The following is a 45,291-nucleotide window of genomic DNA, read 5'->3' on the forward strand; positions in this document are numbered from 1 at the left end:
AAAAACCAATGAGAAACAAGCTGAATAGTTTGCGGTCTCTCAAGTGGCCGATCAGAGACATTCCCAACTTCCCGAGCTTCAATTTTCTTGGCGTAAAATGCCTGGATGGAGGCAAATTTATAAAAAATATAACACTAGCAATCAAACTAATGACACCAATTGATCCCATCGCCATATGCCAATTCACGTACTCGCTCAGAAGCCCGGAAACGATCCTTCCAAAAACGGCGCCGATTGCATTTCCGCTGATATACAGTCCCATCGCTGATCCGAGACTTCCAGGTTCAATTTCTTCTCCGAGATAAGCCATCGCAATTGACGGAAGGCCTGCGAGCGTAACGCCTTGAATGGTTCGCAATACGAGGAGCGTATGAAAGTTCGGACTCAAGGCCGATGCCAGACAGAGAACCGATGCGGCCAGCATGGAAATACCCATAATCGGCTTGCGACCCCATACCTCTGATAATGAGCCAAAGACAAGCATGCTCACTGCTAACAGCATTGTGGTAACGGATAAAGAGAGACTCGCCGCAGTAGGCGTCACATGAAATTCCCGCGTGAATTCCTCCATGAGCGGCTGTACGCAATAAAGAATCGCAAATGTATTGAAGCCTGCAGCGAAGAAAGCAAACGTAATTTTACGAAAAACTGGTGTGCCTTTTTGAATGTATGTCATTGGGGTTTTATCTGCCCCTCCGCATGTTGTTGAGCACTGCAATTCATATAAAACCATCCTTTATTCTTCCGATTTCAAACATCCTCGAGTCTGTTTATACTTTTATCTTAGCACCGTCGATATATGATGTATAATGCATATAAAATATCCTTTTGATGCTTATATGTAATAAGGGAGGAATGATGATTGGAATGGGAACAACTTGAATATTTTCAAACCCTAGCCCGGATGCAGCACGTAACGAAAGCCGCAAAAAGCCTCTCCATCACACAGCCTGCACTTTCACGCTCTATCGCCAGGCTGGAGAATCATTTAGGCGTCCCGCTTTTTGACAGGCAAGGACGATCTATTACCTTAAATCAATACGGACACATCTTTTTGCGACGGGTGCAGGCGATGATGAAGGAGTACACCGAAGGAAAAGAAGAAATCCAAGCTTTATTAAAGCCAGACCAAGGCGTAGTCTCTCTCGGTTTTTTGCATACATTAGGCACTACGCTCGTGCCCGATCTCATCGGCTCCTTTCAGCAGGAATACCCCAACATTGCCTTCCAGCTGAAGCAAAACCACTCTTATTGGTTGCTTGAACGATTAAAATCCGGTGATCTCGACCTCTGTCTGCTCGCTTCGATTAAGCCTGAAAATCCGATCCAATGGATCAAGCTATGGAGTGAAGAGCTCTTTTTATTTGTGCCAATTGATCACCCATTAGCCAATCGTGAGAGCATTACCCTGACCGAGATTGCCGGGGAACGGTTCATTTTATTGAAAAAAGGCTACGCGCTTCGAATGACGGTCGATGAGCTGTTTGAGAAGGCTGATATACAGCCGAACATTATGTTTGAAGGAGAAGAAGCCGCCACTGCCGCAGGTTTTGTGGCAGCCGGACTGGGCATATCTATTCTGCCAGACCTGAAAGGCTTAGACCAAAGCAAAATCGCCAAAATCCGCGTCAGCTGGCCGGAATGTCAGCGTGTCATAGGGATTGCCTGGATAAAAGGCAGATTTTTATCACCGGTTGCTGAGACCTTTAAACAATATGTCATCAGCCATTTTTCGGAGTAAGGGAGGATTCAAGCATGAAGGTCAAAAAAATCACGTCAGAACAAGATTTACATACAGCGTTTGAAATCAGAAAGACAGTATTTGTAGAGGAGCAAGGCTGTCCCATTTCGGATGAATTCGATGAGTTCGATACACTCCACGGTGACTGCCGGCACATTCTGGCTTATCATCAGAATGTACCCGTTGGCACTGCACGCGTCCGTATCGTTGGCCACGCGGGAAAACTGGAACGAATCTGCATTCTGAAGCCTTACCGCAAATTCGGTCTGGGAAAAGTAATCGTCGGTGCATTAGAACGTATTGTGAAAGAACAAGGTTTTTCTGCCTTCAAACTGCACGGCCAGACACAGGCGGCAGGCTTTTATGAAAAGCTAGGCTATCAGACTGCATCAGAAGAATTTCTGCTGGATGGCATTCCGCATGTGCTGATGACAAAACAGGACGATTCTGCGCTATAGATTATTCACAAATTTGTCACTTATGAGCATGAACGGTTCATTGGTATACTAATCACCGATTATAGAGAGAAGGAATGATTGTATGCCAGCAAATAAAAAAGAAGGCCTTATATTTGGCGTGATGATGTGCTTTGGAATGGTCTGCGTCATGTCGATTTACAACGCCATCATTAACGGAGCCATTCAGGATTTTTCAATGATGACCGTTTTTGAAATGGCCATCGGTTTTATGGTCGCCCTCCTGTTAGATTTACTGTTAGTGGGCCCCCTCGCCAAGAAGATTGCATTCAGCATGCCGTTCGACAAGACTAAAAAAATATATGTCATCCTTGCCATGTCAACTTGTATGGTGATCGGCATGGTGCTTTGTATGTCTGTGTTCGGTTTAGTGACAGCGGTTCTGGCAAATGGGCTGAACGGAGACAGCCTCTTCAGCACTTATCTTATGATTGTGTTGAAAAATTTCATCCTAGCTTATCCGTTGCAATTACTGATTATGGGCCCATTAGTAAGAGGGATTTTCATGAAATTTGTAAAACCAAAGCTCACAGCTGCAGTTTAACTAGAAAAGGGGTGAGCCTGACGCTCACTCCTTTTTCTAACGAATCAAATGTAAAACAAGCTCCGCAAAAGCCTCTGCGGCAGGCAGCTGCCATTTTTTCTTTTTGAGTAACAGGTGTGAGTAAATCGGATCGAGGGCTTCACCATGCTGAAGAATTTTCAGCTTAAGTTTTTCACTTCCATTAATCCCTATACCTTACCACATAGTTTTTATACAATTCTTCGTTATAAAGAATTTCTGCGCCATGTGAAGAGCAAATGAGCGTTGGTTTGATTTGATCTATGATTGAGCCGCTATCGATGTTCTCATTTATATCAACACTGAATCTTCTTATAGGTGGGTGTAAATCCTCCTTACTCGTGATAAAAAGGTCGCCCGTTAATAGAGTACGATCGATTTTATGATAATACACGACATGCCCCGGGGAATGTCCGGGTGTTAAATCATATTGCAGAGGCAAGTGAGCAAGCGTTTGCTCTGTCAGCGGCTGAACAATATGGGCTACCCCTGTGTTCTCTGCTTCATTTTTGTTTGGATAAGGCGCTTCTCCATTGATATATATAAGTTCTTTCTGGTGGGCATAAATCGGAAGATCAAATCTCTCTAACCATTTTGATGCACCTCCGATATGATCACTGTGGCCATGGGTAAGCAAAATGGCTTTTGGATTGCCGATCGCTAACGCTGCCCTAATTTGAGCATCAGCAAAACGTTCTATCCCCGTATCAACAATATAAACATCATCGCCATCTTTAATAAACCAAGTATGAACCGGGACACGAAGGGGAACATCAAGCTCAAATTCACATTGAAAGACATGTTCTGATAGTTGTCTCAAGTTCATCAAAACCACTCCCTTTGGAAATTTCTTGCTATCATTACTGTAATACAAATCAATTCAATATGTAACTACGCACGTTTTTGTAACTTGCATTGTGAAATGATCGAAACAGGAAATTGGCCCTTCCCGGACTCATATTTGGTTCTGTCGATAAGGTACATTTTGTACATTAATAATCCCTTTTGTTCCCCTTCTTCACATACTCCCAATCACGTTCTACATTTTTCCTCACTCTATGAAGGAGTGCAGAAATGGTTTCCTTTTCCTCATGTGTAAAACCAGACAAAGCGACTTCCGTGGAATGTTCTCCTTCTCTTCTTAACAAGGGATACACCTTTTTCCCTTTCTCAGTCGGGAACAATTTTTTTATTTTTTTATTTTGCTCATCTGGCAGTTTTTGAATAAATCCCTGCATTTCCAGCTTCTTAATGGCCCGCGCGGCCGTTGTCCGGTCCACTTTTATCATTTCCGCCAGCTTCTCTTGAATAATTCCCGGATTTTCATATATGCGTACGAGATAGAGATACTGCCCTCTTGTTAAGTCCAAATCTTTAAATTCGATATTGCTTATGGAATCCAACGCTCTTGCTATCATGCCGATTTCACGCAAAATATCATTCATTCTAAAACTCCTCACGTATTTTTGTTGTAATTACAACAAAACTGTTTTAACCTTACTATTATAAGACCACATGCATGCTGGACAGTCCAGACTAATATCAGAAAAGGATTGATTTAGATGAGTATAAAAAGAATAACAACTGAAGCGGATTTACATGAAGCTTTAAAGATTAGAAGAGGCGTTTTCATTGAGGAGCAACATGTGTCTGAAGCCGATGAGTTCGATGAATTTGATACGCTTCAGGAACAATGCCAACATATCTTGGTATATCATGAGAATCAGCCTGTCGGCACCGGACGCGCGCGCATCGTTGGCCATACAGCAAAGCTGGAAAGAATCTGCATCCTAAAACCTTACCGTAAGTACGGATTGGGGAAGATCATCGTAAGCGGGTTAGAGGAAATCATGAAAGAAAAAGGACTGACTGCATATAAGCTGCATGGTCAAACACAAGCGGCAGGCTTTTATCAAAAACTGGGCTACCAGATTTCTTCACAGGAATTTATGGAGGACGGCATCCCTCACGTCTTGATGACAAAAGAAATATCGCGGAATATAACATGAAATATATGTATTACGGAATAGGAATACTCATATTAAGTTTGGGCATTTCCTTAACCATACAATCAGGACTGGGCACATCACCCTTCGATGCCCTTTTGGTTGGTCTGTCAAAAGAAATCGGTCTTACCGTAGGAAGCTGGGAGGTCCTTATTTCTGTGATTCTCTTAATCTGCAACGCTATATTAACGAGAAAAAAACCTATTTTGCTGGGCTTGATTACAGCATTCATTACTGGAATAGGCATTGACCTATGGTTGTTTGTTGTAAAAAACACCATCTATCTAAACGCGTTGTTAAGCAAACTGATTTGTTTCGGAATTGGTTTGGTGCTCATCGGTCTTGGAACAGCCATCTATCTTCAGACGAAGTTTGCATCAACGCCCATCGATCATTTGACACTTATTATCCGAGATCTCTCCAAAAGAACAATCTTGTTTTCAAGAACATTGGTATACGCTCTTTTCTTAGTATTAGCCATCATCTTTAAAGGCCCTATCGGCATCGGAACCCTATTAACCGTCTGTTTGGGAGGAATGCTCCTTCACGTTTTTATGCCTATTGTGGAAAGACATTTCTTATCAAAGAATAGAAGAGGTTATTAAGAAACCTCTTCTCGATCCAAAAAACGAAACGCAAAACAAGCCCCGTTTCGTTCGTCAATTCTTTATCTCTGGTACTGTTGAGATTTTATAATCAATTAAAATTTATAGTACCAAAAAATCGCAATTTCATTTGCTGTTGGAAAGTTGGAATAAAGCATCGTATCAACCGCACCTATTATAAAGTGATGTTTGGCATAAAAATGACAAGCTGAAACATTAATATCTTGGGTTTCAAGCATAAGACCACAAAAATGATTCTCCTTTGCCCACTCAATCGCTTTATGTAATAATGCTGTTCCAACACCTTTTTTTCTATAGTCTTTTGCCACGGCAATGTCCTCTATTAGTGCATACCCATTCCAGTTAGAACGGATCTTAATCCGGCCAATGCAGTTGTTTTCAAGATAATATAAAAAAGCGGCTTTCCCCTCTTCTTCAACATAACTAACATCCATGTCATCATCTTCATATTGTTTAAAATAAGGTTTAGAAAATCGTTCCTCAGTATATGTCCAAACACCGTTTTCAAAAGCAGGTATCATTCTCCCAAAAACAACGAAAGGTTCGTTTGGTTTATTGAAATCTTTCATATTCAAATGAGTCATTTTCATGATCATATCAATCTCCGCCAATCGAGAAATATTTAGAAAAATCATTTCGACACTATTCAATAACAGCTTCCAAAAGTGCACTCTTTTAGAGAACAGCATTAGGTAAGACGTCCATTACCTTATATATTTCACTATCTTAATGAGGTATTTCAACACAGGCTTGTGGTACAGTAAAAAGGAACAGAAACAAGAGAAAAGAAGATGATCCCATGCCCACTAATAATAAAACTCGCCCACACCCCTGTTGACTAGTACCCATGGAAATAGCAAAAAAACCTATATTAGTAAGGATGAGAAACAGCTTCTGCCATTGGTGACATCTCTATTGAAGCATCCATAGGACAACCAAGGATTGCTCTTTGATTTTTCCAAGAAGAAATGAGAGTGAATAAAGGAGTAATGGAGTATGTTAACAAGAGAAGATATCTTTAAACACGTCAAAGAAAAATACGGCACATCGCCTGATTATCCGTGGGAGAAATACCCAAACTATGCTTCTTTGAGACATGAATCAAACAAAAAATGGTACGGTCTTATTATGAATGTTCTCCCGGAAAAATTAGGCTTGGAAGGACATGACGAAATAGATATTCTGAATCTAAAATGTCCCCCTGAAATAAGTGATAGCTTAAGAAATGGAGAAAATATCTTTCCTGGATATCATATGGATAAGGAACATTGGATTTCACTTGTTTTGGAACGAACAGATCCAGCAGGCGAAATTTATTACTTAATCGAGCAGAGCTTTCATTTAACCAAGTGAAGATAATGTCCTGCTAATCAAGCTACGAAGATTAGTGGACACTTTCATTTTAGGATATTGTTCTTCTCTCTGTCCACAAACGCAACTTAGTCCATCTGGTGCGAGAGTGGGAGAAGAATTTCTACCAACTTCTTATGGAAAAGGATGAATAGTTATGACAAATAACTTAAAACAGAGAAGAATAATTTTAGATTTAGCAGTTACTTTAGATGGTTTTATTGAAGGGAAAAATGGAGAAGTTGATTGGTGCATTATGGACCCTGATATGGGGTTTACTGATTTCTTAAATCAAATTGATACTATTTTATATGGCAGAAAAAGCTACGATTTATGGGGACAATATATTCCAAAAAATGAAGACCCTGATACAGAAAAGGAAATTTGGAAATTGGTTCATAGTAAAAAGAAATATGTTTTTTCCAGAACACAAAATGAGATTGATAATCAAGCCATATTTATAAATGATGATATTCTTGAAGAAGTAAATAAATTGAAGAAAAATCCTGGTAAAGACATCTGGCTATATGGTGGAGCGAGTCTCATTACAACTTTTATAAATTTGAGGCTTGTTGATGAATTTAGATTATCTATTCACCCTGTTGTTTTGGGAGAAGGAAAACCGTTGTTTATTGATGTAAAACAGAGGATAAATTTAAAAATGGTGAATACAAGAACATTTTCCTCTGGCGTTGTGCAAATCGTTTATCATTGGAATGGCTAAAAAAAATCTTTCCCTCCAAAATATACATAGTAAGGTAACACCCGACAGTTATTTTTCTTATTGAACTAAAGGGGAATCCATAAATAATGGGTTCCCCTTAATACTATGGAATTATCAACATCGAATTTTAACAGAGCCCAAAATATCTTTTCCTGTAATAAAAGAAAAGAAGACTGAAAAGGACGAATTAACATAATTAAACATTATAGTATATTTTATTCTCCCTCTTTTAAGTAAATCAGCTAAGTTTTGTATTTATAAAAAAACGAAAGAAGATGATCCCATGCCCACTAACAATAAACCCAATAGATTAATCGCTGAGAAGTCTACTTATTTTACTTCACATGCTCACAATCCTGTTGACTGGTTCCATGGGGAGAAGAAGCCTTCGAAAAAGCGAAACGCGAAAACAAGCCGGTTGTGGTCAGCACTGGTTATTCAACATGCCATTGGAGACAGGTTTATTCATTTTACAAAAAAAGGATCAACCTTGAATTACTTTAACAAGATTGATCCTTTAACTCATTTAGCCATGTCTCCACGGACGATTATATACATTCAAGATTACCAGCCAACAAATAACAATGATTCCTGCAAAAAGTATGAGCATATTACTATACAAATAGGTGGAGTGATCAACGTCAATAGGCAGCAGCCTATGATCTAGGAACCCGATAGATAATAAACCGCCTATAATCGCAATACCCGTTCCCTCTGATAAAAAGCTCGTGAAATTAAGCAAACTCATTCCAGCGCCGGCTTCCTTTTCTTTCAAACTGCTAGACACAATAGTAGATATAACTGTTTTTGTGAACGATAGCCCCCCAAAAACAAAAACTACTATAATTGTCATGATCCATGGTGCTGCATCTATAAAAAAGGCACCGATTAAAAAGCCGAAAGAAAGCAATGCACTTCCAATCGTTAGTACATACAAGGAACCTTTCCTATCAACAAGCAATCCTCCAATGTAACCGAAGATGATGACACTCATTGTTCCAGGGAAAATAATGCCGCTTCCAATTGCTGCAGTACTTAAATGGTGAACATCTTTCATCATATAAGGAACCATAGAGACAAATCCTGCTGCTGTACCAAATATTAGTCCTCCGCAAAGGACTCCAATCACGAAAAATACATTTTTCCCTAGATCAGGGTCAACAAAAGGGTCTTGAGCTTTCCTAATATGTTTTACAAATACGAAGAAAGCAAGAATACTGATGATCAGAAAAGAAAGTCTGTAAGATGTTGTAAACAGCATAAAAAACACGATGCCCGCAGACATCAATATAATCCCTGCCATATCAAAGTGTCCTCTGATTCTCTCTTCCTTTTTCAACAGTTTTATAAGGAATGGAACAGTGATAGTTGTTGCAGTTGGAATAAGCAGCAAATACGACCAATGGATATAATGAGCAACCATTCCCCCAATAGCTGGTCCAACACCTTCTCCCATTGCTACTAAGGACCCGATCAAGCCAAATGCTTTCCCCCTGTTCTCTTTTGGAATATAGCGCGCAACGACAACCATTACAAGAGCTGGGAATGCGGCTGCACCAATTCCTTGAATAAATCGGGCTAGAATGAGAATAGGAAAGAACGAGTGTCCAACAAATCCAATGATCGACCCTAAGCCATTTACCATAACCCCAAATAGAAGCAGCTTTTTAATGCCCAGCTGATCCGATAACTTTCCATATAGAGCTGTTCCAATAGAAAAGGTTAACATAAAGGCAGTATTCACCCAGTTTGCACTCGCTGGCAGTTTATTAAAATCGTTGGCGATATCAGGTAATGAGACGTTCAGAACCATTTCATTTAATACGCTGAAAAATGATAGAACACAAAGCCAAATCAAAACTTGATTGTGCCGTAAAGTTGACTGTGAATAAGACGTATTCACAATTTCCCCTCCATTAATGAGGGCAGACGCAGTTTATAGGGCCACTGATACGCTCCCCTCTTTTAATTGTACCCTGTTCATTTTAGTGCACTTCATAATAACTCCCCCTACATTTGATTGATATGATCTTATTATATATAGACTAAGGTTTAAACTTTTACTTTTTTTATGAAAATTTGACCAGATTGCGAAACAAGGAAATACGTTATTCGCATTTATCTCAAGTGGCAAAATGAAACATTAGATTTTCACATTACAATTATCGATAAGCAGTCAGTTATTGTATTTGTTTAGGATAACTGTGGTAACCTGAATATAACCAACTTAAAAGGTGATCCCATGCCAAATAAAAGTAAACCCAATAGATTAATCGCTGAGAAGTCTCCATATTTACTTTAACATGCCCACAACCCCGTTGACTGGTTCCCGTGGGGAGAAGAAGCCTTCGAAAAAGCAAAACGCGAAAACAAACCGGTTCTTGTCAGCATCGGTTATTCGACTTGCCATTCGTGGCCTAGGAAATCAACTCGTGCGGAACTCCATTAACAGAAGCCATTTTAAACGATAATACCATGTGTTCTAATAATACAGTTTATCTTTTATGTCATTCATTATCTAAAACCTGTAATCCGTAACCATGCGGTAGCAGGTTTTTTTATTTGCTTGACTTAGAGTTAACTCTAAGTTGTAAACTAACTTTAATCAAAAGAGAGGGATGATGTTTGTTGTATTCCATTAGTAAAGCTGCTGAGAAGACTAGTATTAGCTCGTATACATTAAGATATTACGAAAAGATTGGGTTACTTCCCCCACCAAAACGAAAAAACAGTGGAAGGCGTTTTTATACAGAGACTGATATTCAGTTCATGACATTCCTGAAAAGTTTAAAGGAAACAGGTATGTCTTTGGAGGATATTAATGAGTTTGTCAAAGACGGCTGCATATTGGAAAAAATCAATTCAGATGTTAAATCAGCACAACTCTCCCCATCTATAAATAAACGTATTGAGATTTTAACCAAGCACTTAGAGAAAATGGAGATTAAAAAAAGGGAGCTGGAAGAAGTAATTTCTACTACAAAAGGAAAACTGGATACATATTATTCAATTTTGAAAGAGGAAGTGGAAAACAAATGAAACATTTAAATATATATCTGATGTTAATTGGCTTCTCTATTTTTACAGGAGCTACTTTTAATCTTGCAAAATATACGGTTGGATATTTTTCTCCATCGTCCTCTGCGGCATGGCGTTTCGGTTTAGCTGCTGCGGTGATGCTCCTCATTTTAATTTTTACTGAAGGTATAAAGAAGAGTCAATTACGGAAAAACGCCGTTTCATACATTGTTCTCGGAATTATAGGAATATTTGGATTTAACGCCTTGTTTTTTATTGGTTTGAAATACACATCTCCCGTTAACGGAGCATTAATAATGGGGCTGAATCCTTTATTAACAGCAATTCTCGCTCGAATTATCTTAAAGGACAACATGACAAAAAAACAAGTGCTCGGCATATTCTTTGCATTCATCGGCGTATTGCTAGTCATTACACAAGGTTCTATCGAAACCATTAAAACCTTATCAATTTCAGGGGGAGATTTAATAATCTTTACAGGTAACGTTTGTTGGGCACTTTATGGTGTACTTGGACGGCGGTTTGTAAAAGATGGCACTCCGCTATCTACAACCACTTATACGATGGTTATCGGTGCTGTTAGTTTAATAGTAGTTTCATTATTTACGTCTAAACCTGTTTCTTTATCGAACATCCCGATTGGAGTTTGGGGGGCAATTGCCTTTATGGCTTTCTTTACAAGCATTTTGGGTTACCTATGGTGGAATCAGGGGATTAAGGAGATTGGGGCAGGTAAAACATCTTTATTTTTCAACCTTGTTCCCGTTGTAACGATGATTATTTCATTTGCCGTTGGCACACCGATAAAGGTATTTCAAGTTATTGGGGCCGTGTTAGTTATATTAGGCGTTTTAACTGCTTCGGGGGTAATACGTATTCCTAAGTACACTACTAAAGAACAGTCATCTGTATAAAGAAGCAGGGATTATTTTTGAAAAAATGTGTTAAGTTAAATATAAACTAATTACAGAAAGCAGGTGATCCCATGCCAAACAAAAGTAAACCCAATAGATTAATCGCTGAGAAGTCTCCTTATTTACTCCAACACGCCCACAACCCCGTAGACTGGTTCCCTTGGGGCGAAGAAGCCTTCGAAAAAGCAAAACGCGAAAACAAACCGGTTCTTGTCAGCATTGGTTATTCGACATGCCATTGGTGCCACGTCATGGCCCACGAAAGCTTTGAAGACGAAGAAATCGCGCGTCTTCTCAATGAACGGTTTGTGGCGATTAAGGTCGACCGGGAAGAACGGCCGGATGTGGATTCTGTTTATATGCGAATCTGCCAGCTGATGACCGGGCAGGGCGGCTGGCCGCTGAATGTGTTTATTACGCCTGATCAGAAGCCGTTTTACGCGGGTACATATTTTCCAAAGACGAGTAAATTCAATCGTCCTGGTTTTGTTGATGTGCTTGAGCATCTGTCTGAGACGTTTGCGAACGACCGCGAGCATGTCGAGGATATTGCGGAGAACGCCGCTAAACATTTACAGACCAAAACAGCTGCAAAAACTGGTGAGGGCCTTAGTGAGTCAGCGATTCACCGGACATTCCAGCAGCTTGCCAGCGGGTTTGACACGATCTACGGCGGTTTCGGGCAAGCACCGAAGTTTCCGATGCCTCATATGCTGATGTATTTGCTTCGTTATTACCACAATACAGGGCAGGAGAATGCTTTATACAACGTGACGAAAACGCTGGACAGCATGGCGAATGGCGGCATTTACGATCATATCGGGTATGGGTTCGCCCGCTATTCAACCGATGACGAGTGGCTCGTTCCCCACTTTGAAAAAATGCTCTACGACAATGCGCTGCTGCTGACCGCTTATACCGAAGCCTATCAGGTCACGCAAAATAGCCGCTATAAAGAGATTTGTGAGCAGATCATTACATTCGTTCAGCGGGAAATGACCCATGAAGACGGAAGCTTTTTCTCCGCTTTAGATGCGGACACAGAAGGAGAAGAAGGAAAGTACTACGTATGGTCAAGGGAAGAGATTCTAAAAACGCTTGGAGACGAACTCGGAACTTTGTATTGCCAAGTGTATGACATCACTGAAGAAGGAAACTTTGAAGGCAAAAATATTCCGAACCTCATTCACACAAAGCGGGAACAAATCAAAGCGGATGCCGGCATAACCGAAGAAGAGCTCCGCCTCAAGCTTGAGGACGCAAGGCAGCGGCTCTTGAAGACACGCGAAGAAAGAACCTATCCGCATGTCGATGATAAAGTGCTGACCTCATGGAACGCGCTGATGATCGCGGGTCTCGCCAAAGCAGCAAAGGTATTCCAGGAACGGAAATATCTCAGCTTAGCGCAAGACGCCGTTACATTTATTGAAAAAAATTTAATCATCGACGGCCGTGTGATGGTCCGGTATCGAGACGGCGAAGTGAAAAACAAAGGCTTTATCGACGATTACGCTTTTCTCCTATGGGCCTATCTCGATCTCTATGAAGCTTCGTTTGATCTTTCTTATTTACAAAAAGCGAAGAAACTGACAGACGATATGATCGGCTTATTTTGGGATGAGGAACATGGCGGATTCTATTTTTCCGGGCATGATGCAGAAGCCTTAATCGTACGGGAAAAAGAAGTGTACGACGGCGCCGTGCCTTCCGGAAACAGTGTGGCAGCCGTTCAGCTGCTGCGTCTTGGACAAGTCACAGGCGACTTATCACTGATTGAAAAAGCAGAAACGATGTTTTCCGTGTTCAAGCCGGACATCGACGCGTATCCGAGCGGCCATGCTTTCTTTATGCAAAGTGTGTTAAGGCATCTGATGCCTAAAAAAGAAATCGTGATTTTTGGCAGTGCAGACGATCCAGCCAGAAAACAAATCATAACGGAGCTCCAAAAAGCCTTTAAGCCCAACGACTCCATTCTGGTGGCAGAGCAGCCCGAGCAATGCAAAGACATTGCGCCATTTGCAGCAGACTACCGCATTATAGACGGCAAAACAACCGTGTATATTTGTGAAAACTTCGCCTGCCAGCAGCCGACAACGATTATCGAAGAAGCCATCCAAACGTTAATAAGCAGCAGGGATTAAGACCCTTGCTGCTTACTTTTTGATTTCTTATGGTACCATAAAGCGATCCCCGCAAACACAAGATTGACCGCTATCGTCAAGAAAGCCTCCCACATCGGGTTCCCCCGCGTAACCGTAAATAGAGAAGGAATTCCTCCATACACACTGTTTTTTTCTGTGATAAACATACACAAAAACATATTATTCGCAGCGTGGGCGCCAAGTGAGATTTCAATACTGCCAGTTTTAATCGTGTAATAGGTCCACACAAAACCAAATGTTAAGTACTCAATTCCTGCCCAAACAGCACCGTTGTTCATTTCTGGATTCGCAAAATGTAATACGCCAAACAATCCCCCGACAATCAATGTCAAGATAAGATGATTTTTCGTCAATCTCCCGAAGGCTTGAAGCAAAAATCCCCTGAAAAACAATTCCTCAGCTGATGTCTGAAACGGAACTAAAATGAGGGCCGCTGCTAGCAGCCAGATAAATCGTGATGCATCAAAGGCTTGCATTGAATAATTGTCTGGATGAATCGCAAAATCAATCAATTGTACGGCGATCATCAGCAAGAAATAAGCCATAAAACCAAAGGAAATTCTCCGCCAATTCATCTTTGAATTTGGTGTAATCACAGTTCGGAAAGGCCGCTTCAAAATAAAGCGCACAGCCAGCCAAACTCCCGGAATGGCGAATAAATAAATCACATGGGACAAATAAAGATCTACGAGAGGATCACTCAGCACAGCTTCATCCAAATCAAACGTGATATTGGGATTCACAATAACCGTGAACAGTATAGCGAAAAGGTAAGCTATATTCCCGAATACATATAACCCTACCATCACCAAAAAAGCGAAAAAATATCTCCACAACGTATTGTTTCCTTCTATAGGACGGATAAATGAATTCATTCCTTCTATGTCTCTTCCTTTCAATGAGAATATTACTATATATTTGCATAAATTGGTCTATGAATCTACTGTTTTGGAAATCTTTTAAGCAAAATGCACGGAAAAAGTGCGAATTTAGTTCTCCCATCTAGTGATTTGAACTCTGTCGCCAATGAACCAAGATACTTATAATATTCCCAAGAGGGGAATTATCAGTCTTTTCTTACTACTTTAAAAGGGGGTTTTTTATGAATACGATCTTCAATCAGAAGAATGCACATCCTTTCTCAAACGCAGCGAATCGTTTAGACCGCCTTCCGATTTCACGCGTTCATTTCCAAGTGTTAACCGCTCTCGGCATTGTTTATTTCTTTGATCTCGCAGATTTATTTACCCTCAGCAATGTAGCACCGGCACTTATCGAGCATTGGGGCATTCCGCTTTCAACCATTGCCAACGTGACGGCGGCTTCATTTTTAGGCATGTTTTTAGGCGCTTCGCTGGGCGGACGGCTGTCCGATCGAATCGGCCGCAAAAAAGCCTTAAATCTATTTGTCTTTGTTTTCTCAATCGCATCGCTGTGCAATGCTGCGGCATGGGACATTCCATCTTTAATGACATTCCGTTTTCTCACCGGATTTGGTGTCGCAGCAGCCATGGTCATTACGAATAGCTATTTGGCGGAATTTTTCCCTTCCAGTGTCCGTGGAAAATATATTTCTTTCTGCGCCATGATTGGATTGATCGGCGTTCCGATCACCAATATTGTGTCTGCCTTTGTCATACCGCTCGGTTCATGGGGATGGAGGCTTGTATTTGTATGGGGTGCCGTCGGCCTTATTTATTTTTTCTTCATCCGCCGTCTGGAAGAGTCACCTCGCTGGCATGAAAATCGCGGTGAATATGGGAAGGCTGACGCGATCCTCAATCGAATTGAGACGCAGGTTGAACAGGAGAAAGGCCCGCTTCCGGCACCGGCTCAGCCTAAAGAAAACGGTTCTGTTCAACAGCATGCCGGTTACGCAGGATTATTGAAAGGCAGAAACCTCAAAATCACCATTATTTTATCTGCTGTATGGATTTTTGAAACGTTTGGGTTTTACGGGTTTGCCTCATGGGTTCCAAGCCTGCTAAAAAGCAATGGCGTCACCATGGAAAATACATTGTGGTATAACGTATTGCATTCTGTCGGCGCTCCGCTTGGCGCACTGCTCGGCTCCATGATTTCTGAGAGATTTCAAAGAAAGTGGATTTTAGCTGCCAGCGCGTTTCTGACGGCCATCGCCGGGCTCTTATATGGCATGACTTTTATTCCCATCATGATCATTGTGTTTGGCTTTATCGTGAATATCACAGAACGGGTTTTCACGTCGAACTTATACGCCTATACATCTGAACCTTATCCGACTGAATACCGCTCGTCCGGCAGCGGATTAGCCTACGGTCTGGGCCGTTTTTCAAACATTTTCGGCTCATTGCTTGTCGGATTTATTGCCGTTCAGCTCGGCTATGTCAGCGTCTTCTTGTTTATAGGCGGCTGCTGGCTCGCATGCTCCTTGCTGTTAATCTGCTTCGGCCCTAATACCAATGCGAAACAAATTTAAAAAAGTCAGTGCGGAGCTGCCGCACTGATCTCTTTACAATTCCTTCAATATCCTCGCAGGGTTTCCGCCTACAACAGTGTTAGCGGGCACATCCTTAGTCACAACAGATCCTGAAGCAATCACCGCATTATCACCAATTGTCACTCCTGGGTTAATCACTGCCCGGCCTCCGATCCAAACTTGATCTCCAATTGTCACAGGCTTACCGAACTCCTTCCCGGACTTTCTTTCAATCGGATCGAGAGGATGGCCGGCCGTGTAGATATGTACACCTGGCGCAATCAAACAATGACGGCCGATACGCACCTCACACACATCTAAAATGACACAGTCAAAATTAACAAATGTGTGATCTCCGATATGAATATGATAGCCATAATCACAGCGAAATGTCGGCAGAATCATGACTTGATCCCCAACCGAACCGAGCAGCTCCTTCAAAAGCTCTGTCCGCACTGCATCATCTTCCGGTGTTTCGTTATATTGTCTAATCAGCTGTCTCGCATGCTTGCGTTCTAGTAATAGTTGTTGATCTTCCGGATTGTATAATTCGCCGGCTGCCATTTTTTCTTTTTCTGTCCTCAGCATTCAAGTCACTCCAGATGTTAAATTGTAATTTCAATTAAGTTTCCTTCATCATCTTCAATCACACTTTCATAGTAGCCGTCTCCCGTTGTCCTTGGGCCGTTTACTACTGCGAAACCGTCCTTCTTCAATCGAACAGTCAGTTCATCAACCTTCTCCCGGCTTCCTACGGAAAAGGCAATGTGTGCCCAGCCTGTCATTGTTTGTGAAGGCGGATCGGTCACATTCCCTTTTTTCATAATCTCCAGCCTTGCTCCGGAATCAAACGTAATAAAATAAGATTTAAAATCCTTTTTCTCATTATGATACAAATCATTCGCTTTGCCATTAAAATACGTTTCATAAAAAGACTTCATTCGCTCTAAATCATTGACCCAGATCGCTGTATGTTCAATCCGCATGTCTTCTCCTCCTTTACCTTCAATGAAGTTATAACGTATGAAATGCATTTCAGTTCAAGCTTTTTTCTCAAAGTTATGCTGAATTTTGATATCAACGGGTTCATCCTGCAAAAAAAGAGAAAATGCGGCGGTGCCAAGCTGCTCAAGATTCAAATCGAGCGATGGAAATCCAAGAACACGGCTGATAGAAGTATTTCCCTCACCTATGATTTCAACATCCCAATTATTCTTCCGGGCAAATAGATGAATTCCAGCTGCCACTTCATCACTGTTTGCATAAATAGCAGTAGGAACCCGTTCGCTCGTATAAAAGTGCTCAGCTGCCCGCTCACCGTCATTCATATCATTACATCCAGACAGCATATGGCGATCTTCCAGCCTTCCGCAAACAGATTGATAGGCCGCAGCTTTATCAGCCGTGCTTGGGCTCCTGTCGGCTTCTCTGACGCATGTAAAAGCGATATTCTCATGTCCGCGGCTTTTTAGATAGCGAAAGCTTTCTGCATAAGCAGCTTTTCTGTCGTTATACGCACATCGGACATCAATGTCACCGGTTTCCTCACAAGCGATGATTGGCCCATATTCCTGATAAGCTAAAATCTTGTCCCAATGATTGGCGCGGGAAGTAATAATGAGGCCGTCAATTTTCTTTGTTTTTAACAGCTCTAAATATTTGATTTCAATAGCGGGGTTATAATTGGTGGGGAGGAGCGTCGTTGCATACTCATGCTGAAAAGCAGCCTTGGTGATTCCGTTCACGATTTTATCAAAGCAGGGATGATCGCTATAAGGCAGAATCACACCGACCGTATGGGTTTTCCCGCGAATGAGATCGATTGCGGTTCGATTTGGTGTATAATTCAATTCCTTCATGACTTGATGCACAAGCTTTCTCTTTTCTACAGACACATACGGATGATGATTCAATACACGCGAAACAGTTGAAACAGATACATTTGCCAGTCTTGCAATCTCTTTTATATTTGCCATCCTCTTTCTCCTTTTTCATATAAAAAAAGCAGTAAGTGTAAAATCCTTACTGCTATCTCATCATATATTGATGATAAGTTCAACAGGACAATGGTCGGAACCCATGACATCCTTTGATATGCCGGCACCTTCAATCTGTTCCTTAAGGCTTTCAGAAACAACAAAATAATCAATGCGCCATCCTATATTTCTGTCCCGGGCGCCGGCACGATACGACCACCAGGAATAAGCGCCTTCAAGATCAGGATAAACATGACGGAAGGAGTCAACAAAGCCAGCCTCTAATAAACGAGTAAATGCCCCTCTTTCTTGATCGGAAAATCCAGCGTTCTTCCGGTTCGCCTTTGGATTTTTCAAATCAATCTCCTGATGGGCTACATTCAAATCACCGCATAAAATGACTGGTTTTTTCTCATCTAATTCAAGAATATAAGACAACAGAGCCTCTTCCCATTGCATGCGGTAATCGATTCGCTCTAATCCCCTTCTGGAATTGGGCGTGTAAACGGTCATCACAAACACGTTTTCAAATTCCAGCGTAATCACTCTGCCTTCTTGGTCATGCTCTTCTATTCCGATACCGTACATGACACGCAGCGGCTCTTGCTTAGAAAAAACAGCTGTGCCGGAATATCCTTTTTTCACTGCATAATTCCAATACACATGATAGCCCTCAGGCTGGAGATCAACCTGTCCGTCCTGTATCTTTGTTTCCTGAAGACATATGATATCTGCATCCTCTTCTTTCAGATAAGAGAGGAAATCCATTTTTCTCATCACAGCCCGCAGGCCGTTTACATTCCATGAAATCAGCTTCATGTTTCATCCCCCTATAAAAAAGAGCAAGAACCCGAAGGTCCTTGCTCTTTACGTATCAGCTTACTCACCGCTTACGTATGGAAGTAAAGCCATTTGACGTGCGCGTTTGATCGCTGCAGTCAATTTACGTTGGTATTTAGCGTTTGTTCCAGTTACACGACGTGGTAAAATTTTACCGCGCTCAGAAACAAACTTTTTAAGAAGATCTACATCTTTGTAGTCGATGTGCGTGATGCCGTTAGAAGTGAAATAACACACTTTACGGCGTTTCGCACGACCGCCTCTGCGTCCTCCTGCCATTGTCATTTCCCTCCTTTCTTTTTCATTTTAGGCGATAATCACATTAGAATGGAAGATCATCATCCGAGATGTCAATCGGTTTGCCATCGTTGGCAAATGGGTCATCATTAAAGCTGTTCCCCTGATTGCGTCTCTGGTTGTTTTGATTTCCCCCGAATGGATTATCATTTTGGCCTCCGCCAAAGTACTGGCCTCCGCCGCTGTTTCCTTCGTTGTATCCACCTGAACCAGAACCGCCGCCGTTTTTCGGCTCAAGAAATTGAACACTTTCAGCTTGGACCTCTGTCACGAAGACACGCTGTCCTTGCTGGTTTTCATAGTTTCTTGTTTGTAAACGGCCATCTACGCCTGCAAGGCTTCCTTTTTTCAAGAAGTTTGCAACGTTTTCGGCTTGTCTTCTCCAAGTGACACAATTAATGAAATCGGCCTCACGTTCTCCGGACTGGTTCGTAAATGTACGATTCACAGCAAGAGTAAACGTAGCAACAGCCGCACCGTTTGGCGTATAACGAAGCTCTGGGTCTTTTGTCAGTCTTCCGACTAATACAACTCGGTTAAGCATAAGAAAGACCACCTTTTACCATTATATATTTCAAAATTGCTTATTCTTCTTCTTTAACAACAATGTGGCGAATGATATCGTCACTGATCTTAGCTAGACGGTCAAATTCTTGAACTGCCGCAGCATCAGCTTGAACGTTTAAGATTTGGTAGAAACCGTCGCGGAAATCGTTGATTTCGTAAGCAAGACGACGTTTACCCCAATCCTTTGTTCCAGTGATCTCCGCACCGTTAGAAGTCAGAACGTTGTTGAAACGCTCGATAACTGCTTTTTTAGACTCATCGTCAATGTTTGGGCGGATAATGTACATAACTTCGTACTTTCTCATCTGTTTGCACCTCCTTTTGGACTAAGCGGCCCATAATGGGCAAGGAGCAATAATTCTATTACTCACAATTTTATATTATACCAAAGCTCTTGTCCCTTTACAACTGCATCCTAAACATTAAATCGGAAATGAATAACATCTCCGTCTTGAACCACATATTCTTTCCCTTCGAGGCGGACTTTTCCTGCTTCTTTGGCTCCTGCCATACCGCCGCCCGCAAGAAGATCCTCATAAGCAACTGTCTCAGCGCGAATGAAGCCTCGCTCAAAGTCACTATGAATAATTCCTGCACACTCAGGGGCTTTCATGCCTTTTTTGAATGTCCAAGCTCTGACTTCCTGTTCTCCCGCCGTGAAGTATGTTGCAAGGCCAAGAAGAGAGTAAGACGCTTTGATCAACTGATCAAGACCTGATTCTTGAATGCCCAGCTCTTCCAAGAACATTTGCTTTTCTTCGCCTTCAAGCTCAGCAATTTCGGATTCGATTTTCGCACACACAACGATTACTTCTGCGTTTTCGCCAGCAGCGTACTCGCGAATCTTCGCTACATTTTCATTGCCAGATGGATCAGCCACTTCATCTTCACTTACATTGGCCACATACAAAATAGGCTTCGAAGTCAGTAAATGGAGCTGCTTCACAAGCTTTTGCTGCTCTTCAGTGAATTCTACAGATCGAGCAGGCTTTTCACTCTCAAACGCTTCTTTCAGTTTAGATAAAATCTCAAACTCATATACAGCGTCTTTATCTTTTTGTTTCGCAAGTTTGCTGACGCGTGTAATCCGCTTTTCAACCGTTTCCATATCGGCGAGGATCAGCTCAAGGTTGATCGTTTCAATGTCATCAATCGGATCAACTTTTCCGGAAACGTGTGTAATGTTGTCATCGGAAAAAGCACGGACAACGTGGCAAATCGCGTCAACCTGGCGAATATGGGATAGGAATTTGTTACCAAGTCCTTCTCCTTTAGATGCGCCTTTTACAATCCCTGCAATATCAGTAAATTCAAAAGCAGTCGGCACAGTCTTTTTCGGGTTGACCAGCTCAGTAAGCTTTTGCAGACGATCATCAGGTACTTCTACAATCCCCACGTTCGGATCAATCGTACAGAACGGGTAGTTCGCTGATTCGGCACCGGCCTGTGTAATTGCGTTAAATAGTGTTGATTTCCCGACGTTCGGCAAACCAACGATTCCAGCTGTTAAAGCCATTCTTTCATCTCCTCTATATAAAACCGTCATTGTATGAACGTATTTTGAACCTAGAGCAATTATAAGGAGGTTCACTGGAAAAGACAAGCTGACAAAAAAGCATTTTCAGCCTGCCAATCCCTTTGATTATGCTTTTTTCAAGCCTACTAAACAGTCAAAAAGCGTACTTCCCATTCCATTATCAGAATTTGTATCATTTGTCAGTGCATTGACTGAACCTCCAAAAGCCTCCCACATGCCTTCATCTATATTAATCGTCTTCGCATGAGCCTGCTTCATCACTTTCACCGTTCCCTTCAAGCGTCCGCGGTCATTAAAGATGACAACCTCGTCTCCATCCTGAAGATCCTGCTCAGCCGCTATATCTGGAGAAATATCGACCTGAACGTGCTGAAGCTTTTCAATAAACGGCATATGCTGTGAATGGTTGGAACGCTGCGGATGAATGGACAACAGCGTATAAGGATACTTTCCAGCTAACGCCTCATTATGGAAAACAGATTCTTCGGGCACATTTAATTGAAGCAAGCCGCTAAACCCTTTTTGCTCAGCTAGTGACGAAGTAAATTCAAATTTCCCGCTCGGCGTCAAAAACTCATAGTCATCCCACGGAACTTGCTTGACCGGAAGAGGGAGGTGGCCTTTTTCTTTTAAACGCTCAAGTGTCACACCTTCTGCTTCCAATGAAGAAAGCCCCATCTCTAGAAATTCTTCAGTACTGTGCTCAAAAAGCTCGCCAAACCCAAGGCGTTTTGCAAGCTCTGACCAGATCCAGCTGTCCGACTTCGCTTCACCCTGGGGCTCCACAAGTTTTTTTCCGTACTGAACATAGTGGTGATACATACTGGAATAGTAGATATCCTCTTCTTCAAAAACAGTGGCAGTCGGCAAAACATAATCACACAGCTTTGCGGTATCTGTCATAATGGAATCAATGGCTACCGTCATTGGAACCTTTTCAAAAGCTTGTCTGACTTTGTTTGTATTCGGCACCTGAGTCAGCGGATTTCCGCACGTCACAATCATCATCTCAATCGCAGGATCAGCAGCGGTCAACACTTCTTCAGCCTGCGTCATCATTGAGAATGAACGTGATGCTGTTTTTAATTCCGGCAGCGTCAGCTTTGTTTTTGCAAAGCTCTCGCCAATCTGGACATTTCCGAAATTCGCGCCGCCGCCCTTAATTCCGACATTTCCGCTTGCCGCAACGAGTGCATCAATCCAGCGAATCGTTCCGCCGCCGTTTTTATATCGCTGCATGCCTAGCCCCATAAAAGTAGACACCGGACCATCAGCATACAAACCGGCCAAATACTCCAGCTCCTCCATAGAAGTTTCTGTTTTCACAATAAACTCTTCCAGAGAAACGGTTTTCAATAGCTCTTTCACATCATCAAAACCGACAGAGTGCTCAGAAATAAACGTTTCATCCGTTCTTCCCGTCTCAATCAGAACCTTCAAAACGGCTGCCGCAAGCCAGCCATCCATTCCCGGCTTAACAGAGATATAGCGGTCGGCAAGCTTAGCAGTCGGATTGAAGATCGGATCAATCACCGTAATCGTGGCGCCCTTCTTTTTCACCTGCTGCAAATGATGATATAAGTGCATATTTGTTCTGGATACATTTCTTCCCCACACAACAACATGCTTGCTGTTGTAAATATCAAGCGGGCCGTGCCCGTACGAACGGCCAAAATCCCAGCTTTGCGCCTCGATGCCGGAGCCCCAGCATATGCTTCCGACGATTTCAGTCACACCGCCATATCCATTAAAAAAACGCTGATCAAGCGCTTTTAATAAACCATTATTCGCATAATCATGGCTGTGCAAAACAGCAGTCGTCTCCGACGTTTCCTTGATCTCCCGAAGTTTGTCGGCAATTTCATCAAGTGCCTGCTCCCAGGAAATCCGTACAAACTCGCCATTTTGTTTTTTCATCGGATAGCGAAGCCGATCAGGCGAATTTGTTTTTGTCTCAAGCATTCTGCCGCGGCCGCAGATTTTGCCTTCCGTAATCGGATGGTTTGGATCCCCGTCCACTTTCGTTACCTTTCCGTCTTCAACAGTCACCAAAAAGCCGCAGCTGTCCCAACAATTCAGCGGACATGCCGACTGATGCACTTTGCTCATCGCCGTCTTCTCCTTACCTTCTATATGAAAAAGCATGAGTGTCGGCCTATTTATGAAGTAGGCTCCTCATGCTTGACTAGTACTTTTTTTAGTTTTCTTTCAAATTCTTTTCTCGGAATCATAACACTGTGAGAGCATCCCTCACACTTAATACGAATATCCATTCCCATGCGTATAATTTTCCAGCTGTTCGCTCCGCATGGATGCGGTTTTTTCATTTCTACGATATCATTCAGGCCAAAGTCTTTATCCGCCAAGACCCTTCACCTCTTTTCATAAACTGCTGTATCTATTGTACAAAAAAACTGATCATAAGAGCAATCAAGATACTTGAAAAGAAATACATCCTCTTATTTCCATTTACTTAAAATAGGATATAAGAGAAGACAAACTAACAAATACAAATTTAACATCCCGTATATCGGATACAAAAACGCGATCAAATCAGAAAATCCGAAAGAAGTAAAAGGTACCATTAACACTAACAAAATCAACACAATCAACCATCTCGGCATATGAACAAACCCCATCAGCCGGCTGGACAGCCCCAGCAATCCCGCTACCGTCGTCGTGTAAATGGCTAGACACAGCACCCCCGTCATACATAAAAAAAGGACATAAGGCGCACCCTCCAAAACGGCAAACAGCGGTATTTCAAACTGAGAAAGGGAGCCCGCCAGCTCCACTAACGTTTCATTATAAACAAATGAGATCACGCCAAAAATGAGACCGCTTGCCACACTTGCGATTTTCGCTTCTCCGAGTCCTTTCATCTCTTTCCCAACAGAGGATAAAATCGCAACAACTGAAAGGATGTTTAAAGAAGTAAACGTGATGCTCGCAGGCCAGTTATACTGCTGAGACAAATCAATCGTCCACGTATGGTGATGTGTGCTCTGAAAGGAGATCAGCGCATATAAAAGGCCCGCTACTAACACAGGAATCAAAATACTATTTATAGATAATATTCCTTTCACATCCCACAAAAACAAACACACTGTCACGATGCAAATCAGCGCGATTCCCCACCAGAAAGGAAGCTTGTACATCTGCAGGGTCACACCGCCTCCGGCAATCATCACCATAGTCGTCGAAAACAAATAAAAAATGATGAGAACATCATAAATTTTCGCCAGCCACGGCCCCATTAAATGCTCCAGAACCGGCAGAAAATGAGTGGATTGAACCTTAAAACTGATTTTCATCACAATATAAGACGAGAAAATGAACATGATTGTAAACAGCACAATAGCAAGTCCGCTTTCCGCCCCAAAAAACTGCCAAATCTCCTGACCGCTCGCATATCCGGCCCCGATCAGGCTCCCTAATATGAGCAGCATCCACTTCATTCCGGCTCTCCACAACATCATCACCTCATAGACAAAGATCAGCTTGTTTCCGTTATTGTTACTATATAAATAAAAGAAGGTAAAAATGCCATATTTTCATAGACATTTGAACACAAGCTGAAATTACCATCCGAAATACTCATAATAAAAGACTGCTGATGCAGGCAGTCTAAAAAAATATCATTTTGTCCGCGGAATGAAGGAATGAACCTCATTAACCATTCCTATCTATAAAGTGTTTTGTAAGCAGACCATAGCTTGATCATGATCGAGGCAATGGGGGACAATATTTGTAATTCACCCACTAACCATTCATATCATAACCTCTACTTTTTTAAAATCTCCGGTGTCATACACAAAGCATAAAAAACCGTACTGCTGGATATACTGTAAACAACCTTACATAACGAAACACACACCATAGCAATTCTGTTACCTACTATAACAAGGAAGTGAAACCTATGAATCGAAAAGGCGGGCTTTTTTCCTCTCAGGAACGAGTAAAACAATACGTTTCACATACAGATGCAGCTGCAGCAAAGCAAATCCAAACCATTCTTTCTTCATCCTTACGTAAAGCTGCCGGCAAACCAATTGTCGTGGTTTGTATCGGAACAGACCGTTCAACCGGTGATTCATTGGGCCCGCTCGTAGGAATGAAACTCAAGCAGATGCATCTCACCAGATTCCATGTCTACGGAACCTTATCTGACCCCGTCCACGCTGTGAACATGAAGGATAAAATCAGTGACATTCATAAATTACATAAAAATCCATTTGTTATAGCGGTCGATGCATGCTTAGGCCGCGTTAAGAGTGTGGGTTCATTTCAAATCGGAGACGGGCCATTAAAGCCAGGAGCCGGTGTGCAAAAAGACCTTCCTGAAGTGGGAGATCTTCATATTAACGGAATCGTGAATGTGAGCGGTTTCATGGAGTATTTTGTATTGCAAAACACAAGACTCAACTTGGTCATGAATATGGCCAATGTTCTCGCGGAAGGATTGAGTTTAACAGATCGGACAGAGTGGAGGCAAGAACGCCTGAACCCGCTGCAAAGGCTCACTGGGCGCATATAAAACAAAAACCATCTTCGTTTGAAAGATGGTTTTTTCATTTATGATTCTCGTTCAGACAAAAGCTCTAAAATCCGGTCAAGATCTTCATTGGAGAAAAATTCAATTTCGATTTTGCCTTTTTTCTTCTGTCTTTTAATATTAACTGTTGTTCCAAAATAATTTTGGAGATAGGATTCCCGTTCTTTTAGAACCGCGTCTTTCACAGGTTCTTTTTTCTTTGTTTCACGTGGAACATTCTGATTTAACTGCTGAATCAGCTGCTCAAGCTGGCGAACATTAAGCTGCTCCGCAATCACTTTTTGTACAAGCGGTTCAAGCTTATTTTTGTTTTTTAATCCAAGAAGCGTGCGTCCATGTCCCATAGAAAGCGTACCTTCAGCAATAAGCTGCTGAATATTTTCTGGCAGTGTCAGCAGTCTTAAATGATTCGCAATATGCGGTCTGCTTTTTCCAAGACGTTTGGCAAGCTGTTCTTGCGTGAGATCTAAGTGTTTCAGCAAAGAGTCATATGCCTGTGCCTCTTCAAGCGGGGATAAATCTTCGCGCTGAAGGTTTTCTAATAAAGCAATTTCCCTCATTAACGCCTCTGATAATTCACGGACAATCGCGGGAACTGTCTCTAAACCCGCCAGCTTCGCTGCCCGAAAACGCCGTTCCCCCGCAACAATATCATAGCCTTTTAAAGATTTCCTGACGATAAGCGGCTGAAGAATGCCATGCTGCAGCACTGATTCTTTAAGTTCAGCTAATGCCTCGTCATCAAAGTGTTTTCTTGGCTGATAAGGATTAGGGCGTAAATCGGCAATTTTAATTTCTTCAACTGTCTCTTCAGACAAATCGACCTGATTAAATAACGCATTAATCCCTTTTCCAAGGCCTTTAGCCATTCGCAGCCACTTCCTTTGCTAAATCTAAATATACTTCCGCACCTCTTGACCGCGGATCGTATAAAATGATGGGTTTTCCGTGACTCGGTGCCTCACTCAGACGGACATTACGCGGAATAACTGTCTTATATACTTTATCTCTAAAATACTTTTTAACCTCTTCAATCACTTGAATGCCAAGGTTTGTCCGAGCATCAAGCATTGTCAGCAATACACCTTCAATCATTAAATCCGTATTCAAATGCTTTTGCACAAGACGTACTGTATTTAATAACTGGCTGAGCCCCTCCAAGGCATAATATTCGCACTGTACAGGAATCACAACGGAATCCGAGGCAGTAAGGGCATTAATCGTCAGCAGCCCTAGTGATGGCGGACAATCAATGATAATGTAATCATAATTTTGCTTTACTGCTTCAAGTGCTCTCTTCAATCTCACTTCTCTTGAAATTGTAGGAACCAGCTCGATCTCAGCCCCGGCAAGCTGAATCGTCGCAGGGATCACGTCCAAGTTCTCGACTGTCGTTGCTTTAATAATATCTATAACATCTGCATCATCTACTAAAATATCGTACACACACTGCTCTACATCGGCTTTTTCAATCCCTAATCCGCTTGTCGCATTTCCCTGCGGATCAATATCTACCAGCAGAACCCTTTTCCCTATGTAAGCCAAACATGCCCCAAGGTTGACAGACGTCGTTGTTTTGCCGACCCCGCCTTTTTGGTTCGTAATTGCTATGATTTTTCCCACGATGTCACCTACTTTCACATGAACATGTACTATCTTGCTTCTATTCTATCAAAAAAAGATTAAAGCGTTTCATTTTTTTCATTATTTTGTTCCGAATCAGAAGGGAAATAATTGAAAATTCAAGCACGTTTTATGCTTTCTCTTATAAATTCTACAATTTCTATGTTTTTTTGACTTAAAAAAGGAATTTCTTAAAGAAAAAAAGAAGAAGTCACAGTAACAGAACGCGAAAACAGGACGGTGAGAGAATGGTTTATCAAACAAAGAGAGATGTACCCGTTACGCTGATGATTGTGTTTCTCATATTACTGATACAAGCAGATGCCATTGTTCCTTTTGTGCTGGGAAATATGAGAGTTTCGGGCTGGGTCATTTTTATTCTGCTGACTCTTTTAAACGGACTCATCATATGGAGCTTTATTGATTTGAAATATGTATTGAAGGAGCACCACCTGATCATTAAAGCCGGACTGATCAAACATCAAATTCCTTACGAAACAATCGATAAAGTGATCCAAAAAAAGAAGCTGTGGTCAGGTTTCCGTCTTATCGGCTCACGTCATGCCATCACGGTCTACTATCAGGGAGGATGGGGACATGCGGTGATTTCACCGCAAAATACTGAAGAATTTATCCACAAGCTCAAAGAAAAGAATTCTAATATAACAATTTTCACTAAAAGTAATTAATTGCCTTTTTCAATGAATATAAAAAGCTCTCCTGCTTTTCAGGAGAGCTTTTATTTTGGTATGCGAATCGTTAATTGAATATATTCTTCAAATTCTTCTTCTTCCGTATTCAATTTTACACCACTGTCCTCCACCATTGATAGTGACTGGCGAATCGTGTTCATCGCAATTCTTGTATCTCTGCTGAACGCTTTGCGTCTCGGCTTTGGCTTTCTCTGGCCTTGCTCCAGCATTTTCACCACGCGGTCTTCCGTCTGCTTTACATTTAAACTTTTCTCAATAATCTCTGTGAGCAGTGTGACTTGGAGCTCAGGCTGTTTCAGCGGAATCAGCGCTCTGGCATGACGCTCGGTGATTTTCTTCTCCATAATCGCGTCTTGGACTGGCTGAGGCAGCTTTAATAACCGGAGCTTATTTGCGATTGTAGACTGCCCTTTTCCTAAACGCTGTGCGAGTGCCTCCTGTGTTAAATCATGCAGCTCAAGCAGCCTAGCATAAGCATGGGCTTCCTCAATAGAAGACAATTCTTCCCGCTGCAAGTTTTCAATTAACGCCACAGAAGCGGTTTCCGTGTCGGAAAAATCCTTAATAATCGCCGGAATCTTTTCCCACTCAAGCGATTGCACCGCTCTCCAGCGTCTTTCACCTGCAATGAGTTCGTATTGGCCTTCTTCTGTATGCCTAACAACAATCGGCTGAATAATGCCGTGTGTATGAATGGTCATTGCTAACTCTTTGATTTTTTCATCTGAGAAAATGGTGCGTGGCTGAAAACGGTTGGGAACGATAGCATTTACCGGTATTTCCAGAATCTCTTCTTTGTTTGTATCATGTTCAGCAATCTCCGGCTCCTGTTCCTTCTCACCAAGCCCGAAGAAACGAGAGAATGAATGCTTCATGTACCTACACCACCTTTAAAAACTGCCATTTTTATAATTCTATTTTCTCATGGTTTTTCCTGCTATACATCCATCAATTTTGATGAAAATATGATGGTATTGTCATATCAGGCTGTCTAAATTACCCTTCAATTGGCGATTTATTAGGAGTTCCCGGTTTTCTTGGATACTTCTTAGGTGTATTTTTTATCTTGCGTATCACCATAATATTACGATCGCTTTCTTCAATAGGCAGCTTAAAGGAATGGACATTCTCAAGTTCTCCTCCAAGCGTCGTGATTGCTTTTTTGCCTGCATTCAGTTCTTCCTCAGCTGATGCTGCTTTTAAAGCAACAAATAAACCGTTTTTCTTCACCAGAGGCAAGCAAAGCTCACTCAAAACAGATAATCTTGCAACTGCTCGCGCCGTCACAATATCATAGCTTTCCCGCACGTCTTTCCGTTGTCCGAACGTTTCAGCTCTGTCATGGCAGAATGTTGTATTCTCCAATTGCAAAGCTTCAGATAACTTTTCTAAAAACGTAATCCGTTTGTTCAGTGAATCCACGATTGTGACATTGAGGTGCGGAAAACATATTTTTATCGGCAGACTTGGAAAACCCGCTCCCGCTCCGACATCACAAATCGTGTTCACTTGATTGAAGTCGACATAGAAAGCAGCTGTAATGGAGTCATAAAAATGCTTCAGATACACTTCTTTTTTCTCTGTAATTGAAGTCAGATTGATTTTTTCATTCCATTCAACCAGCATGTCGTAATACAGCTCAAATTGCTCCAGCTGACGGGGAGAAAGGGAGATCCCTTTTTCCGCCAAACCGGAAGTGAATTCTTCAATATTCATGCCGTCATCCTTTCTACTCGGCTATCTTCGCAATGCGTCCCTGCTCTAAATACACCAATAGAATTGAAATGTCCGCCGGGTTTACACCGGAAATGCGGGAAGCTTGGGCAACAGACAGAGGGCGCACATTTTTCAGCTTTTGACGTGCCTCAGTCGCGATCCCTTTGATTGCGTCATAATCAATTCGATCCGGAATTTTTTTATTTTCCATCTTCTTCAGTTTTTCCACTTGCTGAAGAGATTTTTCAATATATCCTTCATATTTCACTTGGATTTCCACTTGTTCTGCCACGTCTTGAGGAACCGGCACTTCTGGCGGCGCCAGTTTTGTGACTGTTTCATAGTTCATTTCAGGACGTTTCATCAAGTCTGTGCCGCGAACTCCATCTTTCAATTCACTTCCGCCAAGAGAACGGATATATTCTTGGTTTTCTGGAGACGGCTTGATAATTACAGAATACAGACGTTTTTTCTCCGCTTCGATCGCCGCTTTTTTCTTCTCAAAAGCTGCATACCGCTCATCAGAAATCAATCCAATGCGGTGCCCGATTTCTGTCAGGCGCAAATCAGCATTATCATGGCGAAGAAGCAATCTGTATTCAGCACGTGATGTCAAGAGACGATAAGGCTCATTAGTCCCTTTTGTTACAAGGTCATCAATCAGAACACCAATGTAGGCGTCAGAACGGCTTAGAATCACTTCTTCTTTTCCAAGCGCTTTTCGTCCTGCATTGATTCCCGCCATAATTCCTTGTCCCGCGGCTTCTTCATAACCGGATGTTCCGTTAATTTGGCCTGCAGTGTAAAGGTTGGTGATTTTTTTCGTTTCAAGTGTCGGCCAGAGCTGTGTCGGTACGATCGCATCATACTCGATCGCATAGCCGGCTCTCATCATTTGCACGTTTTCAAGTCCAGGAATCGTTGCAAGCATTCTTTGCTGTACGTCTTCTGGAAGACTAGTAGATAAACCTTGGACATAGACTTCCTGTGTATTTCTGCCTTCCGGCTCAAGGAAGATCTGGTGACGCGGTTTATCATTAAATCGTACAACTTTATCTTCAATGGACGGGCAATATCTTGGGCCAGTACCTTTGATCATACCGGAATACATCGGTGAACGGTGCAGGTTGCTGTCAATAATCTCATGTGTCTCAGGGCTTGTATATGTCAGCCAGCAAGGGAGCTGATCTGTGATATACTCCACTGTTTCATATGAGAAAGCGCGAGGCACTTCGTCACCAGGCTGAATTTCCGTTTTGCTGTAATCAATCGTGTCGCTTTTAACGCGAGGCGGCGTACCTGTTTTAAAACGAACAAGGTCAAAACCCAGTTCCTCCAAATGCTCAGAAAGCTTAATAGAAGGCTGCTGATTGTTTGGGCCGCTTGAGTAAGACAGATCGCCAAGAATGATTCGTCCTCTTAGATAGGTCCCTGTCGTCATGACAACTGCTTTCGCACGATAATGTGCGCCGGTTTGTGTAACCACACCTCGGCATTCGCCGTCTTCAACGATCAGCCGCTCCACAATTCCTTGCAGCAATGTTAAGTTTGGTTCTTTTTCAAGTGTATTTTTCATTTCGTGCTGATATTGGAATTTGTCTGCTTGTGCACGCAATGCACGAACCGCAGGACCTTTTCCTGTATTCAGCATTCTCATTTGAATATGCGTTTTATCGATGTTTCTTCCCATTTCTCCGCCAAGCGCGTCAATTTCACGGACGACAATCCCTTTTGCGGGGCCGCCGACAGACGGATTACATGGCATAAATGCAACCATATCTAGGTTGATGGTCAAGACAAGCGTTTTGGCGCCTTGACGTGCAGATGCGAGGGCAGCCTCAACACCGGCATGCCCGGCGCCAATCACAATCACATCGTATTGGCCTGCTTCATACCCCATGATTCTAGTTCCTCCTTTTATTATTTTCCTAAACAGAATTGTGAAAAGAGCTGATCAATTAAGCTTTCGTGGACAGAATCTCCGATGATTTCGCCCAAAAGCTCCCAGCATCTTGTAAGGTCGATTTGCACCATGTCGATCGGGACATCCTGTTCGATGCCGCTAAGCGCATCTTCAATGGCGCGTTTTGCTTGCTGTAAAATAGAGATGTGACGTGTGTTGCTGACATAAGTCAGATCCCCGCTTTCAATGGCTCCCGTATAGAACAGCGATTGAATCGCTTCTTCCAAATCATTGATGCCTTCCTCTTTTAAAAGGGATGTCGTAACAACTGGACGTCCATTGGCAAGTTCACGGACACGCTCAGTGTCAATCTTCGCCTCAAGGTCAGTCTTATTCAAAATCACGATAACGTCCATGCCCTCAACGGCTTCAAAAAGTTTTACATCTTCTTCAGAAAGCTCTTCACTATTATTAAGAACAAGTAAAATCAGGTCCGCTTCCTTCAGAACCTGGCGAGAACGTTCAACACCGATTCGCTCAACAATGTCCTCTGTTTCGCGAATACCTGCTGTATCAACCAGACGAAGCGGGACGCCTCTTACATTCACGTATTCCTCAATTACATCCCGTGTCGTTCCGGGAATATCGGTTACAATGGCTTTTGCCTCATGAACGAGACTGTTCAGAAGAGATGATTTTCCTACGTTCGGCCGGCCGATAATGACGGTAGAAAGACCTTCACGCAATATTTTTCCTTGCTCAGAAGTCCTCAACAGCGCCTCAATTTCCTTTTTCACGGCGGTTGCCTTTTCAACTAAAAGCTGATGCGTCATTTCCTCTACATCATCATACTCCGGATAATCGATATTCACCTCAACATGGGCCAGTGTTTCTAAAATCTCACTGCGTAAACGGCTCACCAAAGCAGAAAGACGCCCTTCCATTTGATTCATAGCAACGTTCATTGCCCGGTCCGTTTTCGCTCTGATTAAGTCCATAACCGCTTCCGCCTGTGAAAGATCGATTCGCCCGTTTAAAAACGCACGTTTCGTAAATTCGCCAGGCTCTGCCAGTCTCGCTCCCTCTCTCAATGCGAGCTGAAGCACTTGGTTCACAGTCACAATTCCCCCGTGACAGTTAATCTCGATAACATCTTCTCGTGTAAAAGTTCTCGGCGCTTTTAACACTGATACCATTACTTCTTCAACGACACGATCTGAAGGTCTGTCTACGATATGACCATAATGAATCGTATGTGATTCAACCGAGCCGAGTGTTTTCCCCTTCGGTCCTTTATAAATTTTATCTGCGATTTGAATGGCTTCTGGTCCGCTCAACCGTACAATCGCAATCGCGCCTTCTCCCATCGGTGTGGAAATTGCCGCAATTGTATCCATGCTGTTCACCTCTCTTTACTTATGTTTCATCTATATAAAAAAATTTTTATTATGCCAAAACTAAAAGATAACATAGTTTGGTTCGAAGTGGAAGATGTGTTATCCACAGAAATAGAAATTCATCCCTTATTACTTTAACTTATCCACATGTGAATAACAATTAATTTTATTTCCTGAACTTCCTTTTTATCAACAGGATACACCTAAAAAGAAAAAACTTAAACGGCAAAACCTTGATATTACTAGGAAAAGTAGATTTTTCGCATACAAAAAAACCGAAATCCGATTTTTACCGGACTTCGGTTTTATGCTATTTTTTATGGGAAATAACGAGATGGCGATTTTCGCCTTCACCCATTGAATATGTTTTGATCTGGTGGTTTGCATATCCAGAAAGAGTATCATGAATAACTTTTCTTTCACTGGATGGCATAGGCTCAAGCTGGATTGCTTTTTTCGTTTTCAAGACCTGGTCAGCAAGCCTGATGGCCAGCTGGCTCAGCGTTTCCTTTCTTTTCAAACGATAGTTTTCTGCATCCACCGTCACATTTTTATATTGACCTGGATAACGGTTAAGAACTAGCTGTGTCAATGTTTCAAGAGCATTTAAGGTTTGTCCTCTTTTCCCAATCAACAATGCCGTTTTTTCACCTGTTATATGGAATCTCACTGTCTTTTTGCTTTCTTGAACAGTCACATCAGACTTTCCGGCAATGGCTTCGGCGATCGTTTGAAGATAAGACTTCGCTTGCTGAATCGGATCAATCTTTTCAACTAGCTTGACGATCGCCGGCTTTTTACCGAAAATACCGAGAAACCCTTTGTGTCCCTCTTCAATAACAGTAATTTCTACTTTATTCCTCGTTAATCCCAGCTCTTGCAATCCGGACTGTACTGCTTCATCGACATTTCGCCCTGCAGCAGTCACATTCCTCACTTTTTCTTTCCTCCGGCTTTTTGCGGCTCAGGATTTTTTTTAATATCAGGCCCTTTAATGAGGAAAGTTTGCGCAATCATAAACAAGTTACCGACTACCCAATAAAGAGAAAGAGCCGCCGGGAAGTTGATCGCAAATACGATAATCATAATTGGCATAATCCAAAGCATCATCGCCATTTGCGGATTTTGCTGCGCATTGCCCGCCATCATCAGTTTTTGCTGAACAAATGTAGCGACACCGGCAACGATAGGAAGAATATAGAAAGGATCCTTTTCTCCTAAGTCAAACCATAAGAAGCTATGCTCTGAAATCGCCTGTGTTCTCATGATCGCATGATAGAATCCAATTAAAATCGGCATCTGGATCAAAATCGGGAAACATCCCGCCAATGGATTAACACCATGCTTTTGGAATAAAGCCATTGTTTCCTGCTGAAGCTTTTGCTGTGTTTTTTGATCCTTTGAGCTGTATTTTTCTTTCAGCTTTTGCATTTCCGGCTGTAAAGCCTGCATCGCTTTCGAACTTCTCAGCTGCTTAATCATCAGCGGTAAAATTAATAAACGAATTAAAATGGTAACTAGAATAATTGAAAGTCCGTAGTTATCTCCCGTCAATTTCGCTACATACGTAATGAGCTCAGACAATGGATATACTACGTACTTGTCCCAGAAATGCGGACTATCTGCAGTGATCGGCTCTTTCACACTCGAGCATCCAGCCAAAAGCATGAATACGCCAACCATACTTAATAGCAACCCTATTCTCCTTTTCAACAACATTTCCTCCTATAATTAATCTTTACACTCTTTTATTGCAAAGCATACTTGTATGTATTTTAGCATCTTTCAGTTTTAAATGGTGTCTTTTTCTGATCAACCAGAAAGGAAGCGCTTTTAAAAGTTGTAAGAAAGCAGTGGTGATGCCTACTTTGACGAAGATTTCTTATATAATGAAGACTTTCTGAATAGATGCTGCAGACTTTTTTTCGTTTCCTCATATGTCAGCTGGCTCGCCGGTTTTCTGGCAATAATGATATAGTCCTTTTCCTTCAGTCTCTCTTTCTCTTCAAGAAAGGCCTGCCGAATCAATCGTTTGATCCGATTTCGCATCACAGCATTGCCAATTTTTTTGCTGACGGAAAGCCCGACACGCAGCTCATCATTTTCAGGCTGATCAAGCGTATATAAGACAAACTGGCGGTTTGCAACTGATGTCCCATGTTTAAACACTTTTTGAAAATCTTCATTTTTCTTTAAACGATTTCGCTTCTTCAAATGACTCACTCCGATACTGGCTGGCAGAAACTTTTAAATTTTATTATGAAAATGAGATGCATTTGAACCAGGGAGCATGCCCCGGTTCATTACGCATCACATCTATCTTTTCCCATAACGTGAAAAAAGACCACTGACATTATTCAGTGGCCTAAGCTGATAATACTTTTCTGCCTTTGCGGCGACGGCGTGCTAAAACTAGACGACCGTTTTTTGAACTCATACGGCTTCTGAAGCCATGAACTTTGCTGCGTTTACGGTTATTCGGTTGGAATGTTCTTTTCATTTATGACACCTCCCTCGAGGAATAGCTGTTAAAGACAGTCTTACTTATTATATTTGCGTTACCTATTCATTGTCAACTTTACTAGTGCTTTTATTTCTTGCAACCATAATAGGATACCATACCTTTTCAACTTTCGAAACCTTATTTTTTAGATTCCTTAATTTAACGAAAAAAAGACAGATCCAAACAATTTGCCCCTAAAAACACGCGTGTGGATATCTTTTTCGACTTTTTTTAATATCCACAAAGGTTATCGACAACATTTTCACATTACCAACCCCTGTGGACAATAATTTTTCAACAGGTTGTCCGCTTTGTGGATAAGATTGTGACAACCATTGCAAGCTCTCGTTTATTTTGGTATTATATTTGTGTTTTAACTCTTGATTACTAATCTTACCTTTCCTCTTTATCCACAAAGTGTGGATAAGTTGTGGATTGATTTCACACAGCTTGTGTAGAAGGTTGTCCACAAGTTGTGAAATTTGTCGAAAAGCTATTTATCTACTATATTATATGTTTTCAACATTTAATGTGTACGAATGGTAAGCGCCATTTGCTCTTTTTTTGTGTTCTATAACAGAGAAAGATGCCATTTTCTATGAAAAGGAGGGACGTGCCGGAAGATGGAAAATATATTAGACCTGTGGAACCAAGCCCTTGCTCAAATCGAAAAAAAGTTGAGCAAACCGAGTTTTGAGACTTGGATGAAGTCAACCAAAGCCCACTCACTGCAAGGAGATACCTTAACGATCACGGCTCCCAATGAATTTGCCAGAGACTGGCTGGAGTCCAGATACTTGCATCTGATTGCAGATACTATATATGAATTAACCGGGGAAGAATTGAGCATTAAGTTTGTCATTCCTCAAAATCAAGATGTTGAGGACTTTATGCCGAAACCGCAAGTCAAAAAGGCGGTCAAAGAAGATACATCTGATTTTCCTCAAAATATGCTCAATCCAAAATATACTTTTGATACTTTTGTCATCGGATCTGGAAACCGATTTGCACACGCAGCTTCCCTTGCAGTAGCGGAAGCACCCGCGAAAGCTTACAACCCTTTATTTATCTATGGGGGCGTCGGCTTAGGGAAAACACACTTAATGCATGCGATCGGCCATTATGTAATAGATCATAATCCTTCTGCCAAAGTGGTTTATCTGTCTTCTGAGAAATTTACAAACGAATTCATCAACTCTATCCGAGATAATAAAGCCGTCGACTTCCGCAATCGCTATCGAAATGTTGATGTGCTTTTGATAGATGATATTCAATTTTTAGCGGGGAAAGAACAAACCCAGGAAGAATTTTTCCATACATTTAACACATTGCACGAAGAAAGCAAACAAATCGTCATTTCAAGTGACCGGCCTCCAAAGGAAATTCCGACACTTGAGGACAGATTGCGCTCACGTTTTGAATGGGGCCTGATTACAGATATCACGCCGCCTGATCTGGAAACGAGAATTGCGATTTTAAGAAAAAAGGCCAAAGCAGAGGGCCTCGATATTCCAAACGAGGTTATGCTTTACATCGCGAATCAAATCGACAGCAATATTCGGGAGCTGGAAGGCGCATTAATCAGAGTTGTTGCTTACTCATCTTTAATTAATAAAGATATTAATGCTGATCTGGCCGCTGAGGCGCTGAAAGATATTATTCCTTCATCAAAACCGAAAGTCATTACGATAAAAGAAATTCAGAGGGTAGTAGGCCAGCAATTTAATATTAAACTCGAGGATTTCAAAGCAAAAAAACGGACAAAGTCAGTAGCTTTTCCGCGTCAAATCGCCATGTACTTATCAAGGGAAATGACTGATTCCTCTCTTCCTAAAATCGGCGAAGAGTTTGGAGGACGGGATCATACAACCGTTATTCATGCGCATGAAAAAATTTCAAAACTGCTGGCAGATGACGAACAGCTTCAGCAGCATGTAAAAGAAATTAAAGAACAGCTTAAATAGCAGGACCGGGGATTAATCGGGGAAAGTGTGAATAACTTTTCGGAAGTCATACACAGTCTGTCCACATGTGGATAGGCTGTGTTTCCTGTCTTTTTCACAACTTATCCACAAATCCACAGGCCCTACTATTACTTCTACTATTTTTTAAAAATATATATATTAATACATTATCCGTTAGGAGGATAAAAATGAAATTCACGATTCAAAAAGATCGTCTTGTTGAAAGTGTCCAAGATGTATTAAAAGCAGTTTCATCCAGAACTACGATTCCCATTCTGACTGGTATTAAAATTGTTGCATCAGATGATGGCGTATCCTTTACAGGAAGTGATTCAGATATTTCTATTGAATCCTTCATTCCAAAAGAAGAAGGAGATAAAGAAATCGTCACTATCGAACAGCCCGGAAGCATCGTTTTACAGGCCCGCTTCTTTAGCGAAATTGTAAAAAAACTGCCGATGGCAACTGTCGAAATCGAAGTGCAAAATCAGTATTTGACGATTATTCGTTCTGGTAAAGCTGAATTTAATCTAAACGGACTGGATGCTGATGAGTATCCTCACTTGCCGCAGATTGAAGAACATCATGCGATTCAGATTCCAACTGATTTATTAAAAAATTTAATCAGACAAACAGTATTCGCAGTGTCCACCTCAGAAACACGCCCTATCTTGACAGGTGTAAACTGGAAAGTGGAACGAAGTGAATTATTATGCACTGCAACGGATAGTCATCGTCTTGCTTTAAGAAAAGCGAAACTTGATATTCCAGAAGACAGATCTTATAACGTCGTGATTCCAGGAAAAAGTTTAACTGAACTCAGCAAGATTTTGGATGACAATCAGGAACTCGTAGATATCGTAATCACAGAAACTCAAGTTCTGTTTAAAGCGAAAAACGTTTTATTTTTCTCACGGCTTCTGGACGGAAATTATCCAGACACAACCAGTCTGATTCCGCAAGACAGCAAAACAGAAATCATTGTAAACACAAAAGAATTCCTTCAGGCCATTGATCGTGCATCTCTTTTAGCCAGAGAGGGACGCAACAACGTGGTGAAGCTGTCCGCAAAACCAGCTGAATCCATTGAAATTTCTTCTAACTCCCCTGAAATCGGTAAAGTTGTGGAAGCAATTGTTGCGGATCAAATTGAGGGTGAGGAATTAAATATCTCTTTTAGTCCAAAATATATGCTGGATGCACTAAAGGTGCTTGAAGGAGCAGAAATACGCGTAAGCTTTACAGGTGCAATGAGACCTTTCTTAATTCGCACGCCGAATGATGAAACGATTGTACAGCTTATCCTTCCTGTCAGAACCTATTAATCCGATACACTGCTGCCGACCCGTCGGCAGCTTTTCTATTCGGCAACTGCTCCGACAAGTTTTCCCTTTCCCTAATTCGTTTTTTTTTAGTACAATTAGATATTAGTGATATTTGAAAGAGGTCGATATAATGGCAAATCCGATTTCAATTGATACAGAGATGATTACACTCGGACAATTCTTAAAATTAGCCGATGTGATTCAGTCTGGCGGTATGGCGAAGTGGTTTTTAAGCGAGCATGAAGTGCTTGTGAACGATGAGCCGGACAACCGCCGAGGCAGAAAGCTGTATGTTGGAGATGTGGTAGAGATTGAAGGATTTGGTTCATTTCAAGTCGTCAATTAAAGCGGGTGACACTGATTGTATATCCAGAACTTAGAACTGACATCTTACCGCAACTACGACCATGCTGAACTTCAATTTGAAAATAAAGTAAATGTGATCATCGGTGAAAACGCCCAGGGGAAGACAAACCTCATGGAGGCGATCTATGTCTTGTCTATGGCGAAATCGCACAGGACATCAAATGACAAAGAACTTATACGGTGGGACAAAGACTATGCTAAAATAGAGGGAAGAGTGATGAAGCAAAACGGGGCGATCCCGATGCAGCTCGTCATCTCCAAAAAAGGTAAAAAGGGCAAGGTCAATCATATTGAACAGCAAAAGCTCAGCCAGTATGTCGGGGCCCTCAACACCATTATGTTTGCGCCGGAAGATTTAAATCTTGTAAAGGGAAGCCCTCAAGTGAGAAGGCGGTTTCTTGACATGGAAATCGGACAGGTTTCTCCCGTCTACCTTCATGACCTTTCTCTTTACCAGAAAATCCTTTCCCAGCGGAATCATTTTTTAAAACAGCTGCAAACAAGAAAACAAACAGACCGGACGATGCTCGATGTTTTGACCGATCAGCTTGTGGAAGTTGCAGCAAAAGTCGTCGTAAAACGCCTGCAGTTTACAGCACAGCTCGAAAAATGGGCGCAGCCCGTCCATGCAGGCATCTCAAGAGGGCTTGAAGAACTGACCTTGAAGTACCATACAGCTCTTGATGTATCAGATCCCGTAGACTTGTCGAAAATAGGAGATAGCTATCAAGAAGCGTTTTCTAAATTAAGAGAAAAAGAAATCGAGCGCGGTGTTACTTTGTCAGGGCCTCATCGTGACGATGTCCTTTTCTATGTGAACGGACGCGATGTGCAGACGTATGGTTCTCAAGGACAGCAGCGAACGACGGCGTTGTCCCTTAAGCTGGCGGAGATTGACCTGATCCATGAAGAAATCGGAGAATATCCCATTTTACTATTGGATGATGTACTGAGTGAACTGGATGATTATCGCCAGTCACACTTGCTTCATACGATCCAAGGCCGTGTACAAACGTTTGTCACAACGACAAGCGTTGATGGCATTGATCACGAAACCTTACGTCAAGCAGGAATGTTCCGTGTGCAAAATGGTGCGTTAGTGAAGTGAAGAAATGAGGTGAGCAATTGTATATTCATTTAGGTGATGACTTTGTGGTTTCAACACGAGATATTGTCGGCATTTTTGACTTTAAAGCCAACATGTCGCCTATTGTTGAAGAATTTCTGAAAAAACAGAAACACAAGGTGGTGCCTTCCGTAAACGGCACGCCCAAATCTATCGTAGTCACGGTTCAGAATATATATTACTCTCCCTTATCTTCCAGCACATTAAAAAAACGTGCGCAATTTATGTTTGAAATAGATTCTTAGAAATTTTTATCACGAATATATCGTTTAGAAAAGTGTAGGTGAATGACGTGGCTATGGAACAGCAGCAAAACAGTTATGATGAAAATCAGATACAGGTACTAGAAGGATTGGAAGCTGTTCGTAAAAGACCGGGGATGTATATCGGCTCGACAAACAGCAAAGGCCTTCACCACCTGGTATGGGAAATTGTCGACAATAGTATTGACGAAGCCCTCGCCGGTTATTGTAAAGATATCAATATTCAAATCGAAAAAGACAACAGTATCACGGTTGTAGATAATGGCCGCGGTATTCCAGTCGGTATTCATGAAAAAATGGGCCGTCCTGCGGTAGAAGTCATTATGACGGTGCTTCATGCCGGAGGAAAATTTGACGGAAGCGGCTATAAAGTATCCGGTGGATTACACGGTGTAGGTGCGTCGGTCGTGAACGCACTATCAACAGAGCTTGATGTGACGGTTCACCGTGACGGTAAAATTCATCGCCAAACCTATAAACGCGGAGTTCCGGTTTCAGACCTTGAAATCATTGGCGAAACGGATCATACAGGAACGACGACACATTTTGTCCCGGATCCTGAAATTTTCACAGAAACAACTGAGTATGATTATGATCTGCTTGCCAACCGCGTGCGTGAATTAGCCTTTTTGACAAAGGGCGTAAACATCACGATCGAAGATAAACGTGAAGGGCAAGAGCGTAAAAACGAGTACCATTACGAAGGCGGAATTAAAAGTTATGTAGAGTATTTAAACCGTTCTAAAGAAGTTGTCCATGAAGAGCCGATTTACATTGAAGGCGAAAAGGACGGCATTACGGTTGAAGTGGCTTTACAATACAATGACAGCTACACAAGCAACATTTACTCGTTTACAAACAACATTAACACGTACGAAGGCGGTACCCATGAAGCTGGCTTCAAAACGGGCCTGACTCGTGTTATCAACGACTATGCCAGAAAAAAAGGGCTTATTAAAGAAAATGACCCCAACCTAAGCGGAGATGATGTAAGAGAAGGGCTGACCGCGATTATTTCAATCAAACACCCTGATCCGCAGTTTGAGGGCCAAACGAAAACAAAGCTAGGCAACTCAGAAGCTCGGACCATCACCGATACGTTATTTTCTGCGGCAATGGAAACATTTATGCTGGAAAATCCAGATGCGGCCAAAAAAATTGTCGATAAAGGTTTAATGGCGGCAAGAGCTAGAATGGCTGCGAAAAAAGCGCGTGAACTTACACGCCGCAAGAGCGCTTTGGAAATTTCAAACCTTCCCGGTAAACTAGCGGACTGCTCTTCAAAAGATCCGAGCATTTCCGAGTTATATATCGTAGAGGGTGACTCTGCCGGTGGATCTGCTAAACAAGGACGGGACAGACATTTCCAAGCTATTTTGCCGCTTAGAGGTAAAATCTTGAACGTTGAAAAAGCAAGACTGGACAAGATCCTTTCTAACAACGAAGTTCGCTCTATGATTACAGCACTTGGCACAGGTATTGGGGAAGATTTCAACCTAGAGAAAGCCCGTTACCATAAAGTTGTCATTATGACAGATGCCGATGTTGACGGCGCGCACATCAGAACCCTGCTGTTAACGTTCTTTTACAGATATATGCGCCAAATCATCGAAAATGGCTATGTGTACATTGCACAGCCGCCGCTCTACAAGGTTCAACAGGGGAAACGTGTCGAATATGCGTACAATGACAAGGAGCTTGAAGACTTGTTAAAAACGCTTCCTCAAACACCTAAGCCTGGATTGCAGCGTTACAAAGGTCTTGGTGAAATGAATGCCACCCAGCTATGGGAGACAACCATGGATCCTAGCTCTAGAACGCTGCTTCAGGTAACTCTTGAAGATGCAATGGATGCGGATGAGACATTCGAAATGCTGATGGGCGACAAAGTAGAACCGCGCCGAAACTTCATAGAAGCAAATGCGAGATACGTTAAAAATCTTGACATCTAATCATAAAAAGCCTTATTTCCAATAAGAAATAAGGCTTTTTTCTAAACAAGATCAGATGCAGCAATGCTTGCAATACCTATATATTCTAGCAATTTAATGTGTATAATCATAAGTTTATTGATATAATGGAGAATAGTGAAATCGTATTGAAGGTCATAATGGACAATCTACTCCCACATATTTCATGTGATACTTCAGGGAGGTTTTTTAATGAGTGAACAAAACACACCACAAGTTCGTGAAATAAATATCAGTCAGGAAATGCGTACGTCCTTCTTGGATTATGCAATGAGCGTTATCGTGTCCCGTGCTCTTCCAGATGTTCGTGACGGCTTAAAGCCGGTTCATAGACGGATTTTATATGCAATGAATGATTTGGGCATGACCAGTGACAAGCCTTATAAAAAATCCGCGCGTATCGTTGGAGAGGTTATCGGGAAATACCATCCGCACGGTGATTCAGCGGTATATGAATCCATGGTCAGAATGGCTCAGGATTTCAACTACCGTTATATGCTCGTTGACGGTCACGGAAACTTCGGTTCTGTTGACGGAGACTCAGCGGCTGCCATGCGTTATACAGAAGCAAGAATGTCTAAAATCTCGATGGAAATTCTTCGAGACATCACAAAAGACACAATCGATTATCAGGATAACTATGACGGTTCAGAAAGAGAACCTGTCGTTATGCCTTCGAGGTTCCCAAATCTGCTCGTGAACGGTGCTGCGGGCATTGCGGTAGGTATGGCAACAAACATTCCTCCGCACCAGCTGGGAGAAATCATTGACGGTGTACTTGCTGTCAGTGAGAATCCGGACATTACAATTCCAGAGCTTATGGAAGTCATTCCAGGTCCTGATTTCCCGACTGCGGGTCAAATCTTGGGCCGAAGCGGTATACGGAAAGCATACGAATCTGGCCGAGGCTCTATTACAATTCGGGCAAAAGCTGAGATCGAACAAACATCTTCAGGTAAAGAAAGAATTATTGTTACAGAGTTGCCTTACCAAGTAAATAAGGCGAAACTAATCGAGAAAATTGCTGATCTCGTTAGGGATAAAAAGATAGAGGGCATTACAGATCTGCGTGATGAGTCAGATCGTACAGGTATGAGAATTGTCATTGAAATTAGACGTGATGCTAATGCAAATGTCATTCTAAACAATCTGTACAAACAAACTGCTCTACAGACATCTTTTGGTATCAACTTGCTTGCACTTGTTGATGGTCAGCCGAAAGTTTTAACTCTTAAGCAATGCCTGGAGCATTACCTTGACCACCAAAAAGTCGTAATTAGACGCCGTACTGCCTATGAATTGCGTAAAGCGGAAGCGAGGGCTCACATCCTTGAAGGCTTGAGAGTTGCTCTGGATCATCTCGATGCAGTTATTTCCCTTATCCGTAATTCTCAAACGGCTGAAATTGCGAGAACAGGTTTAATTGAACAATTCTCACTGACAGAGAAGCAAGCACAAGCGATCCTTGATATGAGGCTCCAGCGTTTAACAGGACTGGAACGTGAAAAGATCGAAGAAGAATACCAATCTCTTGTTAAATTAATTGCAGAGCTAAAAGACATCTTGGCAAATGAATATAAAGTGCTTGAGATTATTCGTGAAGAACTCACGGAAATCAAAGAGCGTTTTAACGATGAAAGACGTACTGAGATCGTCACTTCTGGACTAGAGACAATTGAAGATGAAGATCTCATTGAGAGAGAAAATATCGTCGTCACTCTGACACACAACGGGTACATCAAACGTCTTCCTGCATCAACTTATCGCAGTCAAAAACGAGGCGGTAAAGGTGTACAAGGAATGGGAACAAACGAAGATGATTTCGTTGAGCATTTGATCTCTACGTCAACTCATGACACGATTCTCTTCTTCTCAAACAAGGGGAAAGTGTATCGTGCAAAAGGGTATGAAATCCCTGAATACGGCAGAACGGCAAAAGGAATCCCGATTATTAACCTGCTGGAAGTAGAAAAGGGTGAGTGGATCAACGCGATTATTCCAGTCACGGAATTCAATGCGGAGCTTTACCTTTTCTTCACAACAAAGCACGGGGTTTCAAAACGAACTTCGCTGTCTCAATTCGCTAATATCCGCAACAATGGCCTAATCGCTTTGAGTCTTCGTGAGGATGATGAACTGATGGGTGTACGTCTGACTGATGGTACAAAACAAATCATCATCGGAACGAAAAACGGTTTACTGATCCGTTTCCCTGAAACAGATGTCCGGGAGATGGGAAGAACTGCGGCAGGCGTAAAAGGCATCACCCTGACAGATGACGACGTTGTTGTCGGCATGGAGATATTAGAGGAAGAGTCACACGTCCTTATCGTAACTGAAAAAGGATACGGAAAACGGACTCCGGCTGAAGAGTACAGAACCCAAAGCCGGGGCGGAAAAGGGCTCAAAACAGCAAAAATCACCGAGAACAACGGCCAACTAGTAGCAGTGAAAGCTACTAAAGGTGAAGAGGATCTAATGATTATTACAGCGAGCGGCGTACTCATTAGAATGGACATCAGTGATATCTCAATCACCGGACGTGTCACTCAAGGTGTGCGTCTCATCAGAATGGCAGAAGAAGAACATGTT

At 42.1% G+C, this 45,291-nt stretch carries 48 protein-coding genes and 3 pseudogenes (2 of these 51 cut by a window edge); 22 read left to right on the plus strand and 29 right to left on the minus strand.

Annotation, left to right across the window (positions count from 1 at the left end; translation table 11 throughout):
- Positions 1-676, minus strand: the 5' portion of a protein-coding gene (locus tag CDO84_RS20065) for an MFS transporter (RefSeq protein WP_040082475.1). 539 nt of this gene lie to the left of the window's left edge; only the first 676 of its 1,215 coding nucleotides appear in the window; its start codon is at positions 674-676; the stop codon falls past the left edge of the window.
- Between the two features lie 186 nt (positions 677-862).
- Here CDO84_RS20065 and CDO84_RS20070 point away from each other — a divergent pair, with 186 nt between their 5' ends.
- From CDO84_RS20070 to CDO84_RS20080, 3 genes are all read left to right on the plus strand, one after another.
- A complete protein-coding gene (locus tag CDO84_RS20070; RefSeq protein WP_014666119.1) occupies positions 863-1,741 on the plus strand; it encodes a LysR family transcriptional regulator in 879 nt (292 codons plus the stop codon).
- 14 nt (positions 1,742-1,755) lie between these two features.
- On the plus strand, positions 1,756-2,199 hold the full coding sequence (locus tag CDO84_RS20075) for a GNAT family N-acetyltransferase (RefSeq protein ID WP_040081152.1): 444 nt from the start codon (positions 1,756-1,758) through the stop codon (positions 2,197-2,199).
- Positions 2,200-2,281: 82 nt separating this feature from the next.
- The gene (locus tag CDO84_RS20080) at positions 2,282-2,761 is read left to right on the plus strand and encodes a DUF2798 domain-containing protein (RefSeq protein ID WP_040081151.1); all 480 of its coding nucleotides are present in this window, start codon (positions 2,282-2,284) and stop codon (positions 2,759-2,761) included.
- Positions 2,762-2,797: 36 nt separating this feature from the next.
- Here CDO84_RS20080 and CDO84_RS21805 read toward each other — a convergent pair.
- The 3 genes and pseudogenes from CDO84_RS21805 to CDO84_RS20090 form a co-directional block, all read right to left on the minus strand.
- Positions 2,798-2,926, minus strand: a pseudogene (locus CDO84_RS21805) (LysR family transcriptional regulator); the annotation flags it as partial.
- A gap of 16 nt (positions 2,927-2,942) precedes the next feature.
- Positions 2,943-3,605 (minus strand): MBL fold metallo-hydrolase, encoded by a 663-nt coding sequence (locus CDO84_RS20085; RefSeq protein WP_040081149.1) that lies wholly within the window; start codon positions 3,603-3,605, stop codon positions 2,943-2,945.
- Between the two features lie 166 nt (positions 3,606-3,771).
- Entirely contained in the window at positions 3,772-4,224 is a 453-nt protein-coding gene (locus CDO84_RS20090) for a MarR family transcriptional regulator (protein WP_040081147.1), read from the minus strand.
- A gap of 117 nt (positions 4,225-4,341) precedes the next feature.
- On the opposite strand from CDO84_RS20090, the gene CDO84_RS20095 reads away from it, so the two are divergent.
- Together CDO84_RS20095 and CDO84_RS20100 are read left to right on the plus strand one after the other, a co-directional pair.
- On the plus strand, positions 4,342-4,788 hold the full coding sequence (locus tag CDO84_RS20095) for a GNAT family N-acetyltransferase (protein WP_040081146.1): 447 nt from the start codon (positions 4,342-4,344) through the stop codon (positions 4,786-4,788).
- Entirely contained in the window at positions 4,785-5,390 is a 606-nt protein-coding gene (locus CDO84_RS20100) for a YczE/YyaS/YitT family protein (protein WP_040081144.1), read from the plus strand. The genes CDO84_RS20095 and CDO84_RS20100 overlap by 4 nt, the downstream gene beginning before the upstream one ends.
- Before the next feature lie 95 nt (positions 5,391-5,485).
- Here the strand turns inward: CDO84_RS20100 and satA are convergent, their stop codons facing one another.
- Positions 5,486-6,007 carry a streptothricin N-acetyltransferase SatA gene (satA, locus tag CDO84_RS20105; protein ID WP_014666126.1) on the minus strand — a complete coding sequence of 174 codons (522 nt, stop codon included), beginning with the start codon at positions 6,005-6,007 and terminating at the stop codon, positions 5,486-5,488.
- A gap of 400 nt (positions 6,008-6,407) precedes the next feature.
- Between satA and CDO84_RS20110 the strand changes: the two genes are divergently transcribed.
- From CDO84_RS20110 to CDO84_RS20120, 3 genes and pseudogenes are all read left to right on the plus strand, one after another.
- Positions 6,408-6,764 carry an MmcQ/YjbR family DNA-binding protein gene (locus tag CDO84_RS20110; RefSeq protein WP_040081143.1) on the plus strand — a complete coding sequence of 119 codons (357 nt, stop codon included), beginning with the start codon at positions 6,408-6,410 and terminating at the stop codon, positions 6,762-6,764.
- A 154-nt stretch (positions 6,765-6,918) separates the two neighbouring features.
- Entirely contained in the window at positions 6,919-7,485 is a 567-nt protein-coding gene (locus tag CDO84_RS20115) for a dihydrofolate reductase family protein (RefSeq protein ID WP_040081142.1), read from the plus strand.
- Between the two features lie 283 nt (positions 7,486-7,768).
- Positions 7,769-7,989, plus strand: a pseudogene (locus tag CDO84_RS20120) (DUF255 domain-containing protein).
- A 22-nt stretch (positions 7,990-8,011) separates the two neighbouring features.
- Here CDO84_RS20120 and tet(L) read toward each other — a convergent pair.
- Positions 8,012-9,388, minus strand: a complete 1,377-nt coding sequence (gene tet(L) / locus CDO84_RS20125) for a tetracycline efflux MFS transporter Tet(L) (RefSeq protein ID WP_040081140.1) — start codon at positions 9,386-9,388, stop codon at positions 8,012-8,014.
- 33 nt (positions 9,389-9,421) lie between these two features.
- Complete coding sequence (locus tag CDO84_RS21955; RefSeq protein WP_350249318.1) at positions 9,422-9,484, minus strand: tetracycline resistance efflux system leader peptide; 63 nt, start codon at positions 9,482-9,484, stop codon at positions 9,422-9,424.
- A gap of 243 nt (positions 9,485-9,727) precedes the next feature.
- On the opposite strand from CDO84_RS21955, the pseudogene CDO84_RS20130 reads away from it, so the two are divergent.
- The 4 genes and pseudogenes from CDO84_RS20130 to CDO84_RS20145 form a co-directional block, all read left to right on the plus strand.
- Positions 9,728-9,895: pseudogene (locus CDO84_RS20130) on the plus strand (DUF255 domain-containing protein); the annotation flags it as partial.
- 215 nt (positions 9,896-10,110) lie between these two features.
- On the plus strand, positions 10,111-10,524 hold the full coding sequence (locus CDO84_RS20135; protein ID WP_050982296.1) for a MerR family transcriptional regulator: 414 nt from the start codon (positions 10,111-10,113) through the stop codon (positions 10,522-10,524).
- Positions 10,521-11,438 (plus strand): DMT family transporter, encoded by a 918-nt coding sequence (locus CDO84_RS20140; protein WP_040081139.1) that lies wholly within the window; start codon positions 10,521-10,523, stop codon positions 11,436-11,438. The genes CDO84_RS20135 and CDO84_RS20140 overlap by 4 nt, the downstream gene beginning before the upstream one ends.
- Positions 11,439-11,509: 71 nt before the next feature.
- Positions 11,510-13,579 (plus strand): thioredoxin domain-containing protein, encoded by a 2,070-nt coding sequence (locus tag CDO84_RS20145; protein ID WP_040081137.1) that lies wholly within the window; start codon positions 11,510-11,512, stop codon positions 13,577-13,579.
- Here the strand turns inward: CDO84_RS20145 and CDO84_RS20150 are convergent.
- The gene (locus CDO84_RS20150; RefSeq protein WP_014666132.1) at positions 13,576-14,475 is read right to left on the minus strand and encodes a CPBP family intramembrane glutamic endopeptidase; all 900 of its coding nucleotides are present in this window, start codon (positions 14,473-14,475) and stop codon (positions 13,576-13,578) included. The two genes, CDO84_RS20145 and CDO84_RS20150, sit on opposite strands and share 4 nt — an antisense overlap.
- A gap of 227 nt (positions 14,476-14,702) precedes the next feature.
- Here CDO84_RS20150 and CDO84_RS20155 point away from each other — a divergent pair, with 227 nt between their 5' ends.
- Positions 14,703-16,058, plus strand: coding sequence for an MFS transporter (locus CDO84_RS20155; RefSeq protein ID WP_040081136.1), 1,356 nt, complete (start codon positions 14,703-14,705; stop codon positions 16,056-16,058).
- Between the two features lie 33 nt (positions 16,059-16,091).
- On the opposite strand, the gene CDO84_RS20160 is transcribed toward CDO84_RS20155, so the two are convergent.
- From CDO84_RS20160 to CDO84_RS20210, 11 genes are all read right to left on the minus strand, one after another.
- Entirely contained in the window at positions 16,092-16,646 is a 555-nt protein-coding gene (locus CDO84_RS20160) for a sugar O-acetyltransferase (RefSeq protein ID WP_040081134.1), read from the minus strand.
- A 17-nt stretch (positions 16,647-16,663) separates the two neighbouring features.
- The gene (locus tag CDO84_RS20165) at positions 16,664-17,044 is read right to left on the minus strand and encodes a VOC family protein (RefSeq protein ID WP_014666135.1); all 381 of its coding nucleotides are present in this window, start codon (positions 17,042-17,044) and stop codon (positions 16,664-16,666) included.
- A gap of 54 nt (positions 17,045-17,098) precedes the next feature.
- Positions 17,099-18,034, minus strand: a complete 936-nt coding sequence (locus CDO84_RS20170) for a transcriptional regulator CcpB (protein WP_040081132.1) — start codon at positions 18,032-18,034, stop codon at positions 17,099-17,101.
- Between the two features lie 60 nt (positions 18,035-18,094).
- On the minus strand, positions 18,095-18,853 hold the full coding sequence (gene xth / locus CDO84_RS20175; protein ID WP_040081130.1) for an exodeoxyribonuclease III: 759 nt from the start codon (positions 18,851-18,853) through the stop codon (positions 18,095-18,097).
- A 60-nt stretch (positions 18,854-18,913) separates the two neighbouring features.
- Positions 18,914-19,153, minus strand: a complete 240-nt coding sequence (gene rpsR, locus CDO84_RS20180) for a 30S ribosomal protein S18 (RefSeq protein WP_003219224.1) — start codon at positions 19,151-19,153, stop codon at positions 18,914-18,916.
- A 43-nt stretch (positions 19,154-19,196) separates the two neighbouring features.
- Positions 19,197-19,715, minus strand: coding sequence for a single-stranded DNA-binding protein SsbA (gene ssbA / locus CDO84_RS20185; protein ID WP_003219228.1), 519 nt, complete (start codon positions 19,713-19,715; stop codon positions 19,197-19,199).
- A 40-nt stretch (positions 19,716-19,755) separates the two neighbouring features.
- Positions 19,756-20,043, minus strand: a complete 288-nt coding sequence (gene rpsF / locus CDO84_RS20190; protein WP_014115888.1) for a 30S ribosomal protein S6 — start codon at positions 20,041-20,043, stop codon at positions 19,756-19,758.
- Positions 20,044-20,153: 110 nt separating this feature from the next.
- Positions 20,154-21,254: a redox-regulated ATPase YchF gene (ychF, locus tag CDO84_RS20195; RefSeq protein ID WP_014666140.1), complete on the minus strand. Its 1,101-nt coding sequence runs from the start codon at positions 21,252-21,254 to the stop codon at positions 20,154-20,156.
- Positions 21,255-21,380: 126 nt separating this feature from the next.
- The gene (locus tag CDO84_RS20200; RefSeq protein WP_040081128.1) at positions 21,381-23,384 is read right to left on the minus strand and encodes a molybdopterin-dependent oxidoreductase; all 2,004 of its coding nucleotides are present in this window, start codon (positions 23,382-23,384) and stop codon (positions 21,381-21,383) included.
- Between the two features lie 50 nt (positions 23,385-23,434).
- Positions 23,435-23,641, minus strand: a complete 207-nt coding sequence (locus CDO84_RS20205; protein WP_003219236.1) for a DUF951 domain-containing protein — start codon at positions 23,639-23,641, stop codon at positions 23,435-23,437.
- Positions 23,642-23,734: 93 nt separating this feature from the next.
- Complete coding sequence (locus tag CDO84_RS20210; RefSeq protein WP_040081127.1) at positions 23,735-24,751, minus strand: YkvI family membrane protein; 1,017 nt, start codon at positions 24,749-24,751, stop codon at positions 23,735-23,737.
- Positions 24,752-25,194: 443 nt separating this feature from the next.
- On the opposite strand from CDO84_RS20210, the gene yyaC reads away from it, so the two are divergent.
- Complete coding sequence (gene yyaC, locus CDO84_RS20215) at positions 25,195-25,812, plus strand: spore protease YyaC (protein ID WP_040081124.1); 618 nt, start codon at positions 25,195-25,197, stop codon at positions 25,810-25,812.
- A 38-nt stretch (positions 25,813-25,850) separates the two neighbouring features.
- Here yyaC and spo0J read toward each other — a convergent pair whose 3' ends face one another.
- Positions 25,851-26,699 (minus strand): stage 0 sporulation protein Spo0J, encoded by an 849-nt coding sequence (gene spo0J, locus CDO84_RS20220; protein WP_040081123.1) that lies wholly within the window; start codon positions 26,697-26,699, stop codon positions 25,851-25,853.
- Entirely contained in the window at positions 26,692-27,453 is a 762-nt protein-coding gene (gene soj / locus CDO84_RS20225) for a sporulation initiation inhibitor protein Soj (RefSeq protein ID WP_003219244.1), read from the minus strand. Before soj ends, spo0J begins: the two co-directional genes overlap by 8 nt.
- Before the next feature lie 248 nt (positions 27,454-27,701).
- Between soj and CDO84_RS20230 the strand changes: the two genes are divergently transcribed.
- Entirely contained in the window at positions 27,702-28,142 is a 441-nt protein-coding gene (locus CDO84_RS20230) for a PH domain-containing protein (RefSeq protein ID WP_014666146.1), read from the plus strand.
- Positions 28,143-28,192: 50 nt separating this feature from the next.
- Here CDO84_RS20230 and noc read toward each other — a convergent pair whose 3' ends face one another.
- The 8 genes from noc to rpmH form a co-directional block, all read right to left on the minus strand.
- The gene (gene noc / locus CDO84_RS20235; protein ID WP_040081122.1) at positions 28,193-29,041 is read right to left on the minus strand and encodes a nucleoid occlusion protein; all 849 of its coding nucleotides are present in this window, start codon (positions 29,039-29,041) and stop codon (positions 28,193-28,195) included.
- A 121-nt stretch (positions 29,042-29,162) separates the two neighbouring features.
- Positions 29,163-29,882 (minus strand): 16S rRNA (guanine(527)-N(7))-methyltransferase RsmG, encoded by a 720-nt coding sequence (gene rsmG, locus CDO84_RS20240; RefSeq protein WP_014666148.1) that lies wholly within the window; start codon positions 29,880-29,882, stop codon positions 29,163-29,165.
- A gap of 13 nt (positions 29,883-29,895) precedes the next feature.
- Entirely contained in the window at positions 29,896-31,782 is a 1,887-nt protein-coding gene (mnmG, locus tag CDO84_RS20245) for a tRNA uridine-5-carboxymethylaminomethyl(34) synthesis enzyme MnmG (protein ID WP_040081120.1), read from the minus strand.
- Between the two features lie 20 nt (positions 31,783-31,802).
- Positions 31,803-33,182, minus strand: coding sequence for a tRNA uridine-5-carboxymethylaminomethyl(34) synthesis GTPase MnmE (gene mnmE, locus CDO84_RS20250; protein ID WP_040081118.1), 1,380 nt, complete (start codon positions 33,180-33,182; stop codon positions 31,803-31,805).
- A 310-nt stretch (positions 33,183-33,492) separates the two neighbouring features.
- Complete coding sequence (gene jag / locus CDO84_RS20255) at positions 33,493-34,119, minus strand: RNA-binding cell elongation regulator Jag/EloR (RefSeq protein ID WP_040081117.1); 627 nt, start codon at positions 34,117-34,119, stop codon at positions 33,493-33,495.
- Positions 34,116-34,901: a YidC family membrane integrase SpoIIIJ gene (gene spoIIIJ, locus CDO84_RS20260; RefSeq protein WP_050982297.1), complete on the minus strand. Its 786-nt coding sequence runs from the start codon at positions 34,899-34,901 to the stop codon at positions 34,116-34,118. Before spoIIIJ ends, jag begins: the two co-directional genes overlap by 4 nt.
- Positions 34,902-35,045: 144 nt before the next feature.
- Positions 35,046-35,396, minus strand: coding sequence for a ribonuclease P protein component (gene rnpA / locus CDO84_RS20265; protein WP_003242628.1), 351 nt, complete (start codon positions 35,394-35,396; stop codon positions 35,046-35,048).
- 151 nt (positions 35,397-35,547) lie between these two features.
- Positions 35,548-35,682, minus strand: coding sequence for a 50S ribosomal protein L34 (gene rpmH / locus CDO84_RS20270; RefSeq protein WP_003178075.1), 135 nt, complete (start codon positions 35,680-35,682; stop codon positions 35,548-35,550).
- Positions 35,683-36,308: 626 nt separating this feature from the next.
- Here rpmH and dnaA point away from each other — a divergent pair.
- From dnaA to gyrA, 7 genes are all read left to right on the plus strand, one after another.
- Positions 36,309-37,649 carry a chromosomal replication initiator protein DnaA gene (gene dnaA, locus CDO84_RS20275; RefSeq protein WP_003242674.1) on the plus strand — a complete coding sequence of 447 codons (1,341 nt, stop codon included), beginning with the start codon at positions 36,309-36,311 and terminating at the stop codon, positions 37,647-37,649.
- A gap of 188 nt (positions 37,650-37,837) precedes the next feature.
- Positions 37,838-38,974: a DNA polymerase III subunit beta gene (gene dnaN / locus CDO84_RS20280; protein WP_040081113.1), complete on the plus strand. Its 1,137-nt coding sequence runs from the start codon at positions 37,838-37,840 to the stop codon at positions 38,972-38,974.
- A gap of 130 nt (positions 38,975-39,104) precedes the next feature.
- Entirely contained in the window at positions 39,105-39,320 is a 216-nt protein-coding gene (gene rlbA / locus CDO84_RS20285) for a ribosome maturation protein RlbA (protein WP_003226810.1), read from the plus strand.
- Between the two features lie 15 nt (positions 39,321-39,335).
- On the plus strand, positions 39,336-40,448 hold the full coding sequence (gene recF / locus CDO84_RS20290; RefSeq protein WP_040081112.1) for a DNA replication/repair protein RecF: 1,113 nt from the start codon (positions 39,336-39,338) through the stop codon (positions 40,446-40,448).
- Positions 40,449-40,465: 17 nt separating this feature from the next.
- On the plus strand, positions 40,466-40,711 hold the full coding sequence (remB, locus tag CDO84_RS20295) for an extracellular matrix regulator RemB (RefSeq protein ID WP_003219266.1): 246 nt from the start codon (positions 40,466-40,468) through the stop codon (positions 40,709-40,711).
- Between the two features lie 53 nt (positions 40,712-40,764).
- Positions 40,765-42,681 (plus strand): DNA topoisomerase (ATP-hydrolyzing) subunit B, encoded by a 1,917-nt coding sequence (gene gyrB, locus CDO84_RS20300; RefSeq protein WP_014662457.1) that lies wholly within the window; start codon positions 40,765-40,767, stop codon positions 42,679-42,681.
- A 210-nt stretch (positions 42,682-42,891) separates the two neighbouring features.
- Positions 42,892-45,291, plus strand: the 5' portion of a protein-coding gene (gene gyrA, locus CDO84_RS20305; RefSeq protein WP_014662458.1) for a DNA topoisomerase (ATP-hydrolyzing) subunit A. Its footprint extends 66 nt past the window's final position; 2,400 of the gene's 2,466 nt are visible here — the first part of the coding sequence; it begins with the start codon at positions 42,892-42,894; its stop codon lies off the right edge, out of view.

The organism is Bacillus sp. MD-5, from assembly GCF_002201875.1.
In the GTDB taxonomy this organism is placed as follows: Bacteria; Bacillota; Bacilli; order Bacillales; family Bacillaceae; genus Bacillus; species Bacillus stercoris.

Coding starts and splice junctions, on each gene's coding strand:
- CDO84_RS20075 (WP_040081152.1), top strand. CDS start 1,756: ATGAAGGTCAAAAAAATCACGTCAGAACAAGATTTACATACAGCGTTT.
- CDO84_RS20080 (WP_040081151.1), top strand. CDS start 2,282: ATGCCAGCAAATAAAAAAGAAGGCCTTATATTTGGCGTGATGATGTGC.
- CDO84_RS20085 (WP_040081149.1), bottom strand. CDS start 3,605: ATGAACTTGAGACAACTATCAGAACATGTCTTTCAATGTGAATTTGAG.
- CDO84_RS20090 (WP_040081147.1), bottom strand. CDS start 4,224: ATGAATGATATTTTGCGTGAAATCGGCATGATAGCAAGAGCGTTGGAT.
- CDO84_RS20095 (WP_040081146.1), top strand. CDS start 4,342: ATGAGTATAAAAAGAATAACAACTGAAGCGGATTTACATGAAGCTTTA.
- CDO84_RS20100 (WP_040081144.1), top strand. CDS start 4,785: ATGAAATATATGTATTACGGAATAGGAATACTCATATTAAGTTTGGGC.
- satA (WP_014666126.1), bottom strand. CDS start 6,007: ATGATCATGAAAATGACTCATTTGAATATGAAAGATTTCAATAAACCA.
- CDO84_RS20110 (WP_040081143.1), top strand. CDS start 6,408: ATGTTAACAAGAGAAGATATCTTTAAACACGTCAAAGAAAAATACGGC.
- CDO84_RS20115 (WP_040081142.1), top strand. CDS start 6,919: ATGACAAATAACTTAAAACAGAGAAGAATAATTTTAGATTTAGCAGTT.
- CDO84_RS20140 (WP_040081139.1), top strand. CDS start 10,521: ATGAAACATTTAAATATATATCTGATGTTAATTGGCTTCTCTATTTTT.
- CDO84_RS20145 (WP_040081137.1), top strand. CDS start 11,510: ATGCCAAACAAAAGTAAACCCAATAGATTAATCGCTGAGAAGTCTCCT.
- CDO84_RS20150 (WP_014666132.1), bottom strand. CDS start 14,475: ATGAATTCATTTATCCGTCCTATAGAAGGAAACAATACGTTGTGGAGA.
- CDO84_RS20155 (WP_040081136.1), top strand. CDS start 14,703: ATGAATACGATCTTCAATCAGAAGAATGCACATCCTTTCTCAAACGCA.
- CDO84_RS20160 (WP_040081134.1), bottom strand. CDS start 16,646: ATGCTGAGGACAGAAAAAGAAAAAATGGCAGCCGGCGAATTATACAAT.
- CDO84_RS20165 (WP_014666135.1), bottom strand. CDS start 17,044: ATGCGGATTGAACATACAGCGATCTGGGTCAATGATTTAGAGCGAATG.
- CDO84_RS20170 (WP_040081132.1), bottom strand. CDS start 18,034: ATGGCAAATATAAAAGAGATTGCAAGACTGGCAAATGTATCTGTTTCA.
- xth (WP_040081130.1), bottom strand. CDS start 18,853: ATGAAGCTGATTTCATGGAATGTAAACGGCCTGCGGGCTGTGATGAGA.
- rpsR (WP_003219224.1), bottom strand. CDS start 19,153: ATGGCAGGAGGACGCAGAGGCGGTCGTGCGAAACGCCGTAAAGTGTGT.
- ssbA (WP_003219228.1), bottom strand. CDS start 19,715: ATGCTTAACCGAGTTGTATTAGTCGGAAGACTGACAAAAGACCCAGAG.
- rpsF (WP_014115888.1), bottom strand. CDS start 20,043: ATGAGAAAGTACGAAGTTATGTACATTATCCGCCCAAACATTGACGAT.
- ychF (WP_014666140.1), bottom strand. CDS start 21,254: ATGGCTTTAACAGCTGGAATCGTTGGTTTGCCGAACGTCGGGAAATCA.
- CDO84_RS20200 (WP_040081128.1), bottom strand. CDS start 23,384: ATGAGCAAAGTGCATCAGTCGGCATGTCCGCTGAATTGTTGGGACAGC.
- CDO84_RS20210 (WP_040081127.1), bottom strand. CDS start 24,751: ATGTTGTGGAGAGCCGGAATGAAGTGGATGCTGCTCATATTAGGGAGC.
- yyaC (WP_040081124.1), top strand. CDS start 25,195: ATGAATCGAAAAGGCGGGCTTTTTTCCTCTCAGGAACGAGTAAAACAA.
- spo0J (WP_040081123.1), bottom strand. CDS start 26,699: ATGGCTAAAGGCCTTGGAAAAGGGATTAATGCGTTATTTAATCAGGTC.
- CDO84_RS20230 (WP_014666146.1), top strand. CDS start 27,702: ATGGTTTATCAAACAAAGAGAGATGTACCCGTTACGCTGATGATTGTG.
- noc (WP_040081122.1), bottom strand. CDS start 29,041: ATGAAGCATTCATTCTCTCGTTTCTTCGGGCTTGGTGAGAAGGAACAG.
- rsmG (WP_014666148.1), bottom strand. CDS start 29,882: ATGAATATTGAAGAATTCACTTCCGGTTTGGCGGAAAAAGGGATCTCC.
- mnmG (WP_040081120.1), bottom strand. CDS start 31,782: ATGGGGTATGAAGCAGGCCAATACGATGTGATTGTGATTGGCGCCGGG.
- mnmE (WP_040081118.1), bottom strand. CDS start 33,182: ATGGATACAATTGCGGCAATTTCCACACCGATGGGAGAAGGCGCGATT.
- spoIIIJ (WP_050982297.1), bottom strand. CDS start 34,901: ATGTTGTTGAAAAGGAGAATAGGGTTGCTATTAAGTATGGTTGGCGTA.
- rpmH (WP_003178075.1), bottom strand. CDS start 35,682: ATGAAAAGAACATTCCAACCGAATAACCGTAAACGCAGCAAAGTTCAT.
- dnaA (WP_003242674.1), top strand. CDS start 36,309: ATGGAAAATATATTAGACCTGTGGAACCAAGCCCTTGCTCAAATCGAA.
- dnaN (WP_040081113.1), top strand. CDS start 37,838: ATGAAATTCACGATTCAAAAAGATCGTCTTGTTGAAAGTGTCCAAGAT.
- rlbA (WP_003226810.1), top strand. CDS start 39,105: ATGGCAAATCCGATTTCAATTGATACAGAGATGATTACACTCGGACAA.
- gyrB (WP_014662457.1), top strand. CDS start 40,765: ATGGAACAGCAGCAAAACAGTTATGATGAAAATCAGATACAGGTACTA.